This window comes from Micromonospora sp. NPDC000121 (genome assembly GCF_042899165.1).
GTDB lineage: Bacteria > Actinomycetota > Actinomycetes > Mycobacteriales > Micromonosporaceae > Micromonospora.
Window position 1 is genome coordinate 1 of the sequence record NZ_JBIAZP010000021.1, and the last position, 45,697, is coordinate 45,697.

Genomic DNA, 45,697 nt, shown 5'->3' on the forward strand with positions numbered 1-45,697 from the left:
GCACGGTCGAGCAGATCACCGACCCGGAGTACTCGACGATGGCGTTCCTGAAGGGTCTCAAGCAGGTCGACGGGTGGCAGGACATGCCGCTGACCGTGGCCGCGCAGACGGTGCAGGTGTCGGCGTACCCGGACCACTACGCGCAGTGGGAGCGGCAGGCCGCTGACCTGGTCGCCGAGCACTGGAACAGCTGACAGTCACGTGATGCCGCTGGCCGGTACCCCTGTTCGGGGTGCCGGCCAGCGGCGTCTTCGCATCCAGTGGTCAGTGGGGCGGGGCGTGGACCCGGAGGATCACGGCGGTGGCGTTGTCGTCGCCGCCCGCCTTCAGGGTGGCGTCGAGCAGGTCCCGGACCGCCTCCTCCGGTCGTGGCGCCGCGAGCAGCTCCCGCGTCAGGTGGTAGTCCACCTGGTCGCTGACCCCGTCGGTGCAGAGCAGCCACACGTCGCCGGGGCGCAGCGACACGGCGAGCAGGTCCGCTTCCGGCTCGCCCGGGTGCCCGGCGTAGCGGGTCAACTGGTAGCGGGCGCGGGCGGCGGCGGGGGAGTCGGCCGGGTACCAGCCGTGCAGCACGCCCAGCCAGGCCGCCGTGTGGTCGACGGTCATCAGCTCCAGCAGGCCGTCGCGCAGCCGGTACGCGCGGGAGTCGCCGAGTTGGAGGAGCCAGCCCTGGCCGCCGTCGGGCTCGACGAGCAGGGCGGTCAGGGTGCAGCCGGTCAGCTCGGCCAGGCCCGCGCCGGCGGCGCGTACGGCCGACTGGACGCCGGCCACGGCGGCGCGCAACTGCCGGGGGTCGACGCCGGGCCAGGCGGCCCGGACCTGGGCGACCAGGGTGCCCATCGCCGTGGCGCCGGCCCGGCGGCTGCCCTCGCCGGCGCCCATCCCGTCGGCCACCGCCGCGAACGGCAGGGCCGGGTCGACGTGCAGCACGTCGAAGTTGGCCGGGTAGCGGTTGCCGACGACGCTGCCGCCGACGGCCTCCACCGTGATCTCGCCGAGCGGATGGCGGCGCGGCGCACCGGGCGCGGGAACCTCATCGGGCACGGAAACCTCGGCATCGGGCTCGGGGGCCTCGGCGGGCCGGCGGGCGAAGGCTGGGCACCGGCGGACGGTAGCACCGGGCGAGTCGGATCCGGGTGTCAACATGGGTTGACACGAGGACGCGTGTCAACGTACGTTGACAGCATGAGTCAGGCAACGGAACTCGCCGCGGCGGCTGGCAGCACCGACCCCCGGGTCGGGCTGCGCGCCGTCCGCGCGCTGCGCCGGCTGCTCGAGCGGCTCGAGGTGGTCCAGGTGGACAACGCCCGTCGACAGGGCTGGTCCTGGCAGGAGATCGCCGACGAGCTGGAGGTCAGCCGGCAGGCGGTCCACAAGAAGCACGCCGGGCGACCGGCGGTCGGATCCTCCTGGGAGGCGTGATGTTCGAACGGTTCACCGACCGGGCCCGCACCGTGGTGCGAGCCGCGCGGGACGAGGCCCGGGCCGAGGGCCAGCGGCCGGTCGGCACCGAGCACCTGCTGCTCGCCCTCCTCGCCGACGGGGACAGCCTCGCCGCGCGGGTGCTCGCCGAGTCCGGCGTCCGCGCCGACGACCTGCGGGCTCGCCTCCGGCGGCACACCGAGCGGGGCGGCACCGGCCTCGCCGACGCCGACGCCGCCGCCCTGCGGGAGATCGGCATCGACCTCGCCGCGATCGTGGCCCGGATCGAGGAGTCGTTCGGCCCGGACGCGCTGCGCGAGGCGGCGCCGGCCCCGCGCCGCCGCTGGGGCCGCCGGCGGTACGCGGGCGGGCCGTTCTCGCCCCGAGCGAAGAAGGTGTTGGAGCTGTCGCTGCGGGAGGCGCTGCGGCTGCGTCACCGCCACATCGGCACCGAGCACATCCTGCTCGGGGTGCTGCGCGAGGGGCGGGGACTGGGCGCGCTGGTGCTCACCGAGGCCGGGGCCGACCTGGACGACCTGCGCCGGCGGGTGGAGACCGCGCTGCGGGCGGCGGCCTGAGCCCGAAGCGGACGGGCCGGTGACCCGGAGCGGCATCGTAAACCCGTTTGCGCTGCGCGTAACGTCACCGCGTTGCCGGCTCGCTGCCGCGCTGGATCTGCTGCACACTGGCGCCGTGGATCCTCGACAGGACAGGCGCGCGGCCCACGACGGCGGCCTGCGCTCCGCCGTGGTGGTCAACCCGGTGAAGGTGGCCGACCTCGACGAGCTGCGTCGCACGGTCCACGACGCCCTCGCCGCCGCCGGCTGGCCCGAGCCGATCTGGTTCGAGACCACGGTGGAGGATCCGGGCCGCGGCCAGACCGAGAAGGCGGTCGCGGCCGGCGTGGACGTGGTCTTCGCCTGCGGCGGCGACGGCACCGTGATGTCCTGCGTCAGCGGCCTGGTCGGCACGGACGTCGCGCTCGCCGTGCTCCCGCAGGGCACCGGCAACCTGCTCGCGGCCAACCTGGGCCTCTCCGGGGACCTGGCCGCCGGGCTGGAGGTCGCCGTCGAGCGCGGTCGCCGGCTGCTCGACGTCGGTGCGGTCGAGGACCACTACTTCACCGTGATGGCCGGCATGGGCTTCGACGCCCAGATGCTCGCCGACACCTCGGAGACCACCAAGAAGCGGATCGGCTGGCCGGCGTACGTCGTGGGGGCCGCCAAGCACCTGCGCGACCGGCCGATGAAGGTGTCCATCCGCATCGACGACCAGCAACCGATCCGCCGGCGGGCCCGCTCCGTCCTGATCGCCAACGTCGGGCGTCTCCAGGGCGGGGTGCGCCTGCTCACCGACGCCGAGCCCGACGACGGCTACCTCGACGTCGCCGTGCTGACCCCGCGTACGCTGCGGCACTGGCTGGAGCTCGGCTGGGCCGTCGTACGCCGGCGGGACCGGGTCCCCCGGATGGAGGTCTTCCGGGGCCGGCGCGTCGAGATCACCAGCAACCGGGCCCAGCCCCGGGAGCTCGACGGCGACCTCATCGAGCCGGGCCGCACCCTGAAGGCCGAGATCCGGCGGCGGGCCCTCTGGCTCTGCGTGCCCCAGCCCGCGCGGGCTCCCGACCTGGCCGAGGACGCGGAGGCGGCCGGGGAGCGGGGCGAGCAGCTCATCGAAGAGGCGAGCGGTGAGTAGCACCCGCATCGTGCCGGAGACCCGGCTGATGCCCGACGAGGAACTCAACGCCGACGACGCCTGGCACACGCTGCGCCGGCAGGGCGGCTGGCACCTGCTGCGGGACGCCTTCATCCGGTTCCGCTACGGCGACGGATTCAGCCACTCCCGCGCGTTCGCGCTGCAACTGTGCCTCGCCGTGGTGCCGTTCATGATCGCGCTGACCGGCCTGATCAGCGAACTCGGCGTGGAGGAGGGCGGCCAGGTCGTCGCCGACACGGTGCTCGCGCTCACGCCCGGGGCGAGCGAGCCGGTGGTGGCCGAGCTGCTCGGCGAGGGCGACCGCACCGAACGCGCCGGGGAGCTGGCGCTCAGCCTCGGCATGATCACCGGCCTGGTCGCGCTGACCAGCACGATGGCGCAGATCGAGCGCGGGGCCAACCGGATCTACGGCGTGGAGCGGGACCGCCCGGCGCTGTGGAAGTACGTCCGCGCCGCCGTTCTCGCCCTCACCGCCGGCGTACCGGCGTTGGTCGGGTTCCTGATCCTCGTCGGCGGCGGCCCGATGGGCGACTCGGTGCAGCGGCACTACGCCTGGGGCGAGTTCGCCAACGGCGTCTGGGACGTGGTGCGCTGGCCGCTCAGTCTCGGGCTGACGGTCCTGGCCGTCGCGGTGATCTTCCGGCACGCCCCCCGCCGCAACCAGCCCGGCCTGTCCTGGCTCTTCTTCGGCGCCGGGATCGCCACCGTGCTGTGGTGGGTGGCCAGCCTGCTCCTCGCCGCGTACGTGCGGTACAGCGACGGGTTCGGCCAGACCTACGGCGCGCTGACCGGCATGATGGCGCTGCTGCTGTGGGCCAACCTGACCGGCATGGCGCTCTTCGGCGGGCTCTCCTTCGCCGCCCAGTTGGAGGCGCTGCGGGTCGGCGCGCCCGAGCCGGCCCAGCCCGACCTCTGGGAGCCCGAGGCCGAGCGCGAGAGCCTCCACGACGCCGGTGACATGACCTCCCTGTAGTCCGTCTCGGACGGCCCCCGGTGTACGCGAAGCGCCGATCGGGTACTGCGGCACGCCAGGAGCGAGAGGGAGGCTGCCGTGGGCGCGGTCAAAGAGGCGTTGCGTCGACCCCTGGGTCACTTCACCGAGCGGACGCTGGCCGGCCTGGCGGTCGTGCTCGGCGCGGGGGTCGCCTTCGGGGTGCTCCTCGTCCTGGTCCGGACCCGCTGGAGCCCGCTGTACGACGTCGACCACGGCGTCGCCGCCTGGCTCAACGATCTGGTCGCCCCGCACGGGCCGCTGGTGACCGTGCTCAACGCGCTCACCGACCTCGGCGGCCGGGCGGTCATCATCTGGCTGGTGTCGGTCGCCGTGATCGGCCTGCTGATCCGCCGGCAGGGCCGGCTAGCGGTGTTCCTGATCGTCACCGGTCTCGGTGCGCTGATCCTCGACCCGGCGCTCAAGACGCTGGTCGACCGGCTGCGCCCCGAGGTGGAGGTGCCGATCGGCAGCTACGCCGGGGACAGCTTCCCCAGCGGGCACGCGCTCGGCTCGATGGTCGCGTACGGGGCGCTGCTGCTGGTCTTCCTCCCGGCCATGTCGCGCCGCTGGCGCAGGCCCGCGATCGTCCTGGTCGCCGCCGTCGTGTTCCTGATCGGGCTGACCCGGATCGCGCTGGGCGTGCACTTCGTCTCCGACGTGCTCGGGGCCTGGCTGCTCGGCGCCGCCTGGCTCGGCGTCACCGCGTACGCCTTCCGGCTGTGGCGGTTGGAGCGGGGCCGGCCGGTGCCGGCGCTGACCGAGGGGTTGGAGCCGGAGGCCGCGCACGAGGTGGCGCCCGCCCCCGACGAGGCGCACCTGCTGCCGCACCCCCGGGCCGCCGTGTTCGAGCTGGTCGTCGGCTGGGTGCTGGTCCTCGGCGCGCTCTACGGCTTCGGCATGTTCGTCAGCTATTACGCCGGCGGCACCGTCTTCGCCACCCTCGACACCGACGTGCCGAGGTGGTTCGCGGAGCACCGCACCCCCGACCGGGACGACCTCAGCTACTGGTGGAGCAAGGCCGGCGACACCCACGCCATCCTGCTCATCTCGCTGGTCTTCTGCCCGCTGGTGCTGGCCGTGTGGCGGCGCTGGCGGCCGGTGCTGTTCGTCGCGCTGACCATGTTCGGCGAGCTGAGCCTCTTCCTCGCCTCCGCCGCCGCGGTCGACCGGCCGCGCCCGCCGGTGGGCAACCTGGACGGCCCCATGCCGACGTCCTCCTTCCCGTCCGGCCACATCGCCGCCACGCTCTGCGTCTGGGTCGCCATCGCGATCATCGTCTTTTCGCGTACGGACCGGTGGTGGCGGTGGATCTTCGTGGCGCTGGCGGTGGCGATGCCGGCCGGCGTGGCGATCTCCCGGATGTACCGGGGGATGCACCACCCCACCGACTTCATGGGCGCGATCATCCTCACCGCCCTCTGGGTCGGGCTGCTCTACTGGGTCGTCCGCCCCAACGATGACCTGCGCGAGGGCAACCGGCCCAGCATCGGGTCCGCCGGGGTGCACACCCTCGACGACGAGCTGGCCAAGGCCGCCCGGGCGGACTGACGTCGCCGATGCTGCGGATGATGACCTGGAACATCCGGACCGGCGGGCGGGACCGGGGCGGCCCCGACCGCCGGGACCGGCTGGCGCGCGTCGTCGCCGCGCAGCGGCCGGACGTGCTGGCCCTGCAGGAGCTGCGGGACTTCGACTCGGGCGACGTGCTCGGCGACTTCGCGGGCCGGGTGGGCATGCGGCCCCACCTCGCCCGGTCCTGCTTCGGCCAGCCGGTGGCGGTGCTGCTCCGGCCGCCGCTGCGCGCCCTCGCCGCCGCCCGGGTGCGCCGGCCGTTCCACCACGCCGCGCAGCGGGTCACCGTGGCAACCGACGCCGGCCCGCTGACCGTGCTGAGCGTGCACCTCGATCCGTACTCGGGGCTGCGGCGGCGCGTCGAGGCGGGCTGGGCCGCCGCCGCGCTGCGCCGCGCGCCGGGGGAGCTGGGGCTGCTGGCCGGGGACCTGAACACCCTCGACCCCGTCGCCGACCACACCGACCGGATCGCCCGGCTCCCCGCCGCGTACCGCCGCCGTCACCTGCGCCGGGACGGGCGGACGGTGGACACCCGGGCGGTGGCCCGGCTGCTCGCCGCCGGCCTGGTCGACCTCTACACGGCGGCCGGCACGCCCGACGCCGGGCTGACCGCGCCGACCCGGCACGGCGGCGCGGAGTTCTCCGGCATGCGCCTGGACTACCTCTTCGGCGCCCCGGCGCTGGCCGCGCGGGTGCGGGGCTGCCGGGTGGTTCGGGGCGGCGACGCCGAGTACGCCTCCGACCACTACCCGGTCGTCGCCGACCTGGCCCTCGACCCGGCCTGAATCCACCCGGCCGGTTGCCTGGCCGCCGCCCAGCGGCTGCCGGTTGCCCGGTCACCTGCCGGTTGCCCGGTCACCTGCCGGTTGCCCGGCCACCTGCCGGTTGCCTTACGCGCCCGGCGCCGGGTTGCTTGCCGGGGCTGGTTACCGTGTGCCGGTGATCGACTCGCCGGGCCCGGCTCCGCGTGCCACCGGAACCTCCGCCACTCCCGGGTCCGCGCCGCTGATGGTGGCCGTCGCCCGGGGGATCGCGCTGGTCGTCGTGGTGCCCGCGCGGCTGGCCTGGGAGCTGGTCGCCGTCGTCTGCGGGTGGCTGCACCGCTGGCTGCTCGCGCCGGTCGGCCGGTTCCTGGACCGCTGGCTGCTGCGCCCGGTCGGCTGGCTGCTGCGTCACCTGCTGTGGCTGCCGCTGTGCTGGCTCGCCCGTGGCATCGCCTGGCTGGTCCGGACGCTGGTCTGGGTGCCGCTGGTGTGGCTCGCCCGCGGGCTGGCCTGGCTGGCCCGGACGGTGGTGTGGGTGCCGCTGGCCTGGCTGGCGTACCACCTGGTCTGGCTGCCGCTGCGCTGGCTGGCCCGGCTCCTCGCCCCGCTCGGGCGCCTGCTGGCGGCCGGGCTCGCCGCGCTGGGCCGCTGGTTGCTGGCCGTCGGCCGGGTGCTGTTCGACGCGGCGGCGTGGGCGTGGCGGATGACGGGCCGGCTGCTGTGGTGGTGCTACGCGCTCACCCTGCGGCCGTTCGTGCTCGCGGCGGGCTGGCTGTGGCGGCACGCCGTACGCCCGGTGGGACGGGCCGTCGCCGCCGCGTGGCGGACGACGGTGTCGCCGGTGGCCCGTTGGCTGCGCGGCAGCGTCGTCGACCCGGTCCGCCAGGCGACCCGCGAGGTGCTGGCCGCCCTCGGCCTGCGCCGCTGACCGGGGGGCGGGCGAGCGCGGGTTAGAGGACCAGGTTGAGGAGGACGGTCAGGACGATCGAGGCGACGATCGAGAAGAGGATCATCAGGAGGCAGCCCAGGCCGCCGCCGGCGGGGCGGATCTCCGTGTTGCCGATGCGCATGTGATCACCTGTTCGTCAGGGACGGGGCGAGAAGGGCACGGATCGCGTCGGCGACCTGTGCCGGCGCGGTGGTCGCGACGTTGTGCGCGCCCGGCACGGTGAGCGTGCGGGCGTGCGGCACCACCGGGTCGGCGAGATCGTCACAGCCGGCGCAGCCTCGGCAGGAGCTGATCCTGCGCCCAGTCCAGGAACATCGGCTGTGTCTCGCCGCCCACCTGCACGATCGCCACGTGCGTGAAGCCCGCGTCGACGAACTTCTTGAACGCCTCCACGTGCCGGTCCACGTCGGGCCCGCAGGAGATCCCCTGGGCCACGTCCTCCTCCCGGACGAACTGGGTGGCGGCGGCGAACGACTCCGTTCCGGGCAGGTCGGCGTTGACCTTCCAGCCCATCCCGAACCAGCGGAACTGGTCGTGCACGAGCTTGCGGCACTCCGCCTCGTCGGGGCCGTAGCAGATGGCCACCTGCCCGTAGCGCGGCTGCCCGGCGCCGCCGGCGTCCTCGTACATCTCGATGATGTGCGGGTCCGGCTCGGTGGCGACGATGCCGTTGCCGTACTCGGCGGCGAGGGTGGCCGACTGCCGGCCCGAGGCGGCGATCGCCATGGGCACCGGGCGGTCGGGCCGGTCCCACACGTACGCGTCGGGCACGTCGTAGTGGTTGCCGGAGAAGGTCAGCGTCTCCCCGTTGAGCAGGGGCCGGATGATCTGGAGCGCCTCCTCGAACATCTCGTGCCGCTGCTGCACGTGCGGCCAGCCGCCGACCACGTGCTCGTTGAGGTTCTCGCCCGCGCCCAGACCGAGGGTGAACCGGCCGTCCGAGAGCACCCCGACGGTGCTGGCCTTCTGCGCCACGACCGCCGGATGGTAGCGGCGGATCGGGCAGGTCACGAAGGACATCAGCTCCGCCCGGCTGGTGGCGTGCGCGACCGCGCCGAGCACCGACCAGGCGTACGGGGCGTGGCCCTGCGAATCCAGCCACGGGTAGTAGTGGTCGGAGATGACGAGCTGGTCGAAGCCGGCCGCCTCCGCCCGTACCGCGTAGTCGACGAGCTGCTTGGGGCCGGCCTGTTCGCACATCAGGGTGTAGCCGACGTTGACCATCGCTTCTCCTTCCGAGCCGTCTCCCGCGCGGGTCGGCAGCCGGGCCCGGGCGGATCACCCACCGATACCCCGCCCGGCGCCGGTCAACCCTTGCGTCCGGCGGCGAGGCGGGCGGCGCGCATGGTCAGGTAGCGCTGCTCGGGTGTGCTCGTGGTCAGGGCGGCGGCAGCCCGGTAGGCGGCGACCGCGCGCTCCCGGTCGCCGGCCATCTCGTGCAGGTGCGCGCGGGCGGCGGGCAGCCGGTGGTGCCCGGCGAGCCGGGGGTCGGCGTCCAGCGCGTCGAGGGCCGCCAGTCCCGCGGCCGGGCCGTGCACCATGGCGGTCGCCACCGCGCGGTTGAGGGCTACGACCGGGTTGCCGGAGAAGCGTTCGAGCACCTCGTAGAGGGCGAGGATCTGCGGCCAGTCGGTCTCCTCGGTGCTGGGCGCCTCGTCGTGCAGCGCGGCGATGGCCGCCTGGAGTTGGTACGGCCCGACCGGCCCGCGGGGCAGCGCCCGGGTCACCAGCGTGACCCCCTCGGCGATCGCGGCCGCGTCCCACCGGCTGCGGTCCTGGTCGGCCAGGGAGATCAGCTCGCCGGACGGGCCGGTCCGGGCGGCGGCGCGGGCGTCGGTGAGCAGCATCAGCGCGAGCAGGCCGGCCACCTCGCTGTCGTCGGGCAGGAGCGCGTGCAGCGCCCGGGTCAGCCGGATCGCCTCCTCAGACAGGTCCACCCGGCGCAGGTCGGCGCCCAGGCTGGCGGTGTGCCCCTCGGTGAAGATCAGGTAGAGCACGTGCCGTACCGCGGCCAGTCGGGCCTCGCGGTCGGCCGGTTCGGGCATCCGGAACGGGATGCCGGAGCCGCGGATGCGCTGCTTGGCGCGGCTGATCCGCTGCGCCATCGTGGTCTCGGGCACGAGGAAGGCGCGGGCGATCTCGGCCGTGCCGAGGCCGCCGACGGCGCGCAGGGTCAGCGCGATCGCCGAGGTTGGCGAGAGCGCCGGATGGCAGCAGAGGAAGAGCAGGGTCAGGGTGTCGTCCCGGTCGGCGGTCAGTTCCTCGTCCGGTGGCGGCGCGGCGCGTCGGTCGTCCGGCTCGCGGCGGGCGACGAGGTCCTCGCGCCGCCGCCGGGCCGTCTCGGCGCGGACCAGTTCGACCATCCGGCGGTACGCGACCTGGATCAGCCAGCCGCGGGGGTTGTCCGGCGTCCCCTCGACCGGCCACTGCGTCGCCGCCGCCAGCAGCGCCTCCTGCACGGCGTCCTCGGCGGTGGCGAAGTCGCCGAAACGGCGGCTGAGCACGCCGAGGACCTGCGGCGCCAGCTCGCGCAGCAGGTCCTCGACGGGTGGTTCGGCGACGTCCAGTCGTCACATCTCCTGTGGCGGGGCCGACATGACGGGGCGCACCTCGATCGGCATGTTCAGCGGCCGGCCGCCGGGGCCGGGCGCGGTGGAGATGTGCGCGGCCAGCGCGACGGCCCGCTCGGGGCTGTCGCAGTCCACGATCCAGTAGCCCGCCAGGAACTCCTTGGTCTCGGCGAACGGCCCCTCGGTGACCACGGGCGCGCCGTCGGCGCCCGCGCGGACGATCTTCGCCTGGTCGGGTGCGGCGAGCCCCTGGCCGTCGACCAGCTCGCCGTCGGCGGCCAGCTTGGCGTTGAGCTCGGCCATGAACCCGATGTGCGCCCGGATCTCCTCAGGGGTCCAGGTGTCGATCGAGGGGAAGTCGGTGCCGGCGGCGCTGAACTGCATGAGCAACATGTACTTCACGTCTGTCTCCTCACGGCTGCGCACCATCATCGGTGCTCTCACCCACAGGTAGAAGCCGGCACTCCGGTCCTCGACATGTCGGCCGAAGAAATTCCGAGAATTTTCGCCGCGGCCCGCACGGGCGGGGCGCTGCCGGTGGCGGACATCATCCGGGGCGGGCCCCGGTGCGTCCGTCCCGCGCGCCTTCACAGGCACTTCACAGGGGTGCCGGATAGGGTCCGGACCAGTCAGCGAGCCGCTCCAGGGTGGAGTGCGGCGTCATCCCGCGGGAGTTCCGATGGTCTTCAAGAAGATGCTGAGCGCGTTTGGTGTGGGTGGGCCGAGCGTCGACACCGTCCTGACCAACCCGAACACCCGGCCCGGCCTGACCCTGGAGGGCCAGGTGAACCTGGTCGGCGGGGACGCCCCGGCCAACGTCGAGCAGGTCGTCGTCAGCCTGGTCACCCGGGTCGAGATCGAGGGCGGCGACACCGAGTACGCCGGCATCATGGAGTTCCACCGGCTGCCGGTCAGCGGCGCGTTCACGCTCGCCCCGAAGCAGCAGCTCTCCCTGCCGTTCCAGCTCCCGGTGCCGTGGGAGACCCCGATCACCGACGTGTACGGCCAGCGGCTGCGCGGCATGACGATGGGGCTGCGTACGGAGCTGGCGATCGCCCGGGCGGTCGACAAGGGCGACCTGGACCAGGTCAACGTGCACCCGCTGCCGGTGCACGAGCGGATCCTGGAGGCGTTCCAGCGGCTCGGGTTCCGCTTCAAGCACGCCGACCTGGAACGCGGCCACATCCGGGGCACGCAGCAGACGCTGCCGTTCTACCAGGAGATCGAGTTCTTCGCCTCGCCCCAGTACGCGTCGACCATCAACGAGGTCGAGCTGACCTTCGTCACCAGCCCGCACGGTGTGGAGGTCATTCTGGAGTGCGACAAGCGGGGCGGGTTCCTCACCGCCGGGCACGACGCCTTCGGCCACTACCGGGTCTCGCACGCCGACGCCGACCGGACGGACTGGGCCCAGGTCGTCGACGGCTGGCTGCGGGAGACCACCTCCCGCTACGGCAGCCTCCGGGCGCAGGGCTTCGGCGGGCACGGCCACGGGCGCGGCCGGGGCGCCGGCATGGGTGGCGTGGTCGCCGGCGCCGCGCTCGGTCTCGCCGGCGGCATGATCGCCGGCGAGATGATCGAGGACGCGATCGAGGGCGACTTCGCCGAGGACTTCGGCGGCTTCGAGGAGTAGGACCCCACACACGACGGTGGCCTCCGGGACAACGTCCCGGAGGCCACCCGTGTCGTGGCGCGCGGTACCCGGTCAGTGCCGGGCCTTGCGCTCCTCACCGCTGCGCCAGTTGCTGCCGGCCTTGGCCAGACCACGGCTACCCAGGTAACCGAGGGTCAGCAACGTGACCATGAACCAGGCGTTGTCGGCCCGGAAGATGTCCACCCCGGCCGAGTTCCGCCCGACCAGCTGCGACGCGGCCAGCACGCCGATCACGGCCGCGATGTAGACCCAGAACTCGGTGGTCCGCAGCGACGGCTTGGTTTCCGTGCCGGGCGCCTGCATGGCCTCCCGACGTCCGTCGTGCACCATCGGCATCGGCCGGGTGGGCGTCTCCTGGATGGCGCGGTCCTGGGTCGTGCGGTTGGACACGTCCTGCGCCGGCCGGTTCATCGGCCTGGTGGATGCAGCCTGCGTGCTCATCTTGTCCTCCTCAGGATGCGATGAGTCGTACCTGCACTCCCTCGCCCCGCTACCGCGTCTCGGCCACGGCACGGTTCGTGTTCATGGCGGGGGCACCCGCCGTCTACCCGACCCGGCGGGGGCAGTAACACGCGGCCGGGGCCGGAAAAACCCGCTCCGCCGGGCACGCGGAGCGCGCCACGGCCGGGGTACGTCACGAGCCGTCGGCCCGGCGGAGCGGGTTTGCCGGGCCGGCCGTCGGGGACGCACAAAGACCGACACTTTCTGCGAGGTGATGGACGTGCGCGAGGACGACATGCGACAGGACGCCGCCCGTCGGGCCGAGGACCGGATCGCCGGCGGCGTGTACGGCGAGGGCGTCCTGGACGAGGTGACCGTGCCCCGCACCGACGTGCAGCGGGTCATCCAGGACGAGGACCCCGACGACCCGGCCCACGTCCCGGTCGACCCGGACGTGCTGCGCGACGGGGGCCCGACCCGGGGGCAGGGCGCGATCACCACGACCGGCGGCACCGCCGGCCCGGCCAGCGCCCGGCGGCTGGCCCGGCAGCCCGAGCGGCACCGCGGCAAGGTGGCTCCCACGACCACGGGCGACGCCACCACCGGCGGCATGAGCACTCCCGCCGGCGGCTCCACCAGCGACCAGTCCAGCACCGCCAGCCAGGTCGGCAACTTCACCAACGAATGACCCCGGTCGCGGCCTACCGGCCCAACGGCGTCGGCGGCGGAGATCCGCACCACCGCCGGGTGATGCCGGTAGATCTTGGACGGTTTCCTCTCCGAGAGACCGGTAACTGTCCAAGATCCGCGAGTCGGCCGTCGGCGCCGGCCCTGCTGGCGGCGTCACGACCAGAGGAGGCGGTCCGCCGGATGCGAAGACGCCGCTGGCCGGCACCCCCGAACGGGGTACCGGCCAGCGGCATCACGTGACTGTCAGCTGTTCCAGTGCTCGGCGACCAGGTCGGCGGCCTGCCGCTCCCACTGGGCGTAGTGGTCGGGGTACGCCGACACCTGCACGGTCTGCGCGGCCACGGTCAGCGGCATGTCCTGCCACCCGTCGACCTGCTTGAGGCCCTTCAGGAACGCCATCGTCGAGTACTCCGGGTCGGTGATCTGCTCGACCGTGCCCCAACCCGAGGACGGGCGCTGCTGGAACAACCCCTGCGAGTCGTGGTCGTTGCGCTCACCCAGATGACCCAGGTTCTCCAGCTTCGACTCCTGCAACGCCGTCGCGATCGCCACCACGGCGGCCCGCTCGTCCATGCCGGCCTTCTTCGTCGCCGCGATGATCGCCTTCGTGTTCGCGACCTGCTCATCGGTCAGGTCGATACGCGACTGCTCGCCCTGCACACCATGCGGCACCAGCTTCGCCTTATCCATGGCCGGCTTGTCGGCCACCGCAACCGGGGCGCTCTCGACCACGGGGGCGGCGTGAGCAGCAGCCGGACCGGCGAACACACCACCGGCAAAGGCCAGACCAGCAATACCCAGAACGCTCTTACGCATGATCGTGTTCATCGGATGCTCCATTCGGGGGTTGGCACCACACGCCGAGGGGGTCAGCGAAGGGTGCAGGCACCGTCCGGCGCTCAAAGAACTACGGGGGAAAGATCCGGCGCGTCGCGCCGGGAAGATCAGAACCAGCCGTCTAGCGGGGCGGGGGGATGCCCTCACCGGCCGGGACCATGTGTAACGACCGGCGGCCCGTCATCATTCCGGGCCTGCACACGCCAGCCACCAGGGCGGGGGCATGTCCTGCTCGGCCGTACGCATGGTGTAACGACCCCGCCCCCGCCACGATTCCACGCCTGCGGTGCCCCCGGTCACACCAAGACTCGGACACCCGGGACGCCGCCGCCCGGCCCCTGTCGAGCCGCCCTCACAAATGGGACATAACAGCACACCGCGCCACCGAGCGGCCCACAAACGGGACGGCTCGACAGGCCCCCGGCACCCCATGGCGCGCGACCGCCGACGGGGTGTGGCCCGCCGTGCCCGGCGCAGGGATCAAGCCTGACCGCCCGGAGCCGGGCACGGCGGGCCACACCCCCACCACGCGACCCACCCAAGGATCAGGCCGGGCGGAGGATGCCGAGGCGTTGGGTGGCGCGGGTGAGGGCGACGTAGAGGTCGCTGCGGCCCCGCGGGGACTCGGCCACGATGCGGTCGGGGTCGACCAGCAGGACCGAGTCGAATTCGAGGCCCTTGGCCTGGGCGACGGTGAGCACCACCACCCGGCTCTCCAGCTCCGGGTGCTCGCCGACGGCCGCCTCGGGAAGGGCGGCGGTGACCGCGGCCCCCAGCTCGTCGACCCGGCCGGCCGGCACGATCACCCCGAGCCGGCCGTCGTCGAGGCTGGCCGCCTCCCGGGTCGTCGCGTCGACCACCTCCGCCGCCAGCCGTTCCAGGGCCACCGCGCGGTCCCACGGCGGCACCCCGCTGGAGCGTACGGAGCGGGGCGGGCGCAGCGCCGGGTCGATCTCGGCGAGCACGTCGGCGGCGACCGCCATGATCTCGGCCGGGGTGCGGTAGCTGACGGTCAGCTCCTCCAGCCGCCACCGCTGCGCCACGTACGGCTCCAGCGCGTCGGCCCAGGACGGCGTGCCGGCCAGCGCGCCGGTCTGCGCCACGTCGCCGACGATGGTCATCGAGCGGCTCGGGCAGCGGCGCATCAGCAGCCGCCACGCCATCGGCGACAGCTCCTGCGCCTCGTCGACGATCACGTGCCCGAACGCCCAGCTCCGGTCGGCCGCGGCCCGCTGGGCGGTGGTCAGCCGGTCCGCCTCCTCCTGCCGCTCCAGCAGCCGGTCGGCGTCGATCAGGTCGGTCACGCCGAGGATCTCGCCGCCGTCGGCCTCGTCCTCCACGTCGATCGACCGGGAGCCGCGGGCGATCTCGAGCACGCCCTCGGCGTACTCCCGTTGCATGGCCCGGATCCGCTCCCGGCGCGCGGCGGCGGCCCGCTCGTCCTCGCCGAGCAGTTCGGCCGCCTCGTCCAGCAGCGGCACGTCGGCCGGCGTCCAGCCGCCCGGCTCGCGGTGCAGCAGGGCGCGCTCGGCGTCGGTGAGCATGGGCGCGGCGGCGGCGATCCGGTCGGTGGAGGCGTACAGGTCGGCGAGCAGGCGCTGCGGCGTGAGCACCGGCCAGAGCTCGTCCAGGACGGCCTTCACCTCGGGCTCCTCGCGCAGCTCGCGGCGGATCTCGGCGACGTCGGCCTCCTCCAGCAGGTTCTCCCCGCCCAGCGGGTCCGCGCCGATCCGCTCGGCGACCTGGGCCGCGAGCGCGTGGACGATCTCGACGTCGAAGAGGGCCCGGGCCAGGTTGTGCGGGCGGCCGGGACGGCGGGCCCGGTCCCGGGCGGCGCGGACGGTCTCCGGGTCGAGCCGGAGCACCTCCTGCTGCGGCAGCTCGATCTCCAGCGGCTCGTCGGGCACCCACTGCCGGTCCCGCACCGCGGCGGCCAGGACGTCTGCCATCACGGTCCGGCCCTTCAGCGCGGCGGTCTCGGCGGGCTCGGTGCGGCGGGCGCTGACGCCGGGGAACAGGTCGCCCTGCGTCCGCAGCAGCACGCCCGTCTCCGCGAGGGCCGGCAGCACCTGCGAGATGTAGCGCAGGAACGTGGCGTTCGGGCCGACCAGCAGCACACCCCGGGTGGAGAGCTGCTGCCGGTGGGTGTAGAGCAGGTACGCGGCGCGGTGCAGCGCCACCGCCGTCTTGCCGGTGCCCGGGCCGCCCTGCACCACGAGCACGCCCGGCAGGTCGGCGCGGATGATCCGGTCCTGCTCGGCCTGGATGGTCTCCACGATGTCGCGCATCCGGCCGGTCCGGCCGGCGTTGAGCGCGGCGAGCAGCGACGCCTCGCCGGTCAGCTCCTCGTGCGCGGTGGGGGAGGCGGTGGCGAGGTCCAGCACCTCGTCGTTGAGCGCGGTCACCTTGCGCTCCCGGGTGCGCAGGTGCCGGCGGCGGCGTACGCCCTGGGGGTTGGCGGCGGTGGCGAGGTAGAAGGCGCGGGCGGCCGGGGCGCGCCAGTCCATCAGCAGCGGGTCGTAGTCGCCGCTGGTGTCGAAGATGCCGATCCGGCCGATGTAGTGGGGGCCGCCCTCGTCGGTGTCGAGGCGGCCGAAACAGAGGCCGTTCTCCACCGCGGCGAACTGCTCGACCTGATCGGCGTACATCCGCACCGCGCTGTCGCGCTGGGAACGGGCCTGGAGGGTGCCGCCGGTCGCCCGCAGCTCCTCGGTCAGCCGGTGGGACGCCTGCTCACGCAGTCCGTCCAGCCGCCGGTAGAGCATCGAGACGTATTCCTGTTCGCGGCCGATCTCGTCGTCGGACTGCAATTCAGCGGAATCGGCGGAATGCCTTGACAAGCCGTCTCCCAATTGGTTAGTATCTGTTCCCGGAACGGCTTTCGACAGCCGTTCCTTTTTGTTGCGCCAACTGGGAAAGATACCGCGCGCCGGCCGTCCGGACCAAGCGCGCCGGGCCACGTCACGGGCCGCCCCACACACGCGTCGGGGGCCCGCCGTGTGGCGGGCCCCCGATCGGTCGACTCTTCTCAGCCCTTCGCCACCTCGTAGAGCCGCTCCGGGGTCACCGCCCCGGCGATCACCCGGCCGTCGTCGGTGAGCAGCACGCTGAACAGCTTCCCGGTGAGCAGCCGCCCGCTGCCCCAGTCGCCGCTGACCGCCGGCAGCGCGCCGAGCAGCGCCGCCGCCTCGCCGGCCGGTTCGCGGCCGGCGCCCGCCGCCGGGGCCTTGCCCGGGCCGCCGGCCGCACCGGCGCCGTCGAGCCGCGCGACCACCACCGTGCCCCAGCCCTCGCCGACCGTACGCACGTCCGGCCGCTCGCCGTCGCCCGCCCGATCCCTGCGCGTGGAGCGCTCCCCGAGCGTCTCCTCGGTCACCTTCACGCCGGGCGGCGGGTTGAAGGTGAACTGGTCGGCGTCCGGCCGGGCGTACGACACCTGGGTGAAGGCCATCTCGAAGGCCGGCTGGTCGCTGCCGTCGGCGAACACCTCGAAGCGCAGCGGCACGTGCTCGCGCGCGTCGATGGCGATACGCACCTGGTGCACCAGCGAGGCGGCGTCGCGCGGCGCGAGCACCAGCTCGTACGCGTCCCGCCCGGCCACCGTGGCGGACCGGCCGACGCTCACCTCGGTGCTCGGGTCGATCGCGGCGAGGGCCCGGTCGGCCGCGTCCTGCGGCGTGGCCGGCACCTCCGGGGCGGCCTCGCCCTCGCCCTCCGGCAGGGTGCGGTGGGTGGCGGCGTTGGTCCGGCTGTCCCAGGTCCACACGTCCCGACCGTTGCGGATGATGTCCCGCTCGCCGAGCGTGTCCAGCAGGGCGATCCGCTGCCGGTCCGGGCCGGAGTGCCAGACGCGCAGCGTGTGCGTGCCGGTCAGCAGACCGGTCAGGTTGTCGCCGCCGACCAGCCCGGCCAGCGGCGGCAGGCCGAGGTCGGCGCGCTGCACGACCGTGCCGGAGAGCCCCTCCAACCGGGAGGTCTGCAGGTCGACCAGGAGTTGGGCGGCGGTGCGCGGCGGCAGGCTCGGCTCGGCCTGGGCGGCGAACGTGCCGAGCGCGGCGCCGCCGCCGATGACGGTCGCGACGGCGGTCACCGGGACCAGCCACCGCAGGACGGGACGGCTCTTCAGGACGGACATGTGACACCTCCTGGTGGACATCCTGCCCGGTTGACCCTGTGAGGGCGCTGAGGACGACGGTACGGCCACCCGCGCGGGGATGGCACCCTTGACTGCGTGCGGGTGCTGGTGGTGGAGGACGAGTCCCGGCTGGCGTCCGCCCTGCAGCGGGGGCTGCAGGCCGAGGGGTTCGCGGTGGACGTGGCGGCGACCGGCCCGGCGGGGCTCGACGCGGCGCGGCACGGCGGCTACGACGCGATGATCCTCGACGTGATGCTGCCCGGCCTCTCCGGCTACGAGGTGGTCCGCCGGCTGCGCGCCGAGGAGCACTGGCTGCCGGTGCTCATGCTCTCGGCCAAGGACGGCGAGTACGACCAGGCCGACGGGCTGGACTGCGGTGCCGACGACTACCTCACGAAGCCCTTCTCGTACGTGGTGCTGCTGGCCCGGCTGCGGGCCCTGCTGCGCCGCGGCGCGCCCGAACGCCCGACGGTGCTCGCGGTCGGCGACCTGCGGCTCGACCCGGCCCGGCGGCGGGTGACCCGGGCCGATGCCGAGGTCGCGTTGACCGCCCGCGAGTTCGCGCTGCTGGACTACCTGATGCGCCGCCCCGGCGAGGTGGTCTCCAAGACCGAGCTGCTGGACCACGTCTGGGACGCCAGCGACGAGACCGCGCCCAACGCGGTCGAGGTCTACGTCGGATACCTGCGGCGCAAGATCGGCCGCGAACGGCTGGAGACGGTCCGCGGCGCCGGCTACCGGCTCGCCACGTGACGGGCGAAGGAAGGGCCCCTTCCTATCGCCTCCGGTATAGGAAGGGGCCCTTGCTGACACGGCGGCTGCGTGCCGCGCTCGGGCTGCGGGGGCGGCTGATGGTGGTCGGGGTCCTCGGCGTCTCGGTGGGGCTGGCCGTCGGCGGGCTGGTCCTGCTCGGCGTGCTCGGCTGGTCGCTGCAACGCGCCGTCGACACCGAGGCGTTCCGGACCGCCGACGCCGTGGCGCTGCTGGCCGCCGAGGACGCCCTGCCCGACCCCCTGCCCGTGGCCGGGGGACAGGTCCGGGTGCAGGTGCTCGACGCGCAGGGCCGGGTGCGGGCCGCCTCGATCGACGCCGACCGGCTCGTGCCGATGGTCCCGCCCGACCGGATCGACGCCGGCGCGCGGCAGCGGCTGACGGTGTCGGGGGAGCGGATCGACCTGGCCGGGCCGGTCCGGGTGGTGGCCGTGCCGGCCGGCACCGCCGCCGACCCGCTCACCGTCCTGGTGGCCCGCTCGCTGGCCGACGCGCGGCACAGCGCGCACGTCGTCCGGACCATCCTGCTGGTGAGCTTCCCGCTGCTGGTGGCCGTGCTCGCCGCCGTCGCCTGGCGGGTCGTCGGGGCCACCCTGCGCCCGGTGGAGACGCTGCGCCGGGGCGCCGAGGAGATCACCGGGCGCAACGGCGGCGGGCGGCTGCCCGTACCGGCCTCGCAGGACGAGATCCACCGCCTGGCGGTCACCCTCAACGGGATGCTGGGCCGGCTGGAGTCGGCCCGGGACCGGCAACGGGCCTTCGTCGCCGACGCCGCCCACGAGCTGCGCAGCCCGCTGGCGAACATCCGTACGGAGCTGGAGGTGGCCCGGCGGCTGGCCGACCGGACGGACTGGACGGCCGTGTCGGCGAACCTGCTCGCCGACACCGAGCGGCTCGGCCGGCTCGTCGACGACCTGCTGCTGCTGGCCCGCCTCGACGAGCGCCCGCCGGCGCGGGCCACCGGGCCGGTCGACCTGGGCGCGCTGCTCGCGTCGGTGGCGGGACGGTACCCGTCCCCGCCGGTGCGCCTCGACGCGCCGGTGGCGCCGCTGTGGACCGAGGGCGACCCCGACGAGCTGCGCCGGGTCCTGGCCAACCTGGTCGACAACGCGGTACGGCACGCCCGGAGCGAGGTGGTGCTCGCGGCCGGGCCGGCCGAGCCCGGGGACGGCCCCCGGTCCACTTCCGGCCCGGACGGCGGCGTGCGGTCCGGCGGCGGTGCCCGGTCCACCGACGCCGGGGACGGCGCGGCGGCGTACCACCTGGTGACGGTGACCGACGACGGGCCGGGGATCCCGGCCGCGGACCGGGAGCGGGTGTTCGGCCGGTTCACCCGGCTCGACCACGCGCGGGCGCGCGACGACGGGGGCGCCGGCCTCGGCCTGGCCATCGTGCGCGAGCTGGTCCGCCGGGCCGGCGGCCGGATCGAGCTGACCGACGCAGGCCGAGACGGCGGCCCTGGGCTGCGGGTGCGCCTGCTGCTGCCGGCCCTGCCCGACCCGGAGCGGCCCTGAGGACGCGCCAGCGGGGCCGGGCGGTGGCGACTAGGGCGGGGGACCTGCGTCAGCGGCGGCGGGTGCAGACCTCCGGTGCCCGCGCGATCGTGTCGGTCGACCACACGACGGCGACGGTGAAGCAGTAGTCGGTGCTGCGGTTCAGCCCGTAGACGACGAAGTCGGTGGTGCCGGCGGGCAGGTTGGCGAACGCCGTCTGGGCCTGCCCGACCCGGCCGCCCGAGATGACCACCGGGCCCTCGCCGCCGGCCGGGTACGTCCAGCGCAGCGCGACGTTGTCGCGGTTGTCGCGCAGGGTGACGGCGCCCGGCGGGGTGCCGGGGGAGACGGCCGCCTCCGCCGTCGGGCCGGTGGCGGGCGGGGTGACCGTGGCGGCCGGCGGGCCGGCGCCGGTGGGGGTCGAGGCGGGCGCGCCGGTCGCGGCCGGGGGCGCCGGGTCGTCGCCGTCCATCCCCGCCACCCCGGCGATCACGGCCGCCGTGCCGAGCAGCACCACCGCGACGCCGCCCACGACGACGGGCAGCAGCCGGTTGCCCCGCCGGACCGGCGCGCGGTGCACCGGCACCGGCAGCAGCCGCGACGACTCGTACGGCTGGTACGGCTCCTCCGGCGTGCCGGGCGGGCCGACCCGGTGCACCCCGTCGGCCTCCTCGGCGGCTCCACCGGCCAGCGGCACGACCGACGGCGGCACGGCGCTCTCGGCGGGCCGGTCCCCGGCGTCGGGCTCCGGGGGCCACCAGCCCCGCGCCGGGTTCTCCGCCGGCTGCCGGGGATTCGGCACCGGGTGCTGCTGCCCGGCGATCGGCTCGTACGGGTCCGGCTCGTACGGGTCCGGCTCGGCGGGACGGTAGCCCGGCTGCGAGGGGTGGTACGCCGTCGGCGCGTCGCCGGGGGGCGGGGTGCGCGCCGACGGCACGATCGGACCGTCCCGGCCGACGGGCGCGGTGTCGGCGCAGACATGATCCGGGTTGGCGGCCGCCCGGGCCAGCGTCGCCACCTGCGCCGTCAACGGATCGTCGGCCGGGAGGTGCTGCCGGCAGAGCTCCCGGGCCAGCGCCAGGTTGTCGTGCGCCTCGGCGAACTGCCCGCAGTCACGCTGCATCGCCCCGAGCCGCGCCAGCATCTTGATGCCGCTGGGATGCCCGTCGCCGTAGACCTCGCGGTGCAACTCCCAGGCGTCCTGGAGCCGGTCGCGGGCCACCTGACACTGGCCGCGCGCGTACTCCACCGTCGCCAGGTCGGCGTGGGCGGCGAGCACCCGCAGCGACTCCGGGCCGTCCAGGGCGGTCAGCTCGATGATCACTTCCTGGTAGAGCCGGGCGGCGCGGGACCAGCTGCCGACCCGGTGCAGCACCGCCGCGAGGGTGGCCGCGGCGGCCACGGTGCGCTGGTCGGAGCGCCCGTGCAACCTGTTCGTGGCCGCGTACGCGAAGGCGGCCCAGCCCCGGGCGGAGTGCGGTTCGCCGAGGGCGACCAGCACGCGGGCCTGGAGGCTGGCGGCCTCGGCCAGCTCGGGCGTGGCGTTGGCCGGGCGCGGGTCGGCGTCGGTCAGCGCGTCGGCGAGCAGCCGCTGGGCGCCGGCGAGGTCGCCGGCGGACACCAGGTGGTGCGCCTGGTCAGTCAGTTCCCCGAAGCCGGAAGGCACGCCCCATCGTGCTCATCCGACGACGGTAAGTACAAGACCCGCGCCGGGGTGGATTGGTCAGGATCCGGTCAGGTGGTCGGCGAGCGTCTCGCTGATCCGGCGCAACTGGTCCACCTGGGCAGGGCTCAACGCGTCGAACAGGTGCCGGCGTACCCCCTCGACATGGCCGGGCGCGGCGGCGGCGAGGGTGGCGAAGCCCTCGTCGGTGAGGACGGCGATCTGGCCGCGCCGGTCGGTCGGGCACTCCTCGCGGCGGACCCAGCCGGCCGCCTCCAGCCGGGCCACGGCGTGCGAGAGCCGGCTGCGGGAGGAGCCGCTCGCCTCGGCGAGGTCGCTCATCCGCAGCCGCCGCTGCGGCGCCTCGGAGAGCCGGACCAGGATCTCGTAGTAGGCGTGCGGCATCCCGGCGTCGTGTTGCAGCTCCCGGTCGAGCGTCTCCATCAACGCGCGGGAGGCGGTCAGGAACGCACGCCAGGTGCGCTGCTCGTCCGGGTCCAGCCAGCGGGTCATGACGACCATCATACGCCTAGTAGTTGAATGTTCAATCAAATGGCGCTAGCGTCGGTGACATGGGAATCCACCGCCTCAACCACGCCGTGCTCTACGTCAGTGACCTCGCCCGCAGCGTCGCCTTCTACCGCGAGGTGCTGGGCTTCCGGCAGATCCCGATGACCCCGGACGGCTTCCGGGGCGCCGCCTTCCTCCAGGCCCCCGGCTCCACCAACGACCACGACCTCGGCCTGTTCGAGGTCGGCCAGGGCGCGCGGCGCTCCGCCGCCGGCCGCGGCACCGTCGGGCTCTACCACCTGGCCTGGGAGGTCGACACCCTGGACGAGCTGGCCGTCACCGCCGAGCGGCTCGCGGCCGCCGGCGCCCTCGTCGGCACCTCCGACCACGGCACCACCAAGAGCCTCTACGGGCAGGACCCGGACGGGCTGGAGTTCGAGGTCGTCTGGCTGGTGCCCGCCGACCGGCTCGACGACGCCGCCCTGGCGGCCCGCAAGCGGATCGGCCGGCTCGACCTGGCCGCCGAGCGGCGGCGCTACGGCGGCCAGACCCGCGGCGGGGTGGGCATCTCCGTCCCGGCCTGAGCCGGCCACCCCGGCGGATCCCCTGCCCGGCCGGCCCCGGGCGAGGCACCCTCGGGCGGGTGAGGTCACCCTCGGGCGAGGCCACCCTCTGGCCTGGCCGTCGAGCCGCTCGGCCGGGCAGCGGCGTCCGGCTCGGGGCGCGGCGTCCGCTCCAGGGCGCGGGGTCCCAGCCCGCAGCGGCGTCCGACCCGGCGGCGTCCGACCCGGCCCGGGGCGCGGCGCCCGCCCCGCGTCGGGTGCGGTAGAACGGCAGCATGCCGACCGACGCCGTCCTGCGCGAGTTGCTCGTCCGACACCTGGAGACCTGGCTGCCGGGGGCGCTGCACCGCGGCCGCCGGGTCACCGTCGCCCTCGCGTACGACGGAGGCGACGCCGGCTCCGCCCAGGCCGCCCTGCGGGTGGTCGCCGAGTACGCCGACCGGCTGCGGGGCCGCCAGCTCACCGTGCTCGTGCTCGCCACCGGCACCGAGGAACCGCCGGCGCGGCTGGGCGCGGTGGAGGCGGACCTGCCGGCCGAGGCGACCGTGCACCTGGTGCCGGGCGGGCCCGCCCGGCTGCCGGTGGCGCTCAAGGCGGCCGGCGCGACCGGCGGGCCCCTGCTGTCGTATGTGGACGGCTCCGCCGACCCGGCCGTGCTGACCGCCGCGGCGGCCGGCAGGCCGGCCGAGGTGCTGCTCGCCACCACGCCCGGCGCACCCGCCCGGGGTGTCCTCGCCGACGCCGGCTTCCCGCTGGCGACCGAGGTGGAACTGGTGCCCGCCGACGGCGGGCCCGCGCGGCTGCTCGCCTTCGCGACCGGATCGGACAAGAGCCTGGAGGCGTTCAAGGAGGCGCTCTGGGCGGTCGACGAGTTCGCCGGGGTCCGCTACCGCGACCCGGCCGACCCGGCCGGCCGGCTGCTCGACATCGCGCTGGCCCCCGAGCCCGGGCCGCTGCGCCGGGAACTGCTGGCCGAGCTGGCCCGCTCCGGCCCGCGTACGGTCACCGAGCTGCGCCGGCACGCCCTCACCGCGACCGTCTACCGCTCGGCCGACGCCGTCCGGGCGCTGACCGGGCTGCTCGGAGCGGGGGAGGTGACCCGCGACCCGGAGCACGGCCGGCTCGGCGGCGACGTGGTCATCGCGGCCCCGGACGCGCGATCGACTCCCTGACGCCGAGCGGGGTGCCGGTGGAGACCACCGGCACCCCGCGCGACCTCGGGACGTCACGCCCGGGACTTGTCCTGCTTCCAGGACAGCGGGCCCGGCAGGTCGACCCGGTGCGCCTTGGCCCGCGAGTTCCACGACCAGCGACCGATCTTGATGCTCCAGGACGAGAAGCCGTTCTCGGTGAAGTTTAGGATGATTGGGCCGTACTTCTTGCGCTTGCGGAACATCAGACCCATCGCGGGCCTCCCTTCGGTTCCCTTCCCTGCCCTGACGGAACCGAACATGCCCGGATCGCCGATTCCCGAAACCCGGCCCGGTCCGTCGTGGACGTTCCCCACGGGTCGGAGAACTCCTATCAACCAGATGGGTGTTCCAGGGCGATGAACGCTGGCGCGGACGTCAACGTAGCGAACGTGGCGACGCCTGTCTCACTTCCTGGAAGGGCGTTGACCGGCCGGTCCGCCCGCCGGCAGCATGAGGTCATGTCGCGGCGGGACGAGCTCCTCCTCACCGCTCGCGTGCACGTCGACCTGGTCCGGCACGCGAGCGCGCTCTGTTGAGCTGACCGGCTCCACCCCGGCCCGTCGCCGTCGCCTTACCCTCACCCGCCCGTCCGCTCGACGCGGAGCGGCGTGCGTGCCTTCCCGCCCTCGTCGGGCTCCTCCGCCGCATCGTGGACAGATCAGGAGACCTCCATGGTTTCGCCCCGTCGTGCCCTGCCGCGTGCCCTCGCCGCCGCGACCGCGCCGGCGCTCCCCGCCGACGCCCCCCTTACCGCCGTGGTCGGCGCGGCGGCATGAGCACCGACAAGATCCTCTTCGACCGGGTGACGAAGACCTTCCCGGCCCGCGCCGGCCGGCGCGCGTCCCACGGCGCGGTCACCGCGCTGGACCAGGTCACCCTCGGCGTACGCCCCGGCGAGTTCCTGGTCGTCGTCGGGCCCGGCGGCTGCGGCAAGTCCACCCTGCTCGACCTGCTCGGCGGGCTGTCCCGGCCGACCGGCGGGCAGGTGCTGGTCGACGGCCGGCCCGTCACCGGGCCCGGCCTGGACCGCGGGACCGTCCTCCAGCGGTACGCGTTGCTGCCCTGGCGCACCGCCGCCGGCAACGTCGCGTTCGGACTGGAGGCCAGGGGCGTGCCCCGCACGCAGCGCGCCGACCTGATCGCCCACCACCTGGAGCTGGTGGGGCTCACCGGGGTCGCCGACCGCTACCCGCACGAGCTTCCCGGCGGGATGAAGCAGCGGGTGGCCATCGCCCGCAGCCTCGCGTACGACCCGGACATCCTGTTGATGGACGAGCCGTTCGCCGCCCTCGACGACCGAAGCCGCAACTCGTTGCAGGACGAGATGGTGCGGATCTGGAAGCGCACCGGCAAGACCGTCGTGTTCGTCACGCACGACATCGACGAGGCGGTCCGCCTCGGCCGGCGGGTCGCGGTGATGACCTCCCGGCCCGGCCGGATCAAGCAGGTCATCGACATCGACCTCGGCGACCACTCTGCCGTGGAGGACGTCCGCCTCTCCGACGCCTTCCGCCACCACCGGCACCAGCTCCGGACGCTGCGTCGCGACGAGGTCCGCTGCGCGCGGGCCGCCGAGGGCCGCACCGCACCGACCGACCCGGTCGCCGGCCCGGCGACCCGACCCGAGGAGGCCTTCATTGGTTGACGTCGTCGAGCGGGCCGCCCGCGAGCCGGGCCTGGTGCCGGCGTGACCACCGTCGACCGTCCCCGGGCGGACGTCGCCGACCTGCTGCCGGTGGACCGGGACCTGTTCCGGACGCTGCTGCGCCGGCAGGCCGCGACGGTCACCGTGGTCACCGCCGTCGCGCCGGGCACCGTCGAGCGGGCCTGCCTCGGCGGCCTCGGCGAGCCCGTCCGGGCCGGGTTCACCGCCACGTCGTTCGCCTCGGTCTCGCTGGACCCGCCGCTGGTCTCGTTCTGCCTCGGCGTCGACTCGTCGAGCTGGCCGGTGCTCGCCCGGGCCGAGCACGTCGCCGTGCACCTGCTCGGCGCCGGCCAGCGGGAGGCCGCCCGGGTCTTCGCCACCAGCGGGGTGGACCGGTTCGCCGCGTACCCGCACTGGACGACGGGGCCGTTCGGGGTGCCGCTGCTGACCGGGGCGCTGGCCCGGCTGCTCTGCCGGATCGTGCACCGGCTGCCGGCCGGCGACCACACCCTCTTCGTCGCCGAGCCGCTCGCCCTCGGCGGTGGCGAGGACGGGGACCCGCTCGTCTACCACCGCGGCGGCTACACCAGCGCGACCGCGGCGATGCCGGCCTGACCCGGCTCGGCGGCGGCGGGCGTGCGGCCGGCGGCCGAGTGGGCGTCCCCGCCGCGCCGCCGTCCAGCGGGGACGCCGGGAGCCCCGCCGGGTGTCTCAGGCGGGGGCGCGGCCGACGGCGAGGACGCGGGTGACGCTGCCGTCGTCCTCCGCGATGTCCCGCTCGTGGACGAAGCCGAGCTTGCCCAGCAGCGCCAGCGAGGCGTGGTTGGCGTCGGCGACCGTCGCGTACACCCGGGGCAGGTCGAGGGCGTCGAAGCCGTACCGGACCAGGGCCCGGGCCAGCTCGGTGCCGAGGCCGGCGCCCCAGGCCGGCTTCGCCAGCGCGTAGACGATCTCGTGGCCGTCGACCTGGTCGGTCCGCTTGATCTCGGCGTGCCCGACGTACCGGCCGTCGCGGCGGACCGCCCAGACGTCGAAGAGGTCGGCCGCGTAGACCTTGGTGAAGACCCGCCCGAACAGGGCGCCGGCCGCCTCGGCCGTCATCGGCCCGTCGCCCATGAACCGGCCCACCTCAAGATCGGTGAAGAGGGCGACGAAGTCCTCGGCGTCGTCGGGCCCGTAGGGCTCCAGCAGCAGCCGGTCGGTGTGCAGGGTGGGGGTGGGCATCAGCGCGGCTCCCAGGCGTCGGGCAGGGCGGTCAACCTACGCACGTGGGCGGGCAGCCGGCCACTGACTATCTCCGCGAGGCTCACCTCGTCGACCACCCGTCGCACGGCCGCCCGCACCGCCACCCAGAGCCCGGGCAGGTTCTCCGCCGCGCCCTCGTAACTGGTCTCCTCCGGGCGCAGGCCGCGGACCCCGGCCAGCGGGCCCTCCACCGCGCGCAGCACCGCGCCGACGGTCACCTCCCGCGGCGGCCGGGCCAGCGTGTAGCCGCCCTCCGCGCCGCGCTGCGCCCGGACGACGCCGGCCCGCCGCAGGTCGGCCAGCACCGCCTCCAGGAACTTGCGCGGCATGTCCTGCTCCGCCGCGATGGCCTGGGTCGAGAGCAATCGGGGGTACGCGGTGGCGAGGCTCAGCGCCGCCCGTACCGCGTAGTCACCGCGCGCGGAGATCTGCACCCCGTCATCATGCCCGGCGGAGCCCACCGACCGCGTCGGCGGGCGGACGGGGCCGGACGACCGGACCGGGCGCCGGCTGCTCACGGGCGGCCCGGAAGGCGCCCGGGCTCATCCCGACCTCGCGGGTGAAGAAGCGGCCGAAGTTCGTCGGCTCGGAAAAGCCCAGCCGCCGCCCGATCTGGGCGATCGGCTCGTCGGTGGCGGCCAGCAGCCGGCTCGCCTGGAGGGCCACCCGCTCGTCGACCACCTGCTTGGCGCTGCGCCCGGTCACCGCCAGGCAGGCCCGGGTGAGCGTCCGCACCGAGCAGCCCAACCGGTCGGCGTAGTCCTCGACCCGGCGGGTGTGCTGGTAGCCGCGCTCGATCTCCCGGCAGAGCCGGTGGAAGGTGGCCGCCTCCGCGCGCGGCACCGGACGGGGCCCCTCGGGCAGCAGGGACAACCGGAGCAGCAGCACGGCGAGCTGGTGGCGGAGCAGGCCGCGGGCTGCGGCCACCCCGTGGTGCCGCTGGCAGTCCACCGCCAGTTGGCTCACCTCGGTGATCACCGCGTCCTCGTCCTCGCCGGCGAGCTGGAGCCGGGCCGGGACGGCGTCCGGGTCGACGTCCAGCCCGCGCAGCGCGTCGGCGTCCCACCGCACCACCGTGGCGTCGAGGTGCGGGCCGGCGCAGCGCAGCACCTGACCGGCCCGCACCCGCAGCAGCGTGCCGGGCCGGCAGGGCAGCGCGCGGAAGTCCAGCTCGGCGACGCCGTGTCCGCCGGCGGTCAGAATGAGCAGGTCCCGGTCCAGCAGCACCGGACGTCGCCAGCCCGGGCCGGACGCGAGGTCACCCAGGGTGAGCGTGTCGATCTCGGCTGGGGCGGTGGCAGGGGTGTCGGGCGGCGCGGGGGTGAGCTGACCGGAAGAGACCATCGCCTGCGACGGTAGCCCGGGGCGACGATCATTGCATCCCGAAGACGTCGCGCAGCTCACCGAGCGGTCGGCCCGCCGGCGCGGCCGCCCCCGGGGCGACGGCCAGGCCCGGGTCCCCGCGGCGGTCGGGCCCGTGTCCGGGCGGCGGTCCGGCCCGTGCCCACGCGGCCGACCGTCCCGGGCGGGGCGGCGGCGGGCGGGGGTTGTCCGGGCTGCCGGGGGCGGGCTACGTTACCGAACGGTAGCGCCGTCCGGTCGCGGCACGCCCGCAGCCGGTCGCGCCGGCCGGGCCGACCGCGTTCACCCCCGGCGGCCCCGGCCGACTCGCGATGGGATGGGCATGACGGATCTGTTCTCGGTAGCAGGCAAGACGGTCCTGGTCACCGGCGGCTCGCGGGGGATCGGCCTGATGATCGCCCAGGGCTTCGTCCGGGCCGGCGCGCACGTGATCATCTCGTCCCGCAAGGCCGACGTGTGCGAGGCCGTGGCCAAGGAGCTCTCCACCGAGGGACGGTGCGAGGCCATCCCCGCCGACCTCAGCAGCGACGCGGGCGCGGAGGGGCTCGCCGCCGCCGTCCGCGAGCGCGTCGACCGGCTCGACGTGCTGGTCAACAACGCGGGCGCCACCTGGGGCGCGCCGCTGGAGGCGTACCCGGAGAGCGCGTTCGACAAGCTCTGGGCCGTCAACGTCAAGGCCGTCTTCCGGCTCACCACCGCGTTGCTGCCCGCGCTGCGCGCGTCCGCCAGCGCCGACGACCCGGCCCGCGTGATCAACATCGGCTCCGTCGACGGCATCCGCGTGCCGTTCATGGAGGTGTACGCGTACTCGGCGACCAAGGCCGCCGTGCACATGCTCACCCGCAGCCTCGCCCACCAGCTCGCCGGCGAGCAGATCACGGTCAACGCGATCGCGCCGGGGCCGTTCGAGAGCAAGATGATGGCGTTCGCGCTGGACGACCCCGCCTCCCGGGCCGCCATCGAGGGGCAGGTGCCGCTCGGGCGGATCGGCCGGCCGGAGGACATGGCCGGCGCCGCGATCTACCTGTCGTCCCGCGCCGGGGCGTACCTGACCGGCGCGGTGATCCCGGTCGACGGCGGCATCACCACCCACGGCTGAGCCCGGCCTCGGGCGGGAGGCTGCCCGCGTACCCCCTGATGGGCCGGGGCCGCGCGGACTCGGCAGATCCGCGCGGCCCCGGATGGTCGGTCTTGCCGGTTTTTCAGCGGCCGGCGAGCAGCCGGTTCACCGCGGTGTCGACGTCCAGGTGCTCGGCCTCGCGACCGCGCGGGACGACGACGTAGGTCCGCCGCAGGAAGCGCACCAGGACGCTGCGCGGCACCTCGAAGAGGGCGTTGCCGTCGGGCGACGACAGCGCCAGGGCGACGAAGTCCCCGCGCGGGGTGGCCCAGGGCCAGACCCGCACGTCGCCGATGCCGGCCGGCTCGTCGAGGCCGGTGACCAGCAGTTCCCGGGCGAAGGACCAACTGACTGCCTCGCCACCGGCGGATTCGGCGTGGAACAGGACATGGACCGCATACGGATCAGCAGGGTCGTAACGCAGACTGGCACGCACCGGCAAGGCGGTGGCGTCAGGTGCGACGAGCCTTAGCGACGTCTCGACCTCTACGGTCGTCGGTCGGATGACACTCATGGACGATCTCCCCCCGGCACCGCTGCGGAACGCGCGTGTCCCGCTTTTCCCATACTCAGGTGCTACTCCTGGCTACGCTCCGCCATACGCTGACTTCACCCAGTGGTGGGAAGGGGGTCGGAAAGTCCGCGTGAATGTGAGGATTCATGTAGGGTTTTCCGGTTCTGCCCAGTGCGCGATCCCGCCCGGCATCGGGTGGTTCAGTCGTCGACTTACTCCGGTAACGTCCAGTCGACCGTTGCAGTGACGGGCGCGAGCCACACTGGGGGAGGAAATGGTCACGAAACGATCCTCAGTGGATCCGATGGCCGCGCCGGGCGGGCCGAAAGTCGCGGTCCGGGCAGCCGAAAAGCGGGGGTACAGGGTGCCGATGGAGCAGAAGGGCCGGTCAGGCCGGACGCCGGCCGGCCGGGGTGGCGCCAGCGGAACGGCGCTGGCCGAGCGGCGTCGCCCACGCTGGCGGCAGCGGCTCGCCACCACCCTCGACCTGATCCGGGCCAACCCGACCGGCCGGGTCACCCTCAAGATCTTCATCGCCATCGCCGGCGCCCTCGTGGTGACCGTCGGCATCGCCCTCATCCCGCTGCCCGGGCCCGGCTGGCTGCTGGTGATCGCCGGCCTCGGCATCTGGGCCGTCGAGTTCCACTGGGCCCGCAGGCTGCTCGGCTTCACCCGCCGACACGTGCACAACTGGACGCAGTGGGTGAAGAATCAATCACTGGCCGTACGCTTCGTGCTCGGCGCCGTCGGCATGGTCTTCGTCGGTTCGGTGGTCTGGCTGTCGCTGAAGTACAGCTTCGGCATCGACGTGATCGCCGAGGTGCTGCGCTACCTCGCCACGAACTGACGTCCCGGCAGGGGTGCGGCGGGGTGGCGCGCAAGACGCCGGCGACGCGCGGACCCCGGATTTCCGGTCCGGTCCCTCGATCAGGTAGAGTCATCGGCGCTGAGGGCGATTAGCTCAGCGGGAGAGCGCTTCGTTCACACCGAAGAGGTCACTGGTTCGATCCCAGTATCGCCCACCGTAGATATTTGCAGGTCAGAAGCCCGTCGCCGGAACCGCCGGTAACGGGCTTCTGCCGTCTTGCCCCTTAAATTGGGAGCAGATTGGGAGCAATGGCAACTGTCTCGCGATCCTGAACTGGGGAAACGCGACGCTCCTCCACGGCCCACCAACATGCCCGTCGATCCCGTCGTCAGCGTCATGGCGGCGCAACCGGTCGACCACGAGAAGAGCGACCTGGTCCGCGAGCCCCGCGGACGCGAGTTCTCCGGGTGTCGATGTCCAACCGGCCGTTCACTGTCTCCTCCGACGACGGAGAAGAGTTCGTCCTCCGGCTACGGGTGGAGCCTGCTCCACGGCCGCTGTGGAGCCGCAGCCTTCGAGACCTGCTGCGACGATCGGAGTGGCGGCGTCTGCGTTGCTGGGCGCTTGACCAAGCTGGTGAGCACTGAGTTGTTACGAGCAGTGGACCTGCGAAGAGCGACACCCACTAAGACCCTCATCGGGGTCGATGTCCACCGTCGAGATTGTGACCTCGTCACGCACGCCGGCCCCGCCGGCGTCGTCGGCGGCCACTGCTCGTTGGGCGGGATCTGCGCCGCCTATGTCAACACCTTCTGAGCGCCCCAGGGCGGCGCCCTCCTCCAATGGTGCCCGCGTGCGTCGACACGTGGGTCGGCAAGACGGGCTACGACCCTCGGGCACCGCGGGATCAAGACGATGTCCGCGTACGCTGCCTGTCGGTGCTCTTCGTCAAACTGAGCGGGTGACGACGACGACCTCGCAGGACGCACGCACCTTCTGGAAGGCCCTCATGGACAACGCCTCCTCCCTCATTGCTGACGCAGACCTGCTGCTGAGCGCAGGGTCGTTCGGTCGTGCTCGCGCCCTCACCGTGCTGGCTCAGGAGGAACTCGGGAAAGCGGTCTGGGTCTACGACACGTTCTCGTCTGCGTGGAGCACCGGGGACAGCGAGCCTCGCAAGGTGGACCGTCTCGCCAGACATGGCCGTGATCACGTTCAGAAGTTCCTAGAGGCGTTCGTCTATGGCGACGAATTGCCGGCCTTCTGGGGCGATTACGAGGCCATGGACACGCGGCGGCAGGGTGAGTCGTGGGAGGACGCGTGGCAGCGTCGCCAGCGCGAGGCTGAGGCTGCTGCGAAGGAGGCGAATACTGCCAAGCAACGCGGTTTCTACGTCGATCGGGACAAGGTGGGCACCATCTCGTCGCCGACATGCTTCGGGGCGGGCACGGTCGCTGACGACCTGGCGGTGGCCGCGCAGGTCGTGGAGATGCTGCTCATTCGCGACCATAGCCGCATGAAGATGGAAGCAGTCACCGAGTACGACAGCACCCACGATCAGCAGTTCCGACTTCTGCCCATCTCCCACCCTGAGGACTGGTCACAGTCGTCCGAGGAATTCCGCCGTGGGGGGATCGGCGCCACAGAGCACGAAACCGAGGGCTGAATCAGGGCTGATGACGGCACGAGCTGGGTTGCGGACTCGCACGGCGTCCTGATCGCTGCTCGCCGGCTCGGGCATGCCAATGCCAGCGTGACGACGCGCCACTACGCCCGCGCGGTCGATGGTCGGGATGCTGAAATCGGGCAGCACTTGGACGCGAGCTGGGCGAAGCTGGCGAGGCGATCGGCACGCAGCGGGCACGGAAACCCGAAAGACAGACCGATGACCGGTGATCAAAAGTCTTACCTGGTGCCCCCGGCAGAATTCGAACCGCGACATACGGTTTAGGAAACCGTTGCTCTATCCCCTGAGCTACGAGGGCGCGAGGGCCTAGTTTAGCGACCTGGGCGTTCACCTGGGGTGGCAGGGAGTGGCCCACGTTCGCCCACGTCAGTCGCACCCCTGTTCTCCCAGCCCAGGACCACACTCCGAGCACACGAACCCCGGCTTGCGACCGGTGGTCGGCCACGGTGCCCCCACTGGCACCGGTTGACCCGGGTTGGCATCCGCTGGAGAGCACACCCCGCGCACATCATTCAAGATCATGATGTGCCGCGCGATCCACCCGCCCGGGATCCGCCAGCAGGTAGGAGTGCGCCTCGGCGGCGAACCTCCATGGGCTTCGAGCGCCGACTCAGGTCACGCGCGGATGCGGGCCAGCGTTCGGCGGGTCTTTGCCGGGCGACTTCCGGGCTGACTCTGATCGGGTTACGCCGCCACACCCGGTCGAGCAGTTCATCGAGGCCGTGCGGCGCGCAGACCACGCTGCCCGAGGTGCCCGCCGACCCCGAGGTGCGCTGATCTGGTCGTGCGCGTCGAGGCGTACCAGCATGGCGGTGGCGTACTCGGGCCAGATGGCGGCCGCGTCGGTGATGGCGCGCAACGGGCAACCGGATCCCCGCCAAACTTGGTCACATACCAGGTATGGACGGCCGCCTGGTTCTCCGCCTGCCACGGCGGATCCGACCAGGCTGTCGCCAGCCGCCCGGTGGTCCGGTCGTCGTTGTCGCGGCTGAGGTCCATCGGATCAAGAAGACCACGTCGATGTCGAGCACGGCCGACGGATCGAACCCGGCCTCACCGCTGTCCCGGCACGGGGTGGACGTGACCGACACCTTCGACGCTCCGTACCGCTCACCCCACACCATGTCGCGAAGGACGCCCGCGCCGATCCAGGCGTCCGGCAGTCCGCACTCCCCGACGGCACCCAACGCCCGGGTCAACCACGGGCTCCGCCGACCCAGCCCCCGCAACTCGTCCTCGGGCACGCCCCCACGTCGTCCTGCCACGTGCCGAGCCGGCCGACCAGCGTCTCACCGTCAGGCTCAGGTCGTCCTGGGGCATCGGATCGCGGGGGAGCCCGTGGTGCCAGCCTCATCAGGCTGATGGTGGCCTGCATCCGTACGAGTACCTTGATCTTGTTGGTTCGCTATATCGGCCGCTGCAGAAGCGTGTCGATCATGTCGAGTTGCTGTGGTGAACTGATTACCCTTTGCGTCGACTGTTCGCCACTCATCCCGCCGACGATGCGGGGCTGGCGGCCGGCCCTGCACCCTCCTTGTCCGCCATTGCGGCTACCGTAGGGCCGGCAACGAGTGCGTGATCGCAGGCCGCGAGGAGATGACAACCAGCATGACCTTGATCGATGCTCGGCCGGCTGACCGCTACGCGCGCGCCACCAGGCTGGCGCACGACACGCTCGCCGTTCCGTTGAGTCTGCCAGAGCTGGAGCAGTATCTCGCCCGGGCCGCTGACTTGCTGCGCGGAAGCATCGACCAGGCGGACTTCAAGGCGTACATCTTCCCGCTGATGTTCTTCAAGCGGATCAGCGACGTCTATACCGAGGAGTACGAGCGGGCCCTGGCGGAGTCGGACGGCGACCACGAGTACGCGTCGTTCCCCGAGAACCACCGCTTCGGCATCCCCACCGGCAGCCTTTGGGAGGACGTGCGGGCTCGCACGGAAAACGTCGGGCAGGCCCTGGTGACTACCTTCCGGGCGATAGAGAAGGTCAACCCGGACGTGTTGTACGGCATCTTCGGTAGCGCCGCCTGGACAAACAAGGACAAGCTGCCCGATGCCAAGCTGCGCGACCTCATCGAGCACTTTTCCACTCGGACGCTGAGTAACCGGGTCGTTGCGCCGGACGTGTTCGGGCAGGCGTACGAATACCTCATCAAGCGGTTCGCGGACCAGTCCAATAAGAAGGCCGGCGAGTACTACACCCCGCGTTCGGTGGTGCGGCTGCTCGTCGACATCCTCGATCCGCAGGAGGGCGAGACGGTCTACGACCCCGCCTGCGGCACGGGCGGCATGCTCATCGAGGTCATCGAACATGTGAAGCGCCAGGGTGGCCGGCCGCAGACCCTTTGGGGCAAGCTCTACGGTCAGGAGAAAGTGCTCGCCACCTCGGGCCTCGCCAAGATGAACCTGCTGCTTCACGGGGTCGAGGACTTCAAGATCGCCCACGACGACACCCTGCGCTCGCCAGCCTTCTACGACGGCGCGCACCTCACCAGGTTCGACTGCGTGATCGCCAATCCGCCGTTCTCACTCAAGAACTGGGGGGACGTGGAATGGGCCACCGACCGGTGGGGCCGGAACCGGCTCGGGGGCGTGCCCCCCAAGGGATACGCCGACTGGGCTTGGGTCCAGCACATGATCGAATCTGCAGCACCCGGGACGGGTCGGGTCGCAGTCGTACTGCCGCAGGGTGCGCTGTTCCGCCAGGGCGTCGAGGGCCGCATCCGTGAGTTCGTCCTGAAGGCTGACCTGGTCGAGGCCGTGATCGGCCTCGCGCCCAACCTCTTCTATGGCACTGGCCTGGCCGCGTGCGTGCTGACCCTGCGCCGACGCAAGGCCGACGACCGCAAGGGCAGGGTGCTGTTCGTCAACGGTGAGACGCTGTTCAAGCGCGGCCGTAACCAGAACAGCCTCGAACCCGAGCACGCTGACACCCTGCTGCGGAGCGTCCAGGCGTTCACCAACGCACCCGGCCTTGCGGCGGTCGCCACGCTCGACGACATCAAGGCCAACAATTTCAACCTCAACATCCCGCTGTACGTCGCACCCGTCGACGATGGCGAACAGCGCACGCTGGAGCAGGCCCTGACCGACCTCAAAGCGGCCCACGCCGGCGCCCGCGAGACTCGCGCCGCGCTGGAAGGCGAACTGGCCAAGTGGGGTCTTGGCCCGAGCGAGGTGACGGCGTGAGCGGCCGCATCACTCAGCGCGAACTGGAGTCCTACCTGTGGGGCGCGGCCGTTGTGCTGCGCGGCCTCATCGATGCTGGCGACTACAAGCAGTACATCTTTCCGTTGGTCTTCCTCAAGCGACTCTCCGATGTCTACGACGAGGAACGCGCTGCGGCGCTAGCCATTTACGGTGACGACGAGGCAGCCGACCTGCCGGAGAACCACCGCTTCGCCATCCCCGACGGCGCCCACTGGCAGGACATTCGTGAGGTTGCGAGCGACGTCGGCGCGGCGATCCTCGCCGCCATGCGTGCGATCCAGGCGGCCAACCCGGACACCCTGACCGGCGTGTTCGGTGACGGCGACTGGGGCAACAAGAACCTGCTGCCCGACCGGACCCTCAAGCAGCTCATCGAGCACTTCTCCGCCAAGACGCTCTCTGTGGCGAACCTGCCCGAGGATGAACTTGGTCAGGGGTACGAGTACCTGATCAAGAAGTTCGCCGACGACTCCGGCCACACCGCCCAGGAGTTCTACACAAACCGCACCCTCGTTCATCTGATGACGATGATGCTCAAGCCCGAGCCAGGGGAGTCGGTCTATGACCCGACCTGCGGCACCGGGGGAATGCTCATCTCCACCGCCGCCGAGCTGCGCCGGCAGGGCAAGGAGTGGCGCAACCTGCGCCTCTACGGGCAAGAACTGAACTATGGAACGTCAGCCATCGCCCGGATGAACCTCTTCCTGCACGGCATCGCCGACGGAGACATCGCGCACGGTGACACGCTGACCAAGCCGGCCTTCCTCGACGGTGCCAGGCTGCGCACCTTTGACGTGGTGCTCGCCAACCCGCCGTACTCCATCAAGGCGTGGAACCGCACCGCGTTTGCCAACGACCCGTACGGCCGCAATATATGGGGCGTCCCGCCGCAGGGCCGCGCCGACTACGCCTTCTTCCAGCACATCGCCGCCAGCCTCGACCCCGAAACCGGCCGCGCCGCGATTCTCCTTCCTCATGGCGTGCTGTTCCGCCGGGACGAGGCTGAAATGCGGGCAGGGCTGATCAAGTCGGATCTCGTCGAGTGCGTACTGGGGCTTGGAGAGGGCCTGTTCTACAACTCGCCCATGCCAGCTGCCGTCGTAATCCTACGGTCACGCAAGCCAGTCGATCGGAAGGGGAAGATCCTCTTCATCGACGCCCGGACGGAAGTCGCGCGCGAGCAGAGCCAGTCGTTCCTGCGTGAGCACCACCAGCAGAAAATCCTCGCAGCCTACGAGGGTTTCGAGGACCAAGAAGGCTTCGCCGCGATCGCCACTCTCGATGAAATCCGCGACAAAGGTCACAGCCTTGCCATCCAGCTCTACGTCACCCGCACTGCCACGACCGGGGCAGCCGAAGCACTAAGCGTCACTGACGCGGTCAACGTATGGCGGGTATCAGCAGCGCAAGCAGACCTCGCCATCGACGACGTGCTCGCGCTGCTGGGACAGGAGGTCAACAGATGAGCCTCACCCTCGACAAGAGCGGCTGGAAGCGCGTCGCGCTCGGAGACGTGATCAGGCATGTCACGGATCGGGTCGACCCGGAGACCTCCGGCCTCGAACGGTTTCTCGCCGGAGAGCACATCCCGAGCAACAGCCTTCACATCAAGGAGTGGGGCGTCATCGGGCGGGACCCCATCGGCCCTATGTTCTACAAGCGCTTCCGGCCCGGCCATGTCCTCTACGTGTCGCGACGTTCGTACCTCCGCAAGACGGCCGTGCCCGAGTTCGAGGGGATTACGGGGGAGAAGACCTTCGTCCTAGAAACCCGCGATCAGACCGTCCTGCTTCAGGAGTTTATGCCGTTCCTGTTGAGCGCGGAGGCATTCCACTCCTACGCTGTGGCCAACTCGCGTGGTTCGGTCAACCCGTACATCAACTGGACTGACCTAGCGAATTACCAATTCGACTTGCCGCCCCTCCAAGAACAAGTGCGCTTGGCCGAGCTTCTCTGGGCCGTCGAACGGAATCGGCTTGCGTTGGTTGAAGCGGGCCGAGCTCTTGCATCGGCAGAATCGATCTGGACTCGTGATGCAATCACAGGATTGGACTGGTCGTTGCCCCTTGTGGAGGCAGTATCAAACGATCGTCCTCTCTGCTATGGCGTAGTTCAGCCAGGTGTCGAGGCTGAGCGTGGCGTCGGGCTGGTTCGTGTCATGGATCTGGAATCAGGAAATCCCAGCCGCCGTGATCTGAAGAGGATTTCCCCCGAGGTCGATCTGCAGTACCGAAGGTCAAAAATTGTGGCTGGTGACGTTCTTGTGTCGATCGTCGGGACTATTGGTCGTACCTGGGTTGTTACCGACGAGTTCGAGGGCTGCAACATCGCCCGCGCTTTGGCCCGCATCAGTCCAAATTCTAAAGTGATGCTGCCTGATTTTCTTGCGTGGGTTCTCTCTTCCGATCGACTTCAGTCGACGCTACTTTCGGCCGCCTTTGAAAGTGCGCGAAAAACTCTCAATCTGTCGGTATTGAGCAACGTTTTACTTCCTCGGATTTCGGTGCTCGAGCAAAAGGCTCTCTTGAACCGGCGTGCTGATTTCCTAGTAGCGAAAGCAAGTGTGGGGGTCGAAGTGGCTGCCATTTCGAAGATCCGTGAGGGCTTGCTCGTGGAGATATTTGGAGACGCGACGTGAGCTTCAACGAGGCGAACACGGTTCGGGACTTCGTGCGGGACCTTGTCGCGTCGTCTGACATCCAGTTCGTGCCCGGCAAGCAGTTGCCGCGCCGGGAGGATGAGGTGCTGCTGGAGGGGTCGGTCAAGGAAGCTCTGAGCCGGTTGAACCCCGTCATAGAGGCTGATCCGCGGCTGGCAGACGAGGTGATCTACCACCTGCGGGCGGTCATCCTGTCCGCTCGGCGTACGCCGAATCCGGTGGTGGCGAACGAGCAGTTCGCCGCGTGGCTGACCGGGCAGAAGTCGATGCCGTTCGGCCCGGCCGGAGAGCACGTCACCATCCGACTCATCGACTTCGACAACCCGGAGCTGAGCGCCAACCAGTGGCTGGTCTCCACAGAGGTGACGTACCGGGTCGGGCGGGTCGAGCGCCGCTTCGACCTGGTGCTGTGGTGCAACGGTTTCCCGCTGGTCGTCGGCGAGGCAAAGTCGCCGGTCCGCCCCGCGTACTCCTGGATCGACGCGGCGGCGCAAATCAACGAGGACTACGAGATCAACGTGCCGGCGTTCTTCGTCCCCAACGTGTTCAACTTTGCCACCGAAGGCAAGGACTTCCGGTACGGCTCGATCGGCATGCCGGTCGGCCTGTGGGGCCCGTGGCGCGAAGAGACCGACGAGGACGCCCCGGCGCGGACCGGCTTGGCGGTGGTGCGCGAGGCCGTAGAGGGCGTGCTGTCACCGGCGGCGGTGCTGGACTTCCTGCGGTTCCTCACGGTGTTCGCCACCGACAAGAAGCACCGCAAGATCAAGATCATCGCTCGCTTCCAGCAGTTCCAGGCGACGAACCTCATCGTGGAACGAGTGCTGCACGGACGAATCAAGCAGGGCCTGATCTGGCACTTCCAGGGTTCTGGCAAGTCGCTGCTCATGGTCTTCACCGCGCAGAAGCTGCGCGCGACGGCCGGTCTGACGAACCCCACGGTGATCATCGTGGTCGACCGGATCGACCTGGACACCCAGATCACCGGCACGTTCAACGCCTCGGACGTGCCAAACCTCGTCTCGACCGACAGCCGCAGGGAGCTACAAGCTCTTCTCACGACGGGCGCTCGAAAGGTCATCATCACCACCGTGCACAAGTTCGGCGAGGCGCCGGGGGTGCTGGACGACCGCGACAACATCATCGTCATGGTCGACGAGGCCCACCGTTCCCAGGAGGGTGATTACGGGCGCAAGATGCGCGAGGCCCTGCCGAACGCTTTCCTCTTCGGCCTGACCGGCACCCCGATCAACCGGCGGGACCGCAACACCTTCATGTGGTTCGGATCCACAGACGATGAAGGTGGCTATCTCTCGCGGTACTCGTTCCAGGATTCGATCCGCGACGGGGCGACGCTGCCGCTGCACTTCGAGCCGCGCCTGTCGGAAATCCACCTTGACGAGGCCGCGATCGATGCGGCGTTCGCCGAGCTGGCCGAGCAGCACCGACTCACCGAGGTAGACAAGAGCACGCTGTCGAAGCGGGCCGCATCGCTCGAGGTGTTGATCAAGGCGGACGAGCGGGTCCGCCGGATCGCGGCCGACATCGCCGAACACTTCCGGACCAAGGTCGAGCCACAGGGGCTCAAGGCACAGGTAGTCGTCTACGACAAGGCGACCTGCGTCGCCTACAAGAAGGAGTTCGACGAGATCCTCGGTCCCGACGCCTCCACGGTCGTCATGAGCCGCACCGCTCGCGACCCGGAGGAATGGACTGAGTACACCCCCGACCGGGACGAGTTGGAGCGCATCACTGCCCGATTCAACGACCCGGCCGACCCGCTGAAGATCATCATCGTTACGGCGAAGCTCCTCACCGGGTTCGACGCGCCGATCCTCTACGCGCAGTATCTCGACAAGCCGCTCAAGGAGCACAACCTGCTCCAAGCGATCACCCGCACCAACCGGGTCTACCCACCGAACAAGACGCACGGGCTGATCGTCGACTACCTGGGCATCTTCGACGACGTCGCCAAGGCGTTCGCCTTCGACGACAAGAACGTCCAGCAGGTGATCAGCAACATCGCCGTGCTGCGAACCCAGCTCGGCCCGGCCATCCAGGCAGCGCTGGCGTTCTTTCCCGGCGTTGATCGCACTGTGGGTGGGTACGAGGGGCTGATCGCCGCCCAGACCGCGATCAGCAGCGATGAGGCCCGCGACGCTTTCGGCGCGGCCTTCAGCGTCGTCGCCCAACTGTGGGAAACCCTCAGCCCGGACCCGATCCTCTCCACCTACGCGGCCGACTACCGGTGGCTCACCGACGTCTACGAGTCGGTGCGGCCGTCGGACATCGCCGGTCGGCTCGTGTGGCACACCCTCGGTGCCAAAACGTTGGAACTCATCAACGAACACGTCACCGTCGAGGTACCCCGTAGCGACCTCGACATGATCGTCTTGGACGCCCAGGTGATCGAAGACCTCATGACAGGCCGGCGGAAGGACGTCGACCCGGTCGAGGTCGAAAAGTGGATTACCGTCCGTATCGCCAAGCACATCGGTAATCCTGTCTTCATCGAACTCGGCAAACGGCTCACCGCGCTGCGGGAGAAGTACGCGCACTCCCAGCAGGCCAGCCTGGACTTCCTCAAGGAGCTGTTCGCCCTCGCCCGGGACACCGTGGCCGCGGAGAAGGCCGCCGCCGAGGTGCCCCGCGAGGACCAAGGCAAGGCGGCGCTCACCGAGCTGTTCCAGTCCCTCAAGGGCAACGGCACCCCGATCATCGCCGAGAAGATCGTCAACGAGGTCGACGAAGTCGTTCGGGCGGTGCGGTTCACAGGCTGGCAGGACACCCGTGAGGGCGACCGACTGGTCCAGCAGTCCCTCCGCAAGACGCTCTGGACCAAGTTCAAGATCCGCGACAACGACGTTTACGAGCGTGCCCTCGGCTACATCCGCGAGTACTACTAACGCTGCCTGCTCGGCACAGGCGAAGGCCGCAAGGACGGTTGATGCTACGCACCGCTACCAGTCCTGGCGCCAGCATCTTCACATGCCTGGTCTTCGCCCAGTAACCGCGCGATTTCGCGGAACGCGTCGCCGAGCGAGTCGATGGGAAGCTCGCCGTACTCCCACGCCTCGGTGTACCCGTCCTGCCGATCGACCACGAGCGACGATCGGGTGCGGCGCAGCCCACGGCTGAGGAGACCGCGGAGGAACGCTTGCTCCAGCTCGTATGCGCGCCCGCCGTCCATCTCGTCGCTGATCTCAATCAGCATCCAGCCGAACCGGCGCAGCTTCTTCAGCCGTGCCGCCGGTACATTCGTGATCCCAATCTTCCGCTGCTCCTGCCCTTCGTAGGTGCGGCCAAGCAGGTACAGATACGCGGGAAGGGTAGGGCGGAACCCGGTGACTGCGCATGTGGGGCAACCGTGTCCGGTGCCGGTTGTCCGGTTCGCCACCGACGTTGTCCAGAGGTGGGCTGGATCGGTGCGGCACCGCCAGGTGAACCGCTCCTGGGTACCAGCGAGTATCTGATCAGGGGTGCGGCCTCCGTTGAGGGCTGGGTCGAGCTCGGCGGCGACTTCCGGGAACCGGGTGGCGAGCGAGTTGGTGCTGGAAAGACGAATTCCGGCGCAACAGGGGCAGCCCAGACCGTTTGCCGTGCGGGAGTACACCTTGGCGGGCCAGGTGTGATCCGGCCCGGCCGGGCACCGCCATACGAGGGTACGGTCACTGCGGCTGACCACCTTGTCGGCGGTGAGCCCGCCGTTGAGGGCGGGATCGAGTTGAGCGGCGACCGCTGGGTAGAGGGTCGCGAGCGAGTTCGTAACCGACACCTGCCAGCCGGCGCAGGCTGGACAGCCGGTGCGGGCCGACGTTCGTTTGTCTACCGACACCCTCCACTCGTGATCGGGGCCCTCAGGGCACTTCCACCACACCGCCTCACCGCTCCCGGCGACGATCTGGTCGGGGGTTCGGTCCCCGTTCCTGGTGGGATGCCACTGGGCCGCGATCGTGGGGTGCCGGGCCTGGAGCGAGTTCGTCACCGATAGGCGCAGCCCGGCGCAGCATGGACATCCGGCACCGGCGACAGTTCGGGTTCGGATGATCGTCTCCCACTCGTGGTCCGGGCCTTCGCGGCAGATCCACCAGGCACGATCGACGCTGCTCGTGCCGATCACATCGGCCGGGGTGCGGGTGCCGTTCCTGGTGGGGTGCCACTGCGCGGCGATTTCTGGGTACTTAGTCGCGAGCGAGTTCGTCTTCGACAGCTGCCGTCCCCCGCAGGCCGGGCAGCCGGCGTCTCGGGCGGTGCGGCCGCACACCGGGGTCGACCAAACATGGTCGGTACCGGCGTCGCATCGCCAGACGGCTGGTGTCGCACTGCCAGCAACGATTTGATCGGCGGTGAGACCATCGTTCAGCGCCGGATCGAACTGCGCCGCGATCTCCGGAAACCGAGCGGCGAGGGAGTTCGTTGGAGACACCTTCTTGTTGGCGCAGTACGGGCAGTCGGTCCGGCCGCGGGTGCGGGATTTGGGGCTAGCCGGCCAGTCGTGGCGAGGGTCGACCGCGCAGCGCCACCACACGAGCTTGTTGCTCTGCGCGGTCACCTGATCAGGCCGAAGCGGCCCGTTCCGGTCGGGGTGCCAGTGCGCTGCGACAGCCGGAAACAGCGCGGCAAGAGAGTTCGTGGACGACACCTGATTGCTCGCGCATGCCGGGCAGCCGGTCCTGTAGAAGGTGCGGCTGTTCGGCGAGACCCGCCAGGTGTGGTCCGGCCCCTTGTCGCAGATCCACCACAACGGCTTATTGCTGCCGGCGATCACCTGGTCGGCGGTGATCCCGCCGTTGCCGGCTAGGTCCAGCTGCGCGGCGACCTCAGGGAACAGGGCGGCGAGTGAATTGCTGACCGACACCTTCTGATTAGCGCAGCACGGGCAGTTGGTGCCCATGGTCGTGCGTTGCACGATCCGCACCTGCCACTCATGGTCCGGGGCCTTGTCGCACAGCCACCACACCACCGTTCCGCTTCCGAACACCACCGCGCCGGGGGTCAGGTCGCCGTTCTTGGTGGGATGCCACTGCGCGGCAACATCTGGGTAGCGGGCCGCAAGCGAATTCGTCACGGACACCCTCTTGTTGGCGCAGAAGGGGCAGCCGTTCCCGCCAGTCGTACGCGAAGAGATCTGCGCCTGCCACTCGTGATCAGGTCCCAAGTCGCACCACCACCAAGCGGTCCGATTGCTGCCGAACACGACGGTGTCCGGGGTCAGGTCGCGGTTCTTGGTGGGATGCCACTGCGCGGCAACGGCTGGGTACCGGGCCGCGAGGGAGTTCGTTACCGATACTCGTTGGCCGGCGCAGAACGGGCACTGTGCACCCGGCCTCGTCATGTTCCCTACGACGGCCTGCCACTCGTGGTCAGGTCCCTCGGGACACCTCCACCAAAGTTTCCGTCCGTTCCCGGCTGACAGGGTTGCCAGGTCAAGTGCGGGATTGAGGTCCGGGTGAACCATCGCAACCAGGTGCGGGTACCCGTCCCGCAGAGTTAGGCCGCGCCGCGCCGGCGCCGCCCGGAGGGCCGGCACCGATCGTGTTTCGGAGCCGGCGGGCCGGGCAGTGCTGGCAGGGCCCAGCTCGGCATCCTCGCCCGAGCCGACGGCTTCTCTTTCCGTGGTTGGCACAGCCGAAAGGGTAATCGCGTGGTGGGACACTTCCGTTCTCGCTGGTTCTGCGACAACCCAGCGGACGCTACGCCCACCGCGACCCAGAGAGTGGCGTCGCGCACCGCGGGTGATGTTCGGGACTGTCTGAAGATTGGACAGTCTCGGACACCTCCCCCTGCTTATGGAAGCGCCTGCGCTGCGAGTGGCTGGTGTGGGTGCCTGTATTGATGAAGACGGTCCGTTGAGTGATAACGACCATCAGGTAGTCACGTTCGTAGGTACCTCGAGAATCCTGAGGTGCTGGGCTGTCGCGGCGATGTGTCGGGCGGGGAGAGCGATCGCGGCGAGTCGGCGGGCCCGGGTGACAGCGACGTAGAGCACGCGAAGGGCTTCAGCGGTCTCGTGCACGGCGGGAGCCGGGCCGGCGGGCGCGGGGACCGCGCCGGCCGTCCATGCCGTGAGCAGGTGGGCGGTGCGCTCGTCGTCGGGGAGGAGCATCAGGACAGCGTCGGCCTCCTCGCCTTTCACTTGGTGCACGGTGTCGGCGCGCACTGCAGGCCTACTAATCGACATCGTGGGCACGCCGGCGAGCGATGCTGCGCTCTTGGTGCCCTTGCCTTGCGGACAGGTAAGTGTCTTGCCCGAGGGCGGACCGCTGCCTGGCAGGGGGTTCAGCGTGTTGAGAACTCGGCGGGCGGCGGCGCACCATTCGGCGGCGGGCAGAGCGAGGTCGGGTAGCTCATCGAGCGCGCGGGCGGCGAGGCGGCGCAGGTGGTGCGGATCGATGCCGTAGGCGCTGCGGAGGTCGGTGGCCGCAGTGGTATCGGCGCCGGGCATCCAGTAGCGCAGCAGCCCGGCCTGAAGGATCCGTTCGGCCAGGGCCTGGCTGCGTTGGTCCGGCGCTGTCTGACGGAGCATCGCGACCGCCCACGCCAGGGCGCTGGTGGGGTTGGCTGGTGGCCGTCGGGGATCGGCGCCGGCCCCGGGCAGAGTCGCGGCGGCGTGGGCGAGGACGAGGCGCCTGGTTGGAGGGATGCCGGCCCGGGTGGCGATGTCGTCGAAGGTCGACAGCTCCATTCCGCCGTCAAAGGGAATGAGGTGGATGGGCAGCTCGACGTCGTGGTGGTCGGCGAGAGGTCTGTCTGGGGTTCGCCGGCGTGGGGTGGTGCGCATGGTCGCGGCAAGGCGGCACACCGCGGTGGAGGAGCGCCAGTTGCCGGTCAGCTCGACCGTCTCCATTTGATCCAGTAGGCGGTTGATCGCGGGCGGACCGGGGTTACGGAAACCATAAATGGCCTGGTCCGGGTCAGCGATGACGAGGGTGGGAAGGCCCAACTCTTGGATGGCCAGGAGCAGGTTCACGTCGATGGCGGAGCAGTCCTGGGCTTCGTCGACGATGAGTTCACTGAAGCGGGCGGGAAGGGTCTGTTTGAGGAGACGTGCGTGGTTGGCCAGGTTGCGGTCGGCTGCGCGGCGGGTTTCTTCGCCGGTGAAAAGCCGGTAGTCGTTGGCCAGTCGGGTGCGCTGCTGCTCCGCCAGGCGGCACACGGCTGTGATCTGCTCGTCGCTGAGATGCCGACGGCCGCCCTCGCTGCGGGCGCGGCCGGTCAGGGTCGCGACCGGTGCGGCGAACGTGCCTGGATAGCGGAACTGAAAGTCTGCGAGGTCGAAGGTGTGCCGTTGGCGGGGCTCGGCGGGGTCGGGCAGGTAGTCGATCTGGCGCAGTTGGCGTGGCGCATCGCGCCAGCTTTCCAGCCGTCGGAACGTTCGGTGGTTGGCGTCAACGGGAGCCGGTAGGAACGGCCGCACTAAAGGACGTCTCGTAACTCGGTGAAGGCGTTGCCTGGCAACGGTGCTGGTGTCACCCGGCGAGGATGATGTTGTGGAGGTGGGCGATGCCGG

General features: G+C 71.6%; 40 protein-coding genes, 2 tRNA genes and 2 pseudogenes. 25 read left to right on the forward strand and 19 right to left on the reverse strand.

Going from position 1 to position 45,697, the window contains the following annotated elements; translation table 11 throughout:
• Window positions 1-194, forward strand: a pseudogene (locus ACFY23_RS31365) (hypothetical protein); the annotation flags it as partial.
• Between the two features lie 70 nt (window positions 195-264).
• On the opposite strand, the gene ACFY23_RS31370 reads toward ACFY23_RS31365, so the two are convergent.
• Window positions 265-1,044 carry a PP2C family serine/threonine-protein phosphatase gene (locus ACFY23_RS31370; RefSeq protein ID WP_350687449.1) on the reverse strand — a complete coding sequence of 260 codons (780 nt, stop codon included), beginning with the start codon at window positions 1,042-1,044 and terminating at the stop codon, window positions 265-267.
• Between the two features lie 141 nt (window positions 1,045-1,185).
• Here ACFY23_RS31370 and ACFY23_RS31375 point away from each other — a divergent pair, with 141 nt between their 5' ends.
• The 7 genes from ACFY23_RS31375 to ACFY23_RS31405 all read left to right on the forward strand — a co-directional run bounded on the left by ACFY23_RS31375 (window position 1,186) and on the right by ACFY23_RS31405 (window position 7,396).
• A complete protein-coding gene (locus ACFY23_RS31375) occupies window positions 1,186-1,422 on the forward strand; it encodes an HTH domain-containing protein (RefSeq protein ID WP_089001290.1) in 237 nt (78 codons plus the stop codon).
• The gene (locus ACFY23_RS31380) at window positions 1,422-2,000 is read left to right on the forward strand and encodes a Clp protease N-terminal domain-containing protein (protein ID WP_350819759.1); all 579 of its coding nucleotides are present in this window, start codon (window positions 1,422-1,424) and stop codon (window positions 1,998-2,000) included. Before ACFY23_RS31375 ends, ACFY23_RS31380 begins: the two co-directional genes overlap by 1 nt.
• A gap of 115 nt (window positions 2,001-2,115) precedes the next feature.
• Window positions 2,116-3,117, forward strand: coding sequence for a diacylglycerol kinase family protein (locus ACFY23_RS31385; protein ID WP_350687117.1), 1,002 nt, complete (start codon window positions 2,116-2,118; stop codon window positions 3,115-3,117).
• Window positions 3,110-4,111: a YihY/virulence factor BrkB family protein gene (locus ACFY23_RS31390; RefSeq protein WP_350687115.1), complete on the forward strand. Its 1,002-nt coding sequence runs from the start codon at window positions 3,110-3,112 to the stop codon at window positions 4,109-4,111. Before ACFY23_RS31385 ends, ACFY23_RS31390 begins: the two co-directional genes overlap by 8 nt.
• A 78-nt stretch (window positions 4,112-4,189) precedes the next feature.
• A complete protein-coding gene (locus ACFY23_RS31395; protein WP_350687114.1) occupies window positions 4,190-5,680 on the forward strand; it encodes a phosphatase PAP2 family protein in 1,491 nt (496 codons plus the stop codon).
• Window positions 5,681-5,688: 8 nt separating this feature from the next.
• The gene (locus ACFY23_RS31400) at window positions 5,689-6,489 is read left to right on the forward strand and encodes an endonuclease/exonuclease/phosphatase family protein (protein ID WP_350819761.1); all 801 of its coding nucleotides are present in this window, start codon (window positions 5,689-5,691) and stop codon (window positions 6,487-6,489) included.
• A gap of 154 nt (window positions 6,490-6,643) precedes the next feature.
• Entirely contained in the window at window positions 6,644-7,396 is a 753-nt protein-coding gene (locus ACFY23_RS31405; protein ID WP_350686529.1) for a hypothetical protein, read from the forward strand.
• 282 nt (window positions 7,397-7,678) lie between these two features.
• On the opposite strand, the gene ACFY23_RS31410 is transcribed toward ACFY23_RS31405, so the two are convergent.
• The 3 genes from ACFY23_RS31410 to ACFY23_RS31420 form a co-directional block, all read right to left on the reverse strand.
• A complete protein-coding gene (locus ACFY23_RS31410) occupies window positions 7,679-8,641 on the reverse strand; it encodes a TIGR03557 family F420-dependent LLM class oxidoreductase (RefSeq protein WP_350686531.1) in 963 nt (320 codons plus the stop codon).
• 83 nt (window positions 8,642-8,724) lie between these two features.
• Window positions 8,725-9,921 (reverse strand): RNA polymerase sigma factor, encoded by a 1,197-nt coding sequence (locus ACFY23_RS31415; RefSeq protein ID WP_387039087.1) that lies wholly within the window; start codon window positions 9,919-9,921, stop codon window positions 8,725-8,727.
• Between the two features lie 66 nt (window positions 9,922-9,987).
• Entirely contained in the window at window positions 9,988-10,380 is a 393-nt protein-coding gene (locus ACFY23_RS31420) for a YciI family protein (protein WP_350686539.1), read from the reverse strand.
• 286 nt (window positions 10,381-10,666) lie between these two features.
• Between ACFY23_RS31420 and ACFY23_RS31425 the strand changes: the two genes are divergently transcribed.
• Window positions 10,667-11,620, forward strand: coding sequence for a sporulation protein (locus ACFY23_RS31425; RefSeq protein ID WP_350686532.1), 954 nt, complete (start codon window positions 10,667-10,669; stop codon window positions 11,618-11,620).
• A gap of 72 nt (window positions 11,621-11,692) precedes the next feature.
• Here the strand turns inward: ACFY23_RS31425 and ACFY23_RS31430 are convergent, their stop codons facing one another.
• A complete protein-coding gene (locus ACFY23_RS31430; RefSeq protein ID WP_350686534.1) occupies window positions 11,693-12,082 on the reverse strand; it encodes a hypothetical protein in 390 nt (129 codons plus the stop codon).
• Between the two features lie 280 nt (window positions 12,083-12,362).
• On the opposite strand from ACFY23_RS31430, the gene ACFY23_RS31435 reads away from it, so the two are divergent.
• Window positions 12,363-12,770 carry a hypothetical protein gene (locus ACFY23_RS31435; protein WP_350686535.1) on the forward strand — a complete coding sequence of 136 codons (408 nt, stop codon included), beginning with the start codon at window positions 12,363-12,365 and terminating at the stop codon, window positions 12,768-12,770.
• A 245-nt stretch (window positions 12,771-13,015) separates the two neighbouring features.
• Here ACFY23_RS31435 and ACFY23_RS31440 read toward each other — a convergent pair whose 3' ends face one another.
• From ACFY23_RS31440 to ACFY23_RS31450, 3 genes are all read right to left on the reverse strand, one after another.
• A complete protein-coding gene (locus ACFY23_RS31440; protein WP_350686536.1) occupies window positions 13,016-13,600 on the reverse strand; it encodes a hypothetical protein in 585 nt (194 codons plus the stop codon).
• Window positions 13,601-14,154: 554 nt separating this feature from the next.
• Window positions 14,155-16,374: an ATP-binding domain-containing protein gene (locus ACFY23_RS31445; protein WP_350819728.1), complete on the reverse strand. Its 2,220-nt coding sequence runs from the start codon at window positions 16,372-16,374 to the stop codon at window positions 14,155-14,157.
• 263 nt (window positions 16,375-16,637) lie between these two features.
• A complete protein-coding gene (locus ACFY23_RS31450; protein WP_350685875.1) occupies window positions 16,638-17,744 on the reverse strand; it encodes a sigma-E factor regulatory protein RseB domain-containing protein in 1,107 nt (368 codons plus the stop codon).
• A 96-nt stretch (window positions 17,745-17,840) separates the two neighbouring features.
• Between ACFY23_RS31450 and ACFY23_RS31455 the strand changes: the two genes are divergently transcribed.
• Entirely contained in the window at window positions 17,841-18,497 is a 657-nt protein-coding gene (locus ACFY23_RS31455) for a response regulator transcription factor (RefSeq protein ID WP_350685874.1), read from the forward strand.
• 98 nt (window positions 18,498-18,595) lie between these two features.
• Window positions 18,596-20,029 (forward strand): ATP-binding protein, encoded by a 1,434-nt coding sequence (locus tag ACFY23_RS31460; RefSeq protein WP_350685877.1) that lies wholly within the window; start codon window positions 18,596-18,598, stop codon window positions 20,027-20,029.
• A 49-nt stretch (window positions 20,030-20,078) separates the two neighbouring features.
• On the opposite strand, the gene ACFY23_RS31465 is transcribed toward ACFY23_RS31460, so the two are convergent.
• Both ACFY23_RS31465 and ACFY23_RS31470 read right to left on the reverse strand, forming a co-directional pair.
• A complete protein-coding gene (locus ACFY23_RS31465; RefSeq protein ID WP_350685873.1) occupies window positions 20,079-21,674 on the reverse strand; it encodes a tetratricopeptide repeat protein in 1,596 nt (531 codons plus the stop codon).
• A 57-nt stretch (window positions 21,675-21,731) separates the two neighbouring features.
• Complete coding sequence (locus ACFY23_RS31470) at window positions 21,732-22,193, reverse strand: MarR family transcriptional regulator (RefSeq protein ID WP_350685872.1); 462 nt, start codon at window positions 22,191-22,193, stop codon at window positions 21,732-21,734.
• Between the two features lie 50 nt (window positions 22,194-22,243).
• On the opposite strand from ACFY23_RS31470, the gene ACFY23_RS31475 reads away from it, so the two are divergent.
• Window positions 22,244-22,765 (forward strand): VOC family protein, encoded by a 522-nt coding sequence (locus ACFY23_RS31475; RefSeq protein WP_350685870.1) that lies wholly within the window; start codon window positions 22,244-22,246, stop codon window positions 22,763-22,765.
• 254 nt (window positions 22,766-23,019) lie between these two features.
• The gene (locus ACFY23_RS31480) at window positions 23,020-23,916 is read left to right on the forward strand and encodes a hypothetical protein (RefSeq protein WP_350685868.1); all 897 of its coding nucleotides are present in this window, start codon (window positions 23,020-23,022) and stop codon (window positions 23,914-23,916) included.
• A 53-nt stretch (window positions 23,917-23,969) separates the two neighbouring features.
• Here the strand turns inward: ACFY23_RS31480 and ACFY23_RS31485 are convergent, their stop codons facing one another.
• Window positions 23,970-24,149, reverse strand: coding sequence for a DUF4236 domain-containing protein (locus ACFY23_RS31485; protein ID WP_007075522.1), 180 nt, complete (start codon window positions 24,147-24,149; stop codon window positions 23,970-23,972).
• Window positions 24,150-24,395: 246 nt separating this feature from the next.
• Here ACFY23_RS31485 and ACFY23_RS31490 point away from each other — a divergent pair, with 246 nt between their 5' ends.
• The 3 genes from ACFY23_RS31490 (at window position 24,396) to ACFY23_RS31500 (ending at window position 26,197) form a co-directional block, all read left to right on the forward strand.
• A complete protein-coding gene (locus ACFY23_RS31490; protein WP_350819730.1) occupies window positions 24,396-24,473 on the forward strand; it encodes a putative leader peptide in 78 nt (25 codons plus the stop codon).
• A 236-nt stretch (window positions 24,474-24,709) separates the two neighbouring features.
• The gene (locus ACFY23_RS31495) at window positions 24,710-25,582 is read left to right on the forward strand and encodes an ABC transporter ATP-binding protein (protein WP_350685865.1); all 873 of its coding nucleotides are present in this window, start codon (window positions 24,710-24,712) and stop codon (window positions 25,580-25,582) included.
• A gap of 42 nt (window positions 25,583-25,624) precedes the next feature.
• The gene (locus ACFY23_RS31500; RefSeq protein ID WP_350819721.1) at window positions 25,625-26,197 is read left to right on the forward strand and encodes a flavin reductase family protein; all 573 of its coding nucleotides are present in this window, start codon (window positions 25,625-25,627) and stop codon (window positions 26,195-26,197) included.
• A gap of 96 nt (window positions 26,198-26,293) precedes the next feature.
• On the opposite strand, the gene ACFY23_RS31505 is transcribed toward ACFY23_RS31500, so the two are convergent.
• The 3 genes from ACFY23_RS31505 to ACFY23_RS31515 are packed head-to-tail and all read right to left on the reverse strand — an operon-like array spanning window position 26,294 to window position 28,171.
• Complete coding sequence (locus tag ACFY23_RS31505; RefSeq protein ID WP_350819722.1) at window positions 26,294-26,806, reverse strand: GNAT family N-acetyltransferase; 513 nt, start codon at window positions 26,804-26,806, stop codon at window positions 26,294-26,296.
• Window positions 26,806-27,261: an Rrf2 family transcriptional regulator gene (locus ACFY23_RS31510; RefSeq protein ID WP_089001265.1), complete on the reverse strand. Its 456-nt coding sequence runs from the start codon at window positions 27,259-27,261 to the stop codon at window positions 26,806-26,808. The genes ACFY23_RS31505 and ACFY23_RS31510 overlap by 1 nt, the downstream gene beginning before the upstream one ends.
• A gap of 7 nt (window positions 27,262-27,268) precedes the next feature.
• Entirely contained in the window at window positions 27,269-28,171 is a 903-nt protein-coding gene (locus ACFY23_RS31515; protein ID WP_350819724.1) for an AraC family transcriptional regulator, read from the reverse strand.
• A 340-nt stretch (window positions 28,172-28,511) separates the two neighbouring features.
• Between ACFY23_RS31515 and ACFY23_RS31520 the strand changes: the two genes are divergently transcribed.
• Window positions 28,512-29,288 (forward strand): SDR family oxidoreductase, encoded by a 777-nt coding sequence (locus tag ACFY23_RS31520; RefSeq protein ID WP_350687460.1) that lies wholly within the window; start codon window positions 28,512-28,514, stop codon window positions 29,286-29,288.
• Between the two features lie 103 nt (window positions 29,289-29,391).
• Here the strand turns inward: ACFY23_RS31520 and ACFY23_RS31525 are convergent, their stop codons facing one another.
• Window positions 29,392-29,823, reverse strand: coding sequence for an SsgA family sporulation/cell division regulator (locus ACFY23_RS31525; protein ID WP_007457244.1), 432 nt, complete (start codon window positions 29,821-29,823; stop codon window positions 29,392-29,394).
• 304 nt (window positions 29,824-30,127) lie between these two features.
• On the opposite strand from ACFY23_RS31525, the gene ACFY23_RS31530 reads away from it, so the two are divergent.
• From ACFY23_RS31530 to ACFY23_RS31540, 3 genes are all read left to right on the forward strand, one after another.
• Window positions 30,128-30,670 (forward strand): TIGR02611 family protein, encoded by a 543-nt coding sequence (locus ACFY23_RS31530; protein WP_350819731.1) that lies wholly within the window; start codon window positions 30,128-30,130, stop codon window positions 30,668-30,670.
• A 103-nt stretch (window positions 30,671-30,773) separates the two neighbouring features.
• Window positions 30,774-30,845: transfer RNA gene (locus ACFY23_RS31535), tRNA-Val, on the forward strand.
• A 747-nt stretch (window positions 30,846-31,592) separates the two neighbouring features.
• Window positions 31,593-32,297, forward strand: a complete 705-nt coding sequence (locus ACFY23_RS31540) for an AbiV family abortive infection protein (RefSeq protein WP_350685100.1) — start codon at window positions 31,593-31,595, stop codon at window positions 32,295-32,297.
• A gap of 244 nt (window positions 32,298-32,541) precedes the next feature.
• On the opposite strand, the gene ACFY23_RS31545 is transcribed toward ACFY23_RS31540, so the two are convergent.
• Window positions 32,542-32,616, reverse strand: a tRNA-Arg gene (locus ACFY23_RS31545).
• A gap of 1,310 nt (window positions 32,617-33,926) precedes the next feature.
• On the opposite strand from ACFY23_RS31545, the gene ACFY23_RS31550 reads away from it, so the two are divergent.
• The 4 genes from ACFY23_RS31550 to ACFY23_RS31565 are packed head-to-tail and all read left to right on the forward strand — an operon-like array spanning window position 33,927 to window position 41,093.
• Window positions 33,927-35,507 (forward strand): class I SAM-dependent DNA methyltransferase, encoded by a 1,581-nt coding sequence (locus tag ACFY23_RS31550; RefSeq protein ID WP_350685101.1) that lies wholly within the window; start codon window positions 33,927-33,929, stop codon window positions 35,505-35,507.
• On the forward strand, window positions 35,504-36,994 hold the full coding sequence (locus tag ACFY23_RS31555; protein ID WP_350685102.1) for a class I SAM-dependent DNA methyltransferase: 1,491 nt from the start codon (window positions 35,504-35,506) through the stop codon (window positions 36,992-36,994). The genes ACFY23_RS31550 and ACFY23_RS31555 overlap by 4 nt, the downstream gene beginning before the upstream one ends.
• Window positions 36,991-38,166, forward strand: coding sequence for a restriction endonuclease subunit S (locus tag ACFY23_RS31560; protein WP_350685103.1), 1,176 nt, complete (start codon window positions 36,991-36,993; stop codon window positions 38,164-38,166). The genes ACFY23_RS31555 and ACFY23_RS31560 overlap by 4 nt, the downstream gene beginning before the upstream one ends.
• Window positions 38,163-41,093, forward strand: a complete 2,931-nt coding sequence (locus ACFY23_RS31565; RefSeq protein ID WP_350685104.1) for a type I restriction endonuclease subunit R — start codon at window positions 38,163-38,165, stop codon at window positions 41,091-41,093. The genes ACFY23_RS31560 and ACFY23_RS31565 overlap by 4 nt, the downstream gene beginning before the upstream one ends.
• Before the next feature lie 44 nt (window positions 41,094-41,137).
• Here ACFY23_RS31565 and ACFY23_RS31570 read toward each other — a convergent pair whose 3' ends face one another.
• From ACFY23_RS31570 to ACFY23_RS31580, 3 genes and pseudogenes are all read right to left on the reverse strand, one after another.
• Window positions 41,138-43,255: a zinc-ribbon domain-containing protein gene (locus tag ACFY23_RS31570; RefSeq protein WP_350685106.1), complete on the reverse strand. Its 2,118-nt coding sequence runs from the start codon at window positions 43,253-43,255 to the stop codon at window positions 41,138-41,140.
• A 30-nt stretch (window positions 43,256-43,285) separates the two neighbouring features.
• Window positions 43,286-43,843 (reverse strand): annotated as a pseudogene (locus tag ACFY23_RS31575) (zinc-ribbon domain-containing protein); the annotation flags it as partial.
• 210 nt (window positions 43,844-44,053) lie between these two features.
• Window positions 44,054-45,697, reverse strand: a 1,644-nt coding sequence (locus tag ACFY23_RS31580) for a UvrD-helicase domain-containing protein (protein ID WP_350819726.1), incomplete at its 5' end; no start/stop codon positions are given.

What these genes read in the sequence shown, in the direction of transcription:
- ACFY23_RS31430 (WP_350686534.1), bottom strand. Translation starts at nt 12,082, where the DNA reads ATGAGCACGCAGGCTGCATCCACCAGGCCGATGAACCGGCCGGCGCAG.
- ACFY23_RS31485 (WP_007075522.1), bottom strand. Translation starts at nt 24,149, where the DNA reads ATGGGTCTGATGTTCCGCAAGCGCAAGAAGTACGGCCCAATCATCCTA.
- ACFY23_RS31530 (WP_350819731.1), top strand. Translation starts at nt 30,128, where the DNA reads ATGGCCGCGCCGGGCGGGCCGAAAGTCGCGGTCCGGGCAGCCGAAAAG.
- ACFY23_RS31380 (WP_350819759.1), top strand. Translation starts at nt 1,422, where the DNA reads ATGTTCGAACGGTTCACCGACCGGGCCCGCACCGTGGTGCGAGCCGCG.
- ACFY23_RS31505 (WP_350819722.1), bottom strand. Translation starts at nt 26,806, where the DNA reads ATGCCCACCCCCACCCTGCACACCGACCGGCTGCTGCTGGAGCCCTAC.
- ACFY23_RS31495 (WP_350685865.1), top strand. Translation starts at nt 24,710, where the DNA reads ATGAGCACCGACAAGATCCTCTTCGACCGGGTGACGAAGACCTTCCCG.
- ACFY23_RS31460 (WP_350685877.1), top strand. Translation starts at nt 18,596, where the DNA reads ATGGTGGTCGGGGTCCTCGGCGTCTCGGTGGGGCTGGCCGTCGGCGGG.
- ACFY23_RS31480 (WP_350685868.1), top strand. Translation starts at nt 23,020, where the DNA reads ATGCCGACCGACGCCGTCCTGCGCGAGTTGCTCGTCCGACACCTGGAG.
- ACFY23_RS31420 (WP_350686539.1), bottom strand. Translation starts at nt 10,380, where the DNA reads ATGTTGCTCATGCAGTTCAGCGCCGCCGGCACCGACTTCCCCTCGATC.
- ACFY23_RS31515 (WP_350819724.1), bottom strand. Translation starts at nt 28,171, where the DNA reads ATGGTCTCTTCCGGTCAGCTCACCCCCGCGCCGCCCGACACCCCTGCC.
- ACFY23_RS31520 (WP_350687460.1), top strand. Translation starts at nt 28,512, where the DNA reads ATGACGGATCTGTTCTCGGTAGCAGGCAAGACGGTCCTGGTCACCGGC.
- ACFY23_RS31475 (WP_350685870.1), top strand. Translation starts at nt 22,244, where the DNA reads ATGGGAATCCACCGCCTCAACCACGCCGTGCTCTACGTCAGTGACCTC.
- ACFY23_RS31445 (WP_350819728.1), bottom strand. Translation starts at nt 16,374, where the DNA reads ATGCTCTACCGGCGGCTGGACGGACTGCGTGAGCAGGCGTCCCACCGG.
- ACFY23_RS31525 (WP_007457244.1), bottom strand. Translation starts at nt 29,823, where the DNA reads ATGAGTGTCATCCGACCGACGACCGTAGAGGTCGAGACGTCGCTAAGG.
- ACFY23_RS31410 (WP_350686531.1), bottom strand. Translation starts at nt 8,641, where the DNA reads ATGGTCAACGTCGGCTACACCCTGATGTGCGAACAGGCCGGCCCCAAG.
- ACFY23_RS31560 (WP_350685103.1), top strand. Translation starts at nt 36,991, where the DNA reads ATGAGCCTCACCCTCGACAAGAGCGGCTGGAAGCGCGTCGCGCTCGGA.
- ACFY23_RS31450 (WP_350685875.1), bottom strand. Translation starts at nt 17,744, where the DNA reads ATGTCCGTCCTGAAGAGCCGTCCCGTCCTGCGGTGGCTGGTCCCGGTG.
- ACFY23_RS31400 (WP_350819761.1), top strand. Translation starts at nt 5,689, where the DNA reads ATGCTGCGGATGATGACCTGGAACATCCGGACCGGCGGGCGGGACCGG.
- ACFY23_RS31440 (WP_350686536.1), bottom strand. Translation starts at nt 13,600, where the DNA reads ATGAACACGATCATGCGTAAGAGCGTTCTGGGTATTGCTGGTCTGGCC.
- ACFY23_RS31375 (WP_089001290.1), top strand. Translation starts at nt 1,186, where the DNA reads ATGAGTCAGGCAACGGAACTCGCCGCGGCGGCTGGCAGCACCGACCCC.
- ACFY23_RS31470 (WP_350685872.1), bottom strand. Translation starts at nt 22,193, where the DNA reads ATGGTCGTCATGACCCGCTGGCTGGACCCGGACGAGCAGCGCACCTGG.
- ACFY23_RS31425 (WP_350686532.1), top strand. Translation starts at nt 10,667, where the DNA reads ATGGTCTTCAAGAAGATGCTGAGCGCGTTTGGTGTGGGTGGGCCGAGC.
- ACFY23_RS31550 (WP_350685101.1), top strand. Translation starts at nt 33,927, where the DNA reads ATGACCTTGATCGATGCTCGGCCGGCTGACCGCTACGCGCGCGCCACC.
- ACFY23_RS31490 (WP_350819730.1), top strand. Translation starts at nt 24,396, where the DNA reads ATGTCGCGGCGGGACGAGCTCCTCCTCACCGCTCGCGTGCACGTCGAC.